This is a genomic window from Modestobacter lacusdianchii (genome assembly GCF_054177765.1).
In genome coordinates this window covers 57,488-115,158 of the sequence record NZ_JBJJTJ010000002.1, presented here as the reverse complement: position 1 = coordinate 115,158, position 57,671 = coordinate 57,488, and the positions used below count along the sequence as shown (strand labels likewise).

Annotated in this window: 43 protein-coding genes and 1 pseudogene (2 of these 44 running past the window's edge); 21 read left to right on the top strand and 23 right to left on the bottom strand. The window is 73.7% G+C overall.

Features of this window, described 5'->3' with window-relative positions:
- From ACJTNH_RS02020 to ACJTNH_RS02005, 4 genes are all read right to left on the bottom strand, one after another.
- Window positions 1–603: the 5' portion of a sugar phosphate nucleotidyltransferase gene (locus ACJTNH_RS02020; RefSeq protein ID WP_458172584.1), read on the bottom strand. It extends 240 nt beyond the left edge of the window; the window shows 603 of its 843 coding nt (coding positions 1–603); the start codon lies at window positions 601–603; its stop codon lies off the left edge, out of view.
- A gap of 72 nt (window positions 604–675) precedes the next feature.
- Entirely contained in the window at window positions 676–1,740 is a 1,065-nt protein-coding gene (locus ACJTNH_RS02015; RefSeq protein WP_458172583.1) for an acyltransferase family protein, read from the bottom strand.
- 221 nt (window positions 1,741–1,961) lie between these two features.
- On the bottom strand, window positions 1,962–2,855 hold the full coding sequence (locus tag ACJTNH_RS02010; RefSeq protein WP_458172708.1) for an ATP-grasp fold amidoligase family protein: 894 nt from the start codon (window positions 2,853–2,855) through the stop codon (window positions 1,962–1,964).
- A gap of 189 nt (window positions 2,856–3,044) precedes the next feature.
- Window positions 3,045–4,364, bottom strand: coding sequence for a UDP-glucose dehydrogenase family protein (locus ACJTNH_RS02005; RefSeq protein WP_458172582.1), 1,320 nt, complete (start codon window positions 4,362–4,364; stop codon window positions 3,045–3,047).
- 363 nt (window positions 4,365–4,727) lie between these two features.
- Here ACJTNH_RS02005 and ACJTNH_RS02000 point away from each other — a divergent pair, with 363 nt between their 5' ends.
- On the top strand, window positions 4,728–5,684 hold the full coding sequence (locus ACJTNH_RS02000) for a sugar-transfer associated ATP-grasp domain-containing protein (protein WP_458172707.1): 957 nt from the start codon (window positions 4,728–4,730) through the stop codon (window positions 5,682–5,684).
- A gap of 76 nt (window positions 5,685–5,760) precedes the next feature.
- On the opposite strand, the gene ACJTNH_RS01995 is transcribed toward ACJTNH_RS02000, so the two are convergent.
- The gene (locus ACJTNH_RS01995) at window positions 5,761–6,447 is read right to left on the bottom strand and encodes a hypothetical protein (protein ID WP_458172581.1); all 687 of its coding nucleotides are present in this window, start codon (window positions 6,445–6,447) and stop codon (window positions 5,761–5,763) included.
- Window positions 6,448–6,770: 323 nt separating this feature from the next.
- Here ACJTNH_RS01995 and ACJTNH_RS01990 point away from each other — a divergent pair, with 323 nt between their 5' ends.
- Window positions 6,771–8,264 carry a lipopolysaccharide biosynthesis protein gene (locus ACJTNH_RS01990; protein ID WP_458172580.1) on the top strand — a complete coding sequence of 498 codons (1,494 nt, stop codon included), beginning with the start codon at window positions 6,771–6,773 and terminating at the stop codon, window positions 8,262–8,264.
- A gap of 52 nt (window positions 8,265–8,316) precedes the next feature.
- Here ACJTNH_RS01990 and ACJTNH_RS01985 read toward each other — a convergent pair whose 3' ends face one another.
- The gene (locus ACJTNH_RS01985; RefSeq protein WP_458172578.1) at window positions 8,317–9,399 is read right to left on the bottom strand and encodes an alpha-hydroxy acid oxidase; all 1,083 of its coding nucleotides are present in this window, start codon (window positions 9,397–9,399) and stop codon (window positions 8,317–8,319) included.
- A gap of 281 nt (window positions 9,400–9,680) precedes the next feature.
- Between ACJTNH_RS01985 and ACJTNH_RS01980 the strand changes: the two genes are divergently transcribed.
- Together ACJTNH_RS01980 and ACJTNH_RS01975 are read left to right on the top strand one after the other, a co-directional pair.
- Complete coding sequence (locus ACJTNH_RS01980; RefSeq protein ID WP_458172577.1) at window positions 9,681–10,565, top strand: hypothetical protein; 885 nt, start codon at window positions 9,681–9,683, stop codon at window positions 10,563–10,565.
- Between the two features lie 105 nt (window positions 10,566–10,670).
- Window positions 10,671–11,183, top strand: coding sequence for a diguanylate cyclase domain-containing protein (locus ACJTNH_RS01975; protein WP_458172575.1), 513 nt, complete (start codon window positions 10,671–10,673; stop codon window positions 11,181–11,183).
- Between the two features lie 138 nt (window positions 11,184–11,321).
- Here ACJTNH_RS01975 and ACJTNH_RS01970 read toward each other — a convergent pair whose 3' ends face one another.
- Together ACJTNH_RS01970 and ACJTNH_RS01965 are read right to left on the bottom strand one after the other, a co-directional pair.
- On the bottom strand, window positions 11,322–14,405 hold the full coding sequence (locus ACJTNH_RS01970; protein ID WP_458172573.1) for a DUF7402 domain-containing protein: 3,084 nt from the start codon (window positions 14,403–14,405) through the stop codon (window positions 11,322–11,324).
- Between the two features lie 155 nt (window positions 14,406–14,560).
- Window positions 14,561–15,580: a beta-1,6-N-acetylglucosaminyltransferase gene (locus ACJTNH_RS01965; protein WP_458172572.1), complete on the bottom strand. Its 1,020-nt coding sequence runs from the start codon at window positions 15,578–15,580 to the stop codon at window positions 14,561–14,563.
- 553 nt (window positions 15,581–16,133) lie between these two features.
- Here ACJTNH_RS01965 and ACJTNH_RS01960 point away from each other — a divergent pair.
- The 3 genes from ACJTNH_RS01960 (at window position 16,134) to ACJTNH_RS01950 (ending at window position 18,838) form a co-directional block, all read left to right on the top strand.
- Complete coding sequence (locus ACJTNH_RS01960) at window positions 16,134–17,060, top strand: glycosyltransferase family 2 protein (protein ID WP_458172571.1); 927 nt, start codon at window positions 16,134–16,136, stop codon at window positions 17,058–17,060.
- Between the two features lie 91 nt (window positions 17,061–17,151).
- Complete coding sequence (locus ACJTNH_RS01955; RefSeq protein ID WP_458172570.1) at window positions 17,152–17,865, top strand: metal-dependent hydrolase; 714 nt, start codon at window positions 17,152–17,154, stop codon at window positions 17,863–17,865.
- Between the two features lie 262 nt (window positions 17,866–18,127).
- Window positions 18,128–18,838: a glycoside hydrolase family 16 protein gene (locus ACJTNH_RS01950; protein WP_458172568.1), complete on the top strand. Its 711-nt coding sequence runs from the start codon at window positions 18,128–18,130 to the stop codon at window positions 18,836–18,838.
- A 9-nt stretch (window positions 18,839–18,847) separates the two neighbouring features.
- Here ACJTNH_RS01950 and ACJTNH_RS01945 read toward each other — a convergent pair whose 3' ends face one another.
- Window positions 18,848–19,666 carry a hypothetical protein gene (locus tag ACJTNH_RS01945; RefSeq protein ID WP_458172567.1) on the bottom strand — a complete coding sequence of 273 codons (819 nt, stop codon included), beginning with the start codon at window positions 19,664–19,666 and terminating at the stop codon, window positions 18,848–18,850.
- 154 nt (window positions 19,667–19,820) lie between these two features.
- On the opposite strand from ACJTNH_RS01945, the gene ACJTNH_RS01940 reads away from it, so the two are divergent.
- A complete protein-coding gene (locus tag ACJTNH_RS01940; protein ID WP_458172565.1) occupies window positions 19,821–20,966 on the top strand; it encodes a glycosyltransferase family 4 protein in 1,146 nt (381 codons plus the stop codon).
- Here the strand turns inward: ACJTNH_RS01940 and ACJTNH_RS01935 are convergent.
- Window positions 20,963–22,498 carry a lipopolysaccharide biosynthesis protein gene (locus tag ACJTNH_RS01935; RefSeq protein WP_458172564.1) on the bottom strand — a complete coding sequence of 512 codons (1,536 nt, stop codon included), beginning with the start codon at window positions 22,496–22,498 and terminating at the stop codon, window positions 20,963–20,965. The genes ACJTNH_RS01940 and ACJTNH_RS01935 overlap by 4 nt on opposite strands.
- A gap of 511 nt (window positions 22,499–23,009) precedes the next feature.
- Between ACJTNH_RS01935 and ACJTNH_RS01930 the strand changes: the two genes are divergently transcribed.
- From ACJTNH_RS01930 to ACJTNH_RS01915, 4 genes are all read left to right on the top strand, one after another.
- Entirely contained in the window at window positions 23,010–23,843 is an 834-nt protein-coding gene (locus ACJTNH_RS01930; RefSeq protein WP_458172563.1) for a glycosyltransferase family 2 protein, read from the top strand.
- 122 nt (window positions 23,844–23,965) lie between these two features.
- Window positions 23,966–24,964: a glycosyltransferase family 2 protein gene (locus tag ACJTNH_RS01925; RefSeq protein WP_458172562.1), complete on the top strand. Its 999-nt coding sequence runs from the start codon at window positions 23,966–23,968 to the stop codon at window positions 24,962–24,964.
- The gene (locus tag ACJTNH_RS01920) at window positions 24,961–25,653 is read left to right on the top strand and encodes a 4'-phosphopantetheinyl transferase family protein (RefSeq protein WP_458172560.1); all 693 of its coding nucleotides are present in this window, start codon (window positions 24,961–24,963) and stop codon (window positions 25,651–25,653) included. The genes ACJTNH_RS01925 and ACJTNH_RS01920 overlap by 4 nt, the downstream gene beginning before the upstream one ends.
- Window positions 25,650–28,616, top strand: coding sequence for an acetoacetate--CoA ligase (locus ACJTNH_RS01915; RefSeq protein WP_458172559.1), 2,967 nt, complete (start codon window positions 25,650–25,652; stop codon window positions 28,614–28,616). Before ACJTNH_RS01920 ends, ACJTNH_RS01915 begins: the two co-directional genes overlap by 4 nt.
- A 44-nt stretch (window positions 28,617–28,660) precedes the next feature.
- Here ACJTNH_RS01915 and ACJTNH_RS01910 read toward each other — a convergent pair whose 3' ends face one another.
- The 7 genes and pseudogenes from ACJTNH_RS01910 to fdh all read right to left on the bottom strand — a co-directional run bounded on the left by ACJTNH_RS01910 (window position 28,661) and on the right by fdh (window position 39,953).
- Window positions 28,661–30,001 (bottom strand): glycosyltransferase family 2 protein, encoded by a 1,341-nt coding sequence (locus ACJTNH_RS01910; protein ID WP_458172558.1) that lies wholly within the window; start codon window positions 29,999–30,001, stop codon window positions 28,661–28,663.
- 41 nt (window positions 30,002–30,042) lie between these two features.
- A complete protein-coding gene (locus ACJTNH_RS01905) occupies window positions 30,043–30,264 on the bottom strand; it encodes a hypothetical protein (RefSeq protein WP_458172557.1) in 222 nt (73 codons plus the stop codon).
- Window positions 30,265–30,267: 3 nt separating this feature from the next.
- Window positions 30,268–32,403 carry a serine/threonine protein kinase gene (locus ACJTNH_RS01900; RefSeq protein ID WP_458172556.1) on the bottom strand — a complete coding sequence of 712 codons (2,136 nt, stop codon included), beginning with the start codon at window positions 32,401–32,403 and terminating at the stop codon, window positions 30,268–30,270.
- 113 nt (window positions 32,404–32,516) lie between these two features.
- Window positions 32,517–33,710, bottom strand: a complete 1,194-nt coding sequence (locus ACJTNH_RS01895) for a hypothetical protein (protein WP_458172555.1) — start codon at window positions 33,708–33,710, stop codon at window positions 32,517–32,519.
- 511 nt (window positions 33,711–34,221) lie between these two features.
- Window positions 34,222–35,406 carry an NrfD/PsrC family molybdoenzyme membrane anchor subunit gene (nrfD, locus tag ACJTNH_RS01890; protein ID WP_458172554.1) on the bottom strand — a complete coding sequence of 395 codons (1,185 nt, stop codon included), beginning with the start codon at window positions 35,404–35,406 and terminating at the stop codon, window positions 34,222–34,224.
- Window positions 35,407–35,488: 82 nt separating this feature from the next.
- A complete protein-coding gene (locus ACJTNH_RS01885; protein ID WP_458172553.1) occupies window positions 35,489–36,556 on the bottom strand; it encodes a 4Fe-4S dicluster domain-containing protein in 1,068 nt (355 codons plus the stop codon).
- Window positions 36,557–36,578: 22 nt separating this feature from the next.
- Window positions 36,579–39,953, bottom strand: a pseudogene (gene fdh, locus ACJTNH_RS01880) (formate dehydrogenase).
- 657 nt (window positions 39,954–40,610) lie between these two features.
- Here fdh and ACJTNH_RS01875 point away from each other — a divergent pair.
- The 6 genes from ACJTNH_RS01875 (at window position 40,611) to ACJTNH_RS01850 (ending at window position 50,942) form a co-directional block, all read left to right on the top strand.
- Window positions 40,611–43,289, top strand: coding sequence for a putative bifunctional diguanylate cyclase/phosphodiesterase (locus ACJTNH_RS01875; protein ID WP_458172552.1), 2,679 nt, complete (start codon window positions 40,611–40,613; stop codon window positions 43,287–43,289).
- On the top strand, window positions 43,286–45,919 hold the full coding sequence (locus tag ACJTNH_RS01870) for a diguanylate cyclase domain-containing protein (protein ID WP_458172551.1): 2,634 nt from the start codon (window positions 43,286–43,288) through the stop codon (window positions 45,917–45,919). Before ACJTNH_RS01875 ends, ACJTNH_RS01870 begins: the two co-directional genes overlap by 4 nt.
- 31 nt (window positions 45,920–45,950) lie before the next feature.
- Complete coding sequence (locus ACJTNH_RS01865) at window positions 45,951–46,784, top strand: MBL fold metallo-hydrolase (protein ID WP_458172550.1); 834 nt, start codon at window positions 45,951–45,953, stop codon at window positions 46,782–46,784.
- Complete coding sequence (locus ACJTNH_RS01860) at window positions 46,781–47,626, top strand: DedA family protein (protein WP_458172549.1); 846 nt, start codon at window positions 46,781–46,783, stop codon at window positions 47,624–47,626. The genes ACJTNH_RS01865 and ACJTNH_RS01860 overlap by 4 nt, the downstream gene beginning before the upstream one ends.
- Window positions 47,623–49,758: a phage holin family protein gene (locus ACJTNH_RS01855; protein WP_458172548.1), complete on the top strand. Its 2,136-nt coding sequence runs from the start codon at window positions 47,623–47,625 to the stop codon at window positions 49,756–49,758. The genes ACJTNH_RS01860 and ACJTNH_RS01855 overlap by 4 nt, the downstream gene beginning before the upstream one ends.
- Window positions 49,759–49,949: 191 nt before the next feature.
- The gene (locus tag ACJTNH_RS01850; protein WP_458172547.1) at window positions 49,950–50,942 is read left to right on the top strand and encodes a glucosyl-3-phosphoglycerate synthase; all 993 of its coding nucleotides are present in this window, start codon (window positions 49,950–49,952) and stop codon (window positions 50,940–50,942) included.
- A 162-nt stretch (window positions 50,943–51,104) separates the two neighbouring features.
- Here ACJTNH_RS01850 and ACJTNH_RS01845 read toward each other — a convergent pair whose 3' ends face one another.
- The gene (locus tag ACJTNH_RS01845) at window positions 51,105–51,770 is read right to left on the bottom strand and encodes an HAD family hydrolase (protein WP_458172546.1); all 666 of its coding nucleotides are present in this window, start codon (window positions 51,768–51,770) and stop codon (window positions 51,105–51,107) included.
- Between the two features lie 104 nt (window positions 51,771–51,874).
- A complete protein-coding gene (locus tag ACJTNH_RS01840) occupies window positions 51,875–52,981 on the bottom strand; it encodes an NDMA-dependent alcohol dehydrogenase (protein WP_458172545.1) in 1,107 nt (368 codons plus the stop codon).
- A 111-nt stretch (window positions 52,982–53,092) separates the two neighbouring features.
- Between ACJTNH_RS01840 and ACJTNH_RS01835 the strand changes: the two genes are divergently transcribed.
- Together ACJTNH_RS01835 and ACJTNH_RS01830 are read left to right on the top strand one after the other, a co-directional pair.
- A complete protein-coding gene (locus ACJTNH_RS01835; protein ID WP_458172544.1) occupies window positions 53,093–53,629 on the top strand; it encodes a DUF5946 family protein in 537 nt (178 codons plus the stop codon).
- A gap of 41 nt (window positions 53,630–53,670) precedes the next feature.
- Entirely contained in the window at window positions 53,671–54,336 is a 666-nt protein-coding gene (locus tag ACJTNH_RS01830; protein ID WP_458172543.1) for a TetR/AcrR family transcriptional regulator, read from the top strand.
- A gap of 37 nt (window positions 54,337–54,373) precedes the next feature.
- Here ACJTNH_RS01830 and ACJTNH_RS01825 read toward each other — a convergent pair whose 3' ends face one another.
- The 3 genes from ACJTNH_RS01825 to ACJTNH_RS01815 form a co-directional block, all read right to left on the bottom strand.
- Window positions 54,374–54,910, bottom strand: coding sequence for a TetR-like C-terminal domain-containing protein (locus tag ACJTNH_RS01825; protein WP_458172542.1), 537 nt, complete (start codon window positions 54,908–54,910; stop codon window positions 54,374–54,376).
- Between the two features lie 181 nt (window positions 54,911–55,091).
- Window positions 55,092–55,424, bottom strand: a complete 333-nt coding sequence (locus ACJTNH_RS01820) for a hypothetical protein (RefSeq protein WP_458172541.1) — start codon at window positions 55,422–55,424, stop codon at window positions 55,092–55,094.
- Window positions 55,425–55,439: 15 nt separating this feature from the next.
- Window positions 55,440–56,330: a 1,4-dihydroxy-2-naphthoyl-CoA synthase gene (locus ACJTNH_RS01815; protein WP_458172540.1), complete on the bottom strand. Its 891-nt coding sequence runs from the start codon at window positions 56,328–56,330 to the stop codon at window positions 55,440–55,442.
- A gap of 194 nt (window positions 56,331–56,524) precedes the next feature.
- On the opposite strand from ACJTNH_RS01815, the gene ACJTNH_RS01810 reads away from it, so the two are divergent.
- A complete protein-coding gene (locus tag ACJTNH_RS01810) occupies window positions 56,525–57,313 on the top strand; it encodes an endonuclease/exonuclease/phosphatase family protein (RefSeq protein ID WP_458172539.1) in 789 nt (262 codons plus the stop codon).
- On the opposite strand, the gene ACJTNH_RS01805 is transcribed toward ACJTNH_RS01810, so the two are convergent.
- Window positions 57,300–57,671: the 3' portion of a Pr6Pr family membrane protein gene (locus tag ACJTNH_RS01805; protein ID WP_458172538.1), read on the bottom strand. Its footprint extends 285 nt past the window's final position; the window shows 372 of its 657 coding nt (coding positions 286–657); its start codon lies beyond the right edge, outside the window; it ends in the stop codon at window positions 57,300–57,302. The genes ACJTNH_RS01810 and ACJTNH_RS01805 overlap by 14 nt on opposite strands.

Genomic DNA, 57,671 nt, shown 5'->3' with positions numbered 1-57,671 from the left:
CGTCTGGGACTGCTTCTCGTTGAACTGCACGACGTCGTCACCCTCGATCACCATCTCGCCGTAGCGGCCGCTGGGGTGGACGCCGGTCAGGGTGGCGAGCTTCCCTGAGGCGACGTGCGTCTTCAGCGCGCTGGGCAGGTCGATCGCCCCGATGCCGTCGCCGTAGGTGAGCGCGAAGACCGGGGCGTCCAGGTACTTCGCGACCCGCGCGACCCGGGCACCGGTGGCCGTGGTCAGACCGGTCTCCGCGAACGTGATCTCCCAGTCCTCGTCGGCGACATTGGTGTGGAAGTCCAGCTCGTGGTCCCCGCGCATGCGCAGCGTGAAGTCGTTCATCCGCACCCGATGGTCGACGAAGTAGTCCTTGATCATGTCGCCCTTGTAGCCGAGGCACAGCACGAACCGCCGGAAGCCGTGGTGGGCGTAGGTCTTCATGATGTGCCACAGCACCGGTCGACCACCGATGTCGACCAGGCCCTTGGGCAACTGCTCACTGGCCTCTCGCAGGCGGGTGCCCATTCCTCCGCAGAGGATGACGACCGGGATGTCCGCCGGTGCGACGTCGCGGGTGTCCATGAGGTCCTCCTGATCGACCGAGCGCATGTCGGTGGGGACCTTACGTCTCTTTCCCGGGCGATCAGTCGTGATGAAACCGGCAATCACCCGTTCGTGCACTCATCGGGTGGCGTCGGCTCGCGGTCCGCGCCGTAGTGGCTTCTCACCGAGCAGTACGACGCGGATCGGGTTGTACCGGCCGAACAACCGCTCGAAGAGGATCGGCAGCAGGATCCCCGCCGTCATCCCTGCGGAGAAGACGACGGCCCGGCTGTCGATGCCGACCCCATCCAACGCGACCCTCGTGCCGGCAGCTGCGATCGTGTGCAGGAGGTAGATGGTGAAGGCATAGGCGCCGATCCAGGCCATCGGCCGGTTCTGCAGCAGCTTCCGCGCCTGGAAGAGGGTGGCGGTGCCGGCCATGCCGACGACCACGGCCAACGCCCGTAGCGGGATCGTGAGCGGCGACGTCTCGACGCCGTGCGCCAGCATCACCTGTTGGACGGCGAGGCCCAGCACGAAGAGGGCCAGCAGGCCGATGGTGAGCGGTCGAGAGGAGAGCGCCTCCCGGTGCCGGGCCAGTCCGTACCCGAGGACGAAGAACGGGAAGAGCAGGAGTGCTCCGCTCAGCCTGAAGACGTCGAAGTCGGACGGCACCTCGATGACGACGTAGAGGCCGACGCCGGCAACGAGGGTGATGCCCCAGCTGCGCAGCGTGTCCAGCCGATGTGTCGCGTCGAGGACGGCGATGACGATCATGACGAGGAACAGCGCCTCGAGGAACCACAGGTGCGAGTACCCGTAGAGATAACCGCGGGCGATGTCGGTCAACGAGGGACTGGCGTTCGTCGACGCGCCGCCGGCTGCCTGGAGGAGACCGACGATCAGGACCAGGGGCAACAGCGGCAGCAGCAGCCGTCGGCTCTTGGCTCGTAGGAAGGAGGGCACAGCCGGCCAGCCGGGTACCGGCCGCATCGCGTAGACGTAACCGGAGATGACCGTGAACAGCGGCATCCGGATGTACTCCAGGGAGTCCGTCAGGTAGCGGCCGACGGTGTTGCCCGACACCGCCATCCCCGTGCCGGCGTCCAGCCCGTAGACATGGCTGCCCACCAACATCAGGACGGCCAGGCCGCGGAGCGTCTGGACGGACTGGTCACGCCCCCGACTGCGCTTCTCGGTCATCGGGTCGGCACCGACCGGACGATCTGCGCCCGGTCGGGCGTCGGGCCTGACGTCCCCGGCCATGAAACCCCCTTCCTCGGGCGCGACTCTTCGCCCACCGCTCCAGTGGTAGAGGTTCCCGCCGGATCAGCGCGCTCGCTGGGCGCGGCGGGACTCCGCGTTCCTCTGAGCACCTGGAGCGGCCTGCCGACTACGAAGCGCATCGGGTCTCACCGTGTGAGTCACCTGCGGGTTCGACGCGCCACCGCTCCGGCGAGTCCCGCGCGGGCTCGCTCGAACCGACTCGGCAGCTCAGGGAGCCGCCACCAACTGCCGAGGAGGCCGTCGTACTCCCCGATCCTCGACAGCAGGCCCGACCCGGCATAGGGGCTGAGCTCACCGAACCACAGCTCGCCGTCCACCTCGTAGAAGTCGACGCGCATCATGTCGAAGCCGGCGGACAGGGCCTCGGCACTCGCCAGCATGTCGGCCAGCCGCTCGGGACGCGGCACGGCGGTGTCCCCCGCGACCAGTGGCTCCCAGTCCGGGGTGTACGGGAAGGCCCGGTGAGCGCTGAACCTGCCGGTGTGCACCTCGACGAGGCGCGGTACGCCGTCGAAGACGAGCACCTTGTAGTCGTCGGGCACCTTCCCCGGCTCGCCGATGAACTCCTCGACCAGCAGGCACGGCCGTGCGCTGCGGTACGCCCATTCCCCCGTGACGCGCCAGTGCTGCTGCTCCGTCCAGCCCCGGGTGCGCTCGACCAGGTCGGCCAGGTCCGGCCTCCCGTGCCCCAGGTGGACCCGCGCGGTCGAGTGGTTCGGCTTCAGCACCCACCGATCCGGCAGCTCGACGTCCGCCAGTTCGGTCACATCGGTGCCGACCCAGTAGGTGCGTGGCACCCGCAACCCGAAGGACCCGGCCGCCTCGGCGCGCTCCTTCATCGTCAACTTGTCGCACGTACCCTCGAGCAGGGGGCGACGGTCCTTGATGATGCGCCAGTTGACCTTCTCGTTGAAGGTCTGCGGGTCGGACAGTCGCAGCGCGCGATGGAACCGCCGGCGGTACCAGACCCGTCGCCTGAGCGACACGGGGACGAGCCGGGTGATCTGGGGGCGTAGCTGGGGGAACATCATCGCCAATCGAGGAGTGTCAGTGGACCGCGTGGAACGTGGTCCACGCGGCGGTCGGACTGGTCATGTGCCGCGTCGCACCGCGTCCTCGGCTCGGGGCAGCGGGTGGCGGGGTCTCTCACGGCGCCCTGCGGACGCGTGCACGGCGGCATGGGACGGCGCCCGGCAGCCGGCGCCGGAGTCCCGTCGGTCTCAGCCGGCGCGTCGGCCCAGGGCCCGGTAGGACCAGCCCGCGGCGGTCCAGCTCTCCCGGTCCAGCGCGTTGCGCCCGTCCAGGATCCGCTTCCGCCTGACGACCGCGCCGAAGGCGACCGGGTCGAGGTCGCGGTACTGCTGCCACTCGGTGAGCAGCAGCACCGCGTCCGCACCTCGGGCGGCCTCCTCGGCGGTGTCCACCACGTCGAGCTGCGGCCAGCTGCGCTTGATGTTCTCCCCCGCGGCCGGATCGGTCACCTGGACGACGGCGCCCTGCAGCTGGAGCTGGGCGGCGACGTTGAGCGCGGGCGAGTCGCGTATGTCGTCGCTGTTGGGCTTGAAGGCGGCCCCGAGCACCGCCACCCGCTTGCCGAGCAGTGAGCCGTCGCAGACCTCGCGTGCCAGTTCGACCATCCGGATCCGGCGGCGCATGTTGATGTTGTCGACCTCGCGCAGGAAGGTGAGCGCCTGGTCGGCGCCCAGCTCCCCGGCCCGCGCCATGAAGGCACGGATGTCCTTGGGCAGGCAGCCACCGCCAAAGCCGAGTCCGGCGTTGAGGAACTTGCGGCCGATCCGGTCGTCGTGGCCGATGGCATCGGCGAGCAGCTTCACGTCGGCGCCGGTGGCCTCGCACAGCTCGGCCATCGCGTTGATGAAGGAGATCTTCGTGGCCAGGAAGGAGTTGGCCGCGGTCTTCACCATCTCGGCGGTCGCATAGTCGGTGACGACCTTGGGGGTGCCGGCCTCCACGATCGAGGCATAGACCTCGTCGAGCATCGCGCGAGCGGCCTCGCCCTCCGCACCGGCTGCCAGTCCGTAGACCAGACGGTCGGGGTGCAGGGTGTCCTGCACGGCGAACCCCTCGCGGAGGAACTCTGGGTTCCAGGCGAGCATCGCGCCCGGCACCTTGCCGGCGACCACGTCGGCCAGCCGGGCGGCGGTGCCCACCGGCACCGTCGACTTGCCGGCGACCAGGTCGCCGGGCTTGAGCGCCACGAGCAGCGACTCCACGGCCGCCTCGACGTAGCGGAGGTCGGCGGCGTACTCGCCGCGCTTCTGCGGCGTCCCCACGCAGAGGAAGTGCAGGACGGCATCCCCTGCGTCGGCCATGTCGGTGCTGAACCGCAGGCGACCGGAGGCGATGGAGCGGCCTAGCAGTTCCTCGAAACCGGGCTCGTAGAAGGGCGCTCTGCCATCCTGCAGCGCCTCGACCTTCGGCCGGTCGACGTCGATGCCCACGACGTCGTGGCCGAGCTCGGCCATCGATGCCGCATGCACGGCGCCCAGATAGCCACAGCCGACAACCGAGATCTTCATGCACTGCTCCGCGAGGTCGAGGGAACGAGGACGCGCTTGACCGTGACTGCGCGTCCCCGCGCCGACGAACGGTACGGCGCGTCGAGACGATGGACCAACGCCGGTTCACCCACCTGGGCGTCGCACCGCCTCGAACGGGAGGCCCCGGCACGGGCGTGCGACAGCCGGTCGGCAGCTGCCGGCCGGGTCACCGACGGCTCTGGGCCGGCTTCCTGCGACCGAACCGGGGCGCGCGATCGACGCCATCGACGTTAGCGTGGCGATGTGTCCAGCTCAGGGAGCCCGCTCCCACCGCAGTCCCTCGTCACCAGGCGGACTTCCGTTGCACGCATCAGGAGGCTCGCGCACTGGATCCGGTTGTTCGTGCGGCTGGAGCGGCGACAGTACGTCGGGGCGCTGCACCCCTCGATGTGGCGACGCGGCTTCCTCTCCAACCGCCGGTATGCCTACCCCGGGATCGAAGACCGCTCGCTGCCCTACATCAGCGACCTGATGGTCGAGCCCCGTCTCGCCTCCTTGAACGACGCCTCGGCCAGGAAGTCCCTCGACGACAAGGCGCTCTTCGCCGACGCGCTGATCGCGCGCGGTCTGGCCGACCAGGCACCGGAGACCTTCGGCGCCGTCATCGGTGGCACGTTCCGCCCGCGCTCGCCCCGTGCACTGGAGAGGCTGCGCGAGCAGCGGTCCGTGATCGTGAAGCCGGCGAACGGGGACGGCGGTCGAGGAGTCCGGGCGCTGCCCGGCTCGGAGGTAGCAGACCTCCATGAGGACGCCGCCCCCGAGCAGGTCGTGCAGGAGCGGCTCCAGCAGCATCCCGCGCTCGCTGCGGTGAACCCAGGATCTCTGAACACCATGCGGGTTCTGGCCATCCGCCTGCCCGCCGACGGCCCGGTGGTCGTCGCGGCCGTCCATCGCTGGGGCACCGCCGCCACGGGGGCCGTGGACAATGTCAGCTCAGGCGGGCTGTGCAGCCTGATCGACCTGGAGACCGGGCGGCTGGGCCCGGCGCTGGGTGCACCCCGGGACCGACGGCGCGTGCCGCTCGACCGGCACCCGGACACCGGCGCGCAGATCACCGGTCTCCCGGTGCCCTGCTGGCCAGAGGTACGTCAGCTCACGCTGTCGCTGATGGACGCCTTCCCCGACCTCGACCACGTGGGCTGGGACATCTGCGTCACAGCGGCTGGCCCAAGGGTGATCGAGGGGAATCCCGGCGTGCCCAATCCCAACGTGTTCCAGTTCCACGGGCCGTTTCTGCACGACTCACGAATCCGGCGGTACTACATCGACCACGGGATCCTGGCACCCAGATACGCGTGACCAGGAACAGCTCCAGACGTGAGACAGCCATCGTTCAGCTGACCTCAGCGTGTTATCAGCGTCGTCTCCGCCGTCCTCACCGCACGGGGGCGGGGGCTGCTGCGGGGTGCGACCTGTCCAGCACGCCGGCGGCGCGGAGCATGCCCCGCAGTTTGCGCCACCCTCGCCGACCCGTCACGGCAGCACTCGGGGCGAAGTCGACGCCGTCGCGGTTGGCGAGACTGCACGGCACGCATTGTCCGCATGCCCTTCCGTTCCACGGATCTTGGCAGAACCACCGTTGGACGAGCACGTCGTAGAACCCGTGCTCACGGGCGACCGCCCCCATCAGCTCCTTCGTCAGGTGCATCACGGGGAAGGACCACCGGCGCAGAGCCTCTGCTTCCGGGGACCCGTTCAGTTGCCGAGGTTCTGTGAACACGAGCCGCTCCCACGCCGGCATGCCTTGCGGATAGCCCGCGAGGCAGACCTCCACCTCGGTCCACCCCTTGGCTTCGGTGACAGCGGCGAGCCACGGGTACTGCTTACCAACGGGGGCTCGCTGACCGATGGCAGTCCACAGGGCTGCCATGTCCGGGCTGGGTGGGTACTGCTCGGCCATCACCAGGATGGTGGGAGCCAACTGGGCAGGATCGTCCAGCCGGGGCAACAGCGTCTGACGCATGCGCTCCATCGTCTGCATCTCGGACAAGGCCGTCCGCCGCGCGACGCTCACTGCGTAGATGGGTTGCACCGACCGTCGTTCGATGAGGAGCAGCTGCATCAGTCGGAACGATGAGTCCCATCCGCCCGTCCAGAACAACATCACTGGGTCACTGGCCGGTGAAGAAATCACGAGACGGGACGGTACGGAACCTACCGCCCATCCGCCGGGTGGAGGCAGGGTCAGCTACCGCCCCCGCCCATTGCTCAAGGGCTCACAACGGCAGCGATGATCGGACGCAGCCCCTCGACATGGCTCCGCTGCGTAGGGCGGACGGACGGAGATCATCTCCCGGCTACTCTTCTCAACGACCCGGGGCTGCTGCACGACCCCGTCAGCGCCGGTCCGGCACCGGCGAGCGCCTCGTGCGCGGGAGGAGTCACGTGTCGACCGACACCGAAAGCACCATCCCAGACTCTGAGGGAAGTCTGCGGCAGCGGGCTACTCAGGGGGTCCTCTGGACCGCTTTGGAGAAGTGGGCGGTGCGGCTCAGCACGCTCGTCGGCTTTATCCTCCTCGGCCGGCTCCTGGAACCCGAGGAGTTCGGGGTGGTCGCCCTCGCGATGACCTTCATCTCGATCCTCACCATCGTCAGTGACGCTGGGTTCACGACATACCTGGTGCAGCTTCGGCGTTTGACGACGACCATCACCAGCACCGCGTTCTACATCTCGCTCTGCCTCGGCGCTGCGCTCGCCCTAGCCCTGGGCGGACTGGCGGGCCCGATCAGCGCCATCCTGGACGCCGAGCAGATGCAGCCCATCCTCGCCGCCCTGGCCGTCTCGCTGTTCATCAGCGGCCTCAGCAGTGTGCCGGCCGCTCTGATGCAGAAGGACTTGCGCTTTCGCGAGTTGGCCGTGCGCCAGGTGCTCGCAACGGTGTTGTCCGTCGTGGTCGCCATCGTGCTCGCCTTCGCCGGGGCCGGAGCGTGGGCACTCGTCGCTCAGACCCTGGTACGGGTGACGATCTCGACCATCGTGCTGTGGGCCACCGCGGGCTTCCGTCCTCGGCGGACGTTCTCTGTTGCGGAGATGCGGGTGATGAGCGCCTTCGGCGCGAAGTCGCTCGGCGCCCATCTCGCCAACGCCTTGCGGCAGCAGGGCGAGGTCTTCCTCATTGGGGTCCTTGCGGGGACGGCAGCACTGGGCTTCTGGACCGTCGCACAACGACTTGTCCAGGTCATCGTGGACGTCTGCACTTCGGTGTTCAGCACGGTGGCCCACCCGGTGTTCGCCCGACTCCAGGCCGACCCGCCGCGCTTGTCGCGAGCGCTCGGTACCGCTCAGGCGACCGGCGCCCTCGTGCTGGTCCCCGTCCTCATGGGCCTGTCGCTGACCAGCGACCAGGTGGTGCCTGCGGTCTTCGGTCAACAGTGGGCGCCGGCTGCGGGTCTTGCGTCCCTGCTGGCCGTCCGATCACTGATCACCGCCATGTCGACCTTCAACCGCTCCGTGCTGATGGCCACCGGCAACCCCGGGGTCGAGTTGCTCGTGACTCTCGTGCTGCTCGCCGGTCAGCTGGGCCTGGTGTTCGTCTTCGCCGACGACAGCCTCCTCACCTTGGCGGCCGTGCTGACCGCCTGGACCGTCCTCGCCCTTCCCATGCGGGGCGTCCTCGTACACCGTCTGCTCCACGTCCCGGCACGGACCTATGCGCGCACGGTCCGTGTGGTCCTGGCCGGCGGGGTGGCGGCGGGCGTCGTGCTGGCCGCGCAGCAGCTCCTGCAACTGACTGACTGGGGCTATGTCGTCCTGGCGCTGGCCCTGGGCGGCGTCGTGTACCTGGGGGTCGTCCTGCTGATCGCCAGGTCGGTCGTGACGGAGGTCGTAGATGGCCTGCGCACGACGCTACGCCGCCGGAGCGGCGTTGCGACCTGATCGTTCTCCGCGGCGGCGCCCCGGGTGCCGGAAGGGAATCGGCGCCGCACGGCTACCCGAGGGCCGGCTCGCCGGCGGCTGCTGACCACGACGCGACACTCACCATGCTGCGGTCCAGATCGGCGACGCTGGCCGCGCCGGCAACGGCGAGGACATGCCTGAGGTCGACGGCGAGGGCGTCCAGCGCTGCGGTCACCCCGGCTGCGCCGTCGGCGGCGAGCGCCCACAGCATCGGGCGGCCCACCAGGACGGCGTCCGCGCCCAGGGCCAGGGCCACCAGCGCGTCCGTCCCGCTGCGGATGCCGCCGTCCACCAGCACCGGCGCCCGACCGGCCACGGCGGTCACCACGTCGGCCAGCGCGAAGGCGCTGGGCACGGCGCGGTCCAGTTGTCGCCCACCGTGATTCGAGACGATGACCCCGGCAGCCCCGGCGTCCAGGCACCGCTCCGCCTCGTCACCCCGGAGCACGCCCTTGACCAGCACCGGGAGTCCGCTGACCCGGGCCAGCTCGGCGATGACGGCCGGCGTCATGGCAGGGTCCTGCTCCGCCGCCTGACGCCCCACGGTCCCCGGCAGCAGGTGCTGCGCCAGGTTGACCAGGAACTCGTCGTCCGGGACGGAGATGCGGACACCGCCGACCTTGCTCTTGCGCCCGACGTAGGGGGTGTCCACCGTCAGCACCACGGCAGTCGCCCCTGCGTCCGCCGCACGACCCACCAGCGCATGCGTGAGCTGACGGTCGCGCATGCCGTAGGCCTGGAACCACCAGGGACCAGTCGCCGCTGCGGCGACGTCTTCGATCCGCCGCGACGAGCGCGTCGAGAGCACCCCCAGGGCACCTGCCGCGCCCGCACCGGCGAACGTCGCGCACTCCCCGTCCCGATGGGCCAGGCCGTGGAAGGCCATCGGCGCCACGATGAACGGCGAGGTCACCCTGGTGCCGAGGAGCTCGACGCCGATGTCCACGCTGGAGACGTCGTTCAGCACCCGGGGGCGCAACCGGAAGCCACCCCAAGCCGCCTCCGCCTCGCCCGCCGTCACCTCGTCGCCTGAGCCGGCGGCGTAGTAGTCGAACACGGCAGGCTCCAGCACCTCCCGCGCCGCGGCCAGTTGCTCCCCGAGCTTGGTGTGCACGTCGCGTCCTCCGTCTCATCCCGCGATTCGGCGGCACCTCGTGCCGCCAGCATCGGCACGTGTCCCGCAGTGCGTCGTCGGCCACGGCAACACGGGCCACCTCGATGGACCCGCACCGGACGGCCGGCGAGGCGGTCTACCCGCACAGTCTCAGGCCGACCGGTCTCTCCGAGGTCCAGCGGCGTGTCGATGGTGACACGCTGTCCTGCTGTAGGCGCGGAGTGCCATACGAATTACCTTGCTGTGAGTCGATCGAGCGGTCGGCGGCGCAAGGGGGAACAGTGCACGACGCAGGACCTGGTCCGGAGACCACGGGCCGTCACCGCCGGGGCGAGACGACTCCGCCGCTGACCGACACAGGTCGGCACCGCGCCGTCATCGCTGAGCTCGACCCCACACCCGAGCCGGCCCGTCGGCGACACGCAGCCGACGTCGCACCGAAGGCCCACCCCGACGCCGTCCGCCGCAGGCGGAGTCGCGCACCGCAGCGCATCCTGGCCGGCACCGCCCTGCTCGCCGTCGCCCTCGCCCCGGTGCTCGCCCGCTCGAACAGCGCCCTCGGCCTGCACGACGCCCTCGCGGCCGAGGTCGCCGCCCACCCCGACCGTGCCACCGACACTCTCGAGGCGATCAGCCGCGGCGGGCTGATCGGCACCGCGACCTCTGCGCCCGCCCGGGACCAGACGACGACCACCGACTCGCCGTCGGGCGGCGGGGCGTCCACAGCCGGCACGCCGTCCGGTCGCAGCAGCGCGGCGAGCAGTGCGGACCCGGCGCCGGCCGGCAGCGCCGGCGGGCCGGGGACCACCGCGGCGACTCCCGATGTCGCGGACGACGGGACCGCGCCCGCTCCCGGCGACACCGTCATCGAAACGGCGACGCCCCCCACGTCGCAGCGGACCGAGCAGGAGCAGACGACGTCGGTTCCATCACCTGACGGAACGCCTGACGCCACGGTCCTGTCCCAGGACGACGCGCCGCTGCCGCTTCCGGCGCCCACCAACCCGGCCCCGACGGCGACCAGCACGTCTCCCGCTCCCGAGCCGACGACGTCCGCGCCTCAGCCGACCGAGACGTCCACACCGATGCCCACCGAGTCACCTGCGGAGACGTCCGGTGCCATCGGGGAGATCATCGACCTGGTCGGCGACCTGATCGGCGGCTGAGCCGCCGGTGCGGCCAAACGCACTCACCCGCCGGCCTCCCTCGTCCGGGCGAGCAAAGGCGTTTCGGAACTCAACTGACTCCGCCGACGGGACGACAACCCGTTCATGCCGATCGCCGCCAACTCGGTCGCCTACGAGGTTCTGCCGCAGCTCGACCTCCAGGCCACCAGCGCCATCTCCCTGCTGCCCACCCGGGCGACCCTGATCGACCGCCTCGCTGAGCGGACGCCGACCTCCGACGTCGCCCCGGCCGCGCTCGTGCTCGTCGGGCTGCTGCGCCGCGACAACGGCTGGCCCACGCCCGGTGCCCACCTCGACCAGGTCGCGGCGGCGCTCTCGGCCAACGTGCGGGGCGATGACTGGCTGGCCCGGTCCGGCCCCAGCGAGTTCGCCGTGGTGCTCGACAGCCCGGCGCACCACGCCGAGACGGCGGCCAACCGCCTGCTGCAGGTCGTGGCCGACGTCGGCGTCCCCGGACTCACCGCCTGTGCGGGCATCGCCGGGCTCTCCCCCGACGCCGCACCCACCGAGGTGCACCGCCGGGCCACCCTCTGCCTCACCGCCGCCCGGAGCGTGGGCGGCGGCCGGGTCATCCGCTACGGCGGCGCCCGTCGCTGACCTGACCCCGCCGCAGCGGCGCGGCGAGCCCCCGGCCGATCGGCTGAGCCTCCCCCAAGTCCTGCCCCGTGCCACCGAGTCCCGGCGGCACGGGGCAGCTCCACTTGGGGAGAGCGCGCACACCGCCGGGATCGGCCGTCAGGCTGCGTAGACCAGCACCGCGGTCTGGAAGACGTCCCCATCGGTCGACGACGCCTCGTCCACCGTGATCCGCACGGATTCCGTCGTCCGGGCCAGGAAGGTCGCCGTGAGCTCCCCGGTGGGCATCGGGAACAGCGGGACGACGACCGCGGAGCCGTCCGAGAAGGTCAGCGTGACCTGAGTGGCTCCGCCGAAGGACCCGGTCGGGTCGCGGAAGACCAGCCGGCCGACCTGCACCGGGGCGGCCCAGGTGAACTCGGTCCAGGACCCGACGGCCTGGCCGGGCGTGCCGTCCGCGATCCAGGCACTCGAGACCAGGTCAGGCCCCGCCGGTGCCGTGGTGGGGTCCGCCGTCACCGTGGCCACCTCGGCCGGATCGGTCGGCTCGGCCGGATCGGTCGGCTCGGCCGGATCCGTCGGCTCGGTCGGCTCCACCGGGTCGACCGGCTCCGTCGGCTCGACCGGGTCCGTCGGGGTCGTCGGGTCTGTCGGCTCCACCGGCTCCGTCGGCTCCACCGGCTCCAGCGGCTCCGTCGGGGTGGTGGGATCGGTCGCTGCGCCGCCCGACCACACCTGGACCTCGGCGAGCCCCACGTTGCTGGTCTCCTCGCTGACCCCGGTGACGGTCAGCCGCAGACTCGTGGTCGTCCGGCTGGCGAAGGTCAACTGCGTCCCCGCACCGGCATCGTCCAACGCCGGCACCTGCACCGTCGAGCCATCCGAGAACGTCAACGTCCCCGCCGTCACCTGGTCACTGCCGTTGGGACGGTCGTTGAGCACCACCCGGTTCACCGTCACCGGCTCAGCCCAGGTCAGCTCCAACCAACTACCGGCGCCACCACCCTGCGTCGCCCACTCCGCCGTGTGGTCACCCGGGTAACCGTCCACCACACCGTCGACGGCCTTCACCGCGGTCTGCCCGTCACTCGGGTTCTCCGACGACGCGACCACCGACGCCGCACCCGCGACGTTCGCCACCGGCGTCACCGGCTCGACCGGCACAGTCGGCTCCGTCGGGTCCGTCGGATCGGTGGGCTCCGCCGGGTCAGTCGGCTCCGCCGGGTCGGTCGGCTCCGTCGGGTCGGTCGGCTCCGTCGGGTCGGTCGGCTCCGCCGGCTCGACCGGTTCCGTGGGATCGGTCTCCGCGCCAGTGGTCCACGCCTGGATCTCGGCGAGCCCCACGTTGCTGGTCTCCTCGCTGACCCCGGTGACGGTCAGCCGCAGACTCGTGGTCGTCCGGCTGGCGAAGGTCAACTGCGTCCCCGCACCGGCATCGTCCAACGCCGGCACCTGCACCGTCGAGCCATCCGAGAACGTCAACGTCCCCGCCGTCACCTGGTCACTGCCGTTGGGACGGTCGTTGAGCACCACCCGGTTCACCGTCACCGGCTCAGCCCAGGTCAGCTCCAACCAACTACCGGCGCCACCACCCTGCGTCGCCCACTCCGCCGTGTGGTCACCCGGGTAACCGTCCACCACACCGTCGACGGCCTTCACCGCGGTCTGCCCGTCACTCGGGTTCTCCGACGACGCGACCACCGACGCCGCACCCGCGACGTTCGCCACCGGCGTCACCGGCTCGACCGGCACAGTCGGCTCCGTCGGGTCCGTCGGATCGGTGGGCTCCGCCGGGTCAGTCGGCTCCGCCGGGTCGGTCGGCTCCGTCGGGTCGGTCGGCTCGACCGGTGTCGACCCCGGCGTCCAGGCCTCCAGCTCGGCGAGGCCGACGTTGTCCGTCGTCGCGCTGACGCTGGTCACGCTGAACCGCACGCTCGTCGTCGTGCGCGGGCTGAAGGCCACCGTCACGGCGCCACCGGCGTCGTCAAGTGCTGGCACGGCCACGGTCGACCCGTCGGAGAAGCTGAGAGTGCCCCCGGTGACCCGGTCACCGGCGTTGGGCCGGTCGTACAGGACGACGGTGTCGAGTTGCACCGCCTCCAGCCAGCTGAGCTGCAGCCAGCTGCCGGCGCCACCACCCTGCGTCGCCCACTCGGCCGTGTGGTCACCCGGGTAGCCGTCGACCACTCCGTCCACCACCTTCTTCGCGGTCTGCCCGTCCGCGGTGTTCTGCGAGGAGGCGGTCACCGTCGCGGCGGCCGCGAGGTTGCCGTCCGTGATCGGCGCCGGCGGGGTGTACATGTCGGTGGACAGGTGCTGACGAGGGAACCAGGTGCCCTCGGCGCGCACCGAGCAGTCACTGAGGGTCTGGCACATCTGCGAGTCGTACGGGGCGTAGGCGAGGAAGGCGTCCTGCTTGGCACTGAGCGCCGCCCCGGAGACGTTCTCCTCGAGCTGGGCGCTCGGGTAGCCCAGGTACCCCTGGATGGGCACGGCCGGCGCGTGGGTGTTGCGCGCCTGCACCGTCAGCCGGGCCACCGTGTAGTGGTCGCTGTGGTCGCCGTCGCCGTAGTCGCCGAGCTCGTCGAGGGTGCGGATCTCGGTGGCCCCGCTCGAGGTGATGAGCGCGCCGATGGTGTCGACGACCTCGGTGGTCGTGTAGGTCTGGATCGGCTCGTCGACCGTCGTCAGCGACGCGATCTCGCCCGCGTAGAGCTGCTGGAGGCTGGTGAACCCCGAGGTGGTGGTGCCGCTGCCGTCCATGTTGCCGTCGGGCAGGCGCAGGAACACCAGCGAGATCTGCGGTGCGGCGACCAGCGTCGACCGGGTGACGACCTTGCCCGCGACCGTGCCGGCCGTGGTGGTCCACTCGTTCGAGACGCCTGCCATCGTCGCGTAGGCGGCACGGACACCGGCTTCCCGGCTGCGCGAGTACGTGGTCCCCCGCCCGCCATCGCCGGAGGTGACGTACACGGTGCTGACGCACCCGCCGCCGGCGACGTCGGCCTGCACGGCGGGGTTCTGGAAGAAGAGGTCGTCGTCCGGGTGCGCGATGACGCTGATGCTGCATCCGGTGGCCGCCGATGCGGGTGGGGCCACCACCCCGCTCAGCCCCAGCACGGCCAGGACGCTGAACAGGCTCAGGGTGGTGACGCCTCGCAGCAGCCGCCCCCCACGGCCGGGGACCCGGGGCGAGATCGGTCCGGGAACGGACGTCGCCGTGCTCATCGGTGCTGTGGTCACAGTTCTTCCTCCGTCGACGGCCGCCAGCACGGCGACCGTGACGGACCGTAAGCACACCGGGGGGTCTGTCGACCCGGTCGGCATCCCATCGGGTGACCAGGCCGGGGCCACGATCCCTCGATCAGGTGCCGCGATGCGTCGCCCGGGTCCCGGTGTCACGAAGGGTGCGGTACCGGCACCCGGCCCAGGACGACGTCGTCGAGCCGGTCCAGCACCGGGGAATCCCGCTCGAACTTGCGGGCGAAGAACTTCCCGGACGCCAGGATCCCGGGCAGGTCCTCCTCGGCGAACACGTCCGGCCGGCCCGACCCGGCATCGCTCCACCGGATGTGGTGCAGCGACGCCCGCTCGACCCGGACGTCAGGCGCGTTGACCAGCAGCGTGTGGGTCAGCGACTCGCTCGGGATGACGGCGTGCTGGAAGTGGTCGACGACCTCCGCCGAGCTGTCCACCAGCTCGAGCAGTCGCCGCGTGCCGCGTCGGGACAGGGCGAACCAGGCAGAGCCCCACCAGATCGGGTACTCCACGGAGAAGGGGCCACGCCGTCCGACCCGCACGCCCACCTTGCTCGGGAGGGAGAGCTCGGGGGGCATCGGGTAGACGTGCAGCCAGGGCTGCACCCGGGCCAACGCCGAGCAGGCGAGCCCCCACAGCCGTGCCGCGGACCGGCGCACCGTCGGGGGCAACCGGGCACTGAGTCCCCACGTGGGCAGAGCCACCCGCCGGTAGTGGTAGCGCCAGTGGCAGTCACGCCGCTGCGCGGCCGACGCGATCTCGGTGATCGGCTCGGTGTCCAGGACAGCGTCGACGCCGCTGTTCGCCAGCCGGCGGCCGAGCTCGCCCAGCGGGGCTATCGGGTAGTCCTGCTCGGACAACAGCACCAGCCAGTCGAAGTCGACGTGTTCGACAGCCCAGCGCAGCACGTCCCACCGGGCGCGGTCGAGCGAGATGTCCCCCCAGACGATCGGGCTCTCGCTGGTGAACAGCCGTGCGCCGACGTCGGCCAGGAGTTCCGGGTCGATCGTGGAGGCGAAGACGTTGTGGAAGACCAGCAACGGCGCGTCGGGCTGCGCAGCCCGCAACGTACCCAGCAGTCGGCGCAGCTGGTCGGGTGAACGGTACGAGGAGACGAAGTACGCGACGCGGGGTTCTCGATCGGCGTCCGGTCGATGCATCGGCGGGATGCCCACGACGCCCCTCTCATCCGTGGCCCCGGAGACCACACCCGGCCGGCAGCCGGACCGGTGTGGTCCAGCGACGCGGCTACCCGTCCAGCGAGGACGGTCTCCAGCCGTGTCGCGCCCCGTCAATCCTCGGACACCTTCTGGGGAGTTCCCCTCACCCGATGGAGCGAGGGGCGTCCTGCTCCGTCCGGCAGCGGGCCGACGGGCCGGCGACCACTGTCGGGCACCAGCGGAGATGCGAGCCGAGGGCCTGTCCACCCAGAGTGACGAAAGCGCCACTCGCGTGGGTGAAACCGGGCCATCCAGGTACCGCCGATTGATCACTGTGGGTAGGAATGACCACAGAGCACGACGCAGAGTGATGAGCCACCGGGCTCGCCGCGACACGTGGGCGAGACCACCGGTGGACTCGCCCACCGCAGGACCAGCACGTTCCAGCAGCACGACACGGGTGAGCGTTGACCCGCCGGGCGCACATTGGTCGCCACAGCCCGGCGGAGAGCAGAGGCGAAACCGGACCCGTCCCCCTCGAGAGGACAGATCCATGCCCCGCCGCACCCCCACCGCGCTGTTCGCCAGCACCACCACCAACCCCCGGGTCAGCGTGGTCATCCCCACCTACAACGAGGCCAAGAACCTCCCCCACGTCTTCGCCCTGCTCCCCGCCGACGTCCACGAGGTCATCGTCGTCGACGGCTGCAGCATCGACGACACCATCGACGTCGCCCGCGCCCTCCGCCCCGACGTCAGGATCGTCCTGCAGAACCGGCGCGGCAAGGGCAACGCCATGGCCTGCGGCTTCGCCGCCGTCACCGGCGACATCATCGTCATGCTCGACGCCGACGGCTCCGCCGACCCCCGCGAGATCCCCGACTACGTCACCGCCCTCACCAACGGCGCCGACTTCGCCAAGGGCACCCGCTTCGCCAACGGCGGCGGCAGCTCCGACATCACCCGCATCCGCGCCTGGGGCAACCGCTGGCTCAACCGCGCCGCCAACCTCCTCTTCGGCACCCGCTACACCGACCTCTGCTACGGCTACAACGCCTTCTGGACCCGCTGCCTGGACGTCCTGGCCCTCGACGCCAGCGACCGCCCCGCCCAGCACAAGCTCTGGGGCGACGGCTTCGAGATCGAGACCATCATCAACACCCGCGTCGCCAAGGCCGGCCTCCACATCGTCGAGGTCCCCAGCTACGAGTACGACCGCCGCTTCGGCACCAGCAACCTCAACACCTGGCGCGACGGCCTCCGCGTCCTGCGCGCCCTGATCATCGAACGCCTCAACGGCACCGGCGCCACCCAGGCCGCCGCCATCCGCCGCATGCCCCCCGCCGCCCTCCCCACCCACGTGGCCGCGGCGTCCAACGACGTGGCACCGCTCCCCGCAGCGGCTCCCGCGCCGGCGTACCAGGTGGCGGGCAACCTCGTCCGCCCGGAGACCGTGCTCACCCAGAGCCACAGCGCCTGACCTGATGGGCGGCCGGCACCGGAGGGGCACCGCCGGCGACGATGCGGTGCCGCGCCGTCGCGGTACCCCGAGCAGCTGGGTCCCCTCCGCCGTGCTGGTGCTGACCGCCCTGCTGTTCGTGCCGGTCCTCGACCGGGTCCGCACCGAGCGGTCGTGGCCGACCGTGCTGGTCGGTGCCCTCGACGAGCCGGCCCACCTGCTGACCGCCGTGCTGCTCATCGGCGCAGTCAGCCGCTGGCCGAGCGGTCCCGTCGTCGGATGGGCGCTGGTCGGGTCGGTCGCCCTCGACCTGGACCACGTGCCGCTCTACCTGGGCTGGGAGGCGATCGGCTCACCCGGCGGCCGGCCGGTGACGCACTCGCTCGCCACCGTGCTGCTGCTGGTCGCCGCGGCGAGCCTCCCGGCGCTCCGGCCGGCCGGTCTCGGCCTGGCGCTCGGGGTGGGCGCCCACCTCGTCCGCGACCTGGCGACCGGTCCGGGCGTGCCCCTCGGCTGGCCGGTCTCCGCGGAGAGCGTGAGCCTGCCCTATCCGCTGTACCTGCTGGCCCTCGTGACCGCCGCGCTGGTCGCGCTGCACGCCGGCCAGCGGCGGGACCAGGTCAGCGGCCCAGCCCCCGCAGCCGGGCCAGCAGCGGACGGTGGAACTTCGCGCAGCCGCACAGGGCGCAGTCAGACCCGCGGCGGTAGTGCTGGTGCGCCTGGCGGGCATGGCCACACCCGCACGTCTTCCCCGCAGCAGCCAGCACGCGACCAGTCTCCCCGGCGCCCGACGGGCCCGGCAAGCGACGCTCCGGCCGGGGCGTGAGGTCGTGACGGCCCCCGACCAGCACGAGGTGACCGGCCGACCGGCCGATCCGCACGTCCGGGGGCAGTTCCACGGGCACGACCTCCGAGGTCACGGGCCAATGGCCGACGTCGGTCGACCGCCGGCAGAACCTACCCTCGGAGCTGCGCGCACACCTCCGGAGGCCCGGGCGCGCCGCAGGCCCCGGGTCCTGGCCACCGTCATCGCCTGCCTCACGCTGGTGGGAGGGGCCGTCGTCACCCGCCACTCCTCCGACGGACCGGTGCACGACCTCCCGGGCTGGGACCTGGTCCTGGTCCAGGACTTCGACACCGACGCCGAGCTGGGCGACTTCGCCACCAGGTACCCCGGCTGGGCCGGCTACGACGGGGCCACCGACACCTCGCGGGACTACGGACGACCCAGCGGCAGCCGCGGCCGCTACGACAGCCGCACCACCACCACCGTGGCCGACGGGGTGCTCGACGTCCACGTGCACACCCGCGACGGGACGCCGCAGGTGATGGCGCTGACCCCGACCACCGACGGCGAATGGTGGGACGGCCGGCTGCACGGCCGGTACTCGGTGCGGTTCCGCGCCGACCGCGTGCCCGGCTACAAGGTCGCCTGGCTGCTGTGGCCGACCAGCGACGACTGGACCGAGGGCGAGGTCGACTTCCCGGAGGGCGACCTCGGGGAGGACATCGACGGCAACGCCCACGACGTCACGGGCGATCCGGCGGAGAACGCCTGGTCCATCGAGACCGGCACGTCCATGCAGGAGTGGCACACGGCCACCATCGAGTGGGCGCCCGGCCGGCTCACGTTCCAGCTCGACGACCGCGAGTGGACGACCACCGACCCCCGCGCGGTGCCCGTGGACCCGATGCGGTGGGTGCTGCAGACCGAGACCCAGCTCAGCGACCTGCCGCCCGACCCCGGCGCCGCCGGCCACGTGCAGATCGACTGGGTCGCCGTCTGGGCGCCGGCCTGAGCCGACCAGTCAGCCCGCGAGGCCGCCGAACCAGTCGGCCAGGTCGTCGGGCTGGAAGCAGGACGGGTCGATGTGCCCGCCCTCGCAGGCCACGACGCTGACGTCGGCGACCCCCTGGAGCCGGGCGACCAGCGGGGCGGCGTTCTGCGCGGAGACGACGAGCTCGTCCTCGGCGGCGAGGTAGAAGCGCAGCGAGGTGCCGGCGAAGGCCTCCGCCGGCAGCTCGGCGGGGTTCTCGGTCCCGGTCGGCAGCCGACCGCCCCAGGCCTCGCGCACCGGCGTCTCGTAGTCGGTCCCGACGATGACGTCGAGGTCGACGAGCGGGGAGATGGCCGCCATGCCCAGCAGCCCGGGGATGCGGTCCCCGGCCAGCAGCTGGAGGCCGGCCACCCCGCCCATCGACTCGGCGAGCAGGAACGTCCGCGTCGTCCCGTACCGGTCGCTCAGCTCGGCCGCGAGGTCCACGTAGTCCTGCTGGGACGCCGTGTTGCCGAACGCGTCCAGGTGCGCGTCGCTGGCGGCCACGACATAGCCGTCGGACGCCAGGCGTGCGGTCACCCGGGCCTGGTCGTCTCCCCCCTGGAGCGAGTCGGCGTCCTCGCCCGCACCGTGGACGTAGAGCACCAGACCGCTGAGCTCCTCGACGTCCGGGACCACCGCGACCGCCGGCTGACCTCCCACGGTCAACTCCACCACCTCCGGCGCCGCCGGCTGGGCGGACGGGTCGGCCACCGGGTCACCGGCCCCGCACCCGGACGCGCCCAGGACCACGACCAGGAGACCGACCGCGGCCCGGCGGCGGGTCCGGCAGGGGGCACCACTCAGCATGGTCCTCACGTTAGGTCGCCCAGCGCCCTGGACCGGTGCATCCGGCGGCTGCTCCGGCGCCGCTCACCCGAAGAGGGGAGCCCGCCAGCTACCTTGACCCCATGTCTGGCCACCGGAGCAGGCGCGTGTCCGGGGCCGACCCGGGTCGCCGAGCATGAGGATCCTGACCAACGCCCTCAGCCTGGAGCGGCTCGGCGGGGTCGAGGTGAACGCCCTCGAGGTGACCCGCGCCCTGGTGAGCCGCGGCCACGAGGTGCACCTGGTGTTCGGGCCGCCGCTCAGCGACGGCGTGCTGCCGGACATGCGGCCGGAGTTCGAGGCGGCCGGCGTCACGCTGCACGGGCCCCAGCCCTTCCTCCCACCCACCCTCGGCACCGCCGTCCCGGCCGCCGTGCGGTCGCTGCCCACCGCGTCACTGGCCGCGCGGCTGCGCCCGGACGTGCTCTGGCTGCAGCGGTTCGAACACGCCATCTGGGGTCAGGTGGTGGCCCGACGATCCCGGACGCCGATCGTCTGCCACCTGCATCACGCGCTCAACGCCAGCCGGTTGATCCCCGTCGCGGCCACCGGGATCCGCAGGTTCATCGCCGTCTCGGCGTTCATGCGCGAGCACTGGGGCGTCGCCGGCCTGGACCCCGAGCGCATCGACGTCGTGCACAACGCCGTCCCCGAGGCGGGTTACCCGGTCGGCCGTGAGGCTGAGCGGAGCCGCGCGCGAGCCGGGCTCGGGCTGCCCGCCGACGTGCCGATCGCCCTGTTCTACGGCCGCCTGGACGAGTTCAAGGGCCTGCGGATGGCCCTGGACGCCTGGGACCGAGCCACCCCCCGGCTGGGCGACGCGCACCTGCTGCTGGCCGGGGACTTCACCCCGGACGGCGACCCGGCACTGCGCGGACGGGTGGCGGGGCTGGTGTCCCGCGGCGCAGCCACGCTGCTGCCGGCGCAACGGGACGTAGTGCCGCTGCTGCACGCCGCCGACCTCGTGCTCTTCCCCAGCCAGCTCCCCGAGTCGTTCGGGCGGGTCGCCTTGGAGGGCCTGATGACCGCCCGGCCGGTGCTCGCCACGTCGGTCGGCGGTGTGCCGGAGATCCTGTCCGGTGCGCTGTCCCGGCTGCTCGTGCCGCAGACCGACGTCGACGCCTTCGCCGCGGGCCTGGTCGACCTGCTCGACTGGCGACGGACCGAACCAGACCTCGGCACGCTCTACGCCTCCCAGGCGCGGGAGCACTTCTCCTTCACCGACCACGTCACCCGGGTGGAGGAGGTGCTCTCCCGGTACAGCCGGGGAGCCGCCCGCTAGACCGGCCGAGCGGACGGCGGGGCCACCGTCCCGCCGTCGCCTGCCCGGGCCAACCGCAGCTCGCGGAGGAACCACGGCAGGCAGGCCAGCGCGACCACGAACCGGCCGAGGTCCCACGCCGTGTCCTGCGGCAACGACAGCGAGACCGCGCTGACCGCGAGCGCGAGGCCACCGGCCCCCAGGAGCCGGCCGGGGACGCCGGGCCAGACCACGTGCCCCGGCAGCGAGAGCCGGTGCAGCAGGGTCTGGACGCAGAAGGCGACGATGGTCGCGGCAGCCGCTCCCGGCAGCCCCCACAAGGGCAGCAGGAGCACGTTGAGGCCCACGTTGACCACCGCGGCGACGATCGCCGCCACCGCGAGGGACCGGGTGCGCTCGCGGACGATGAGCTCGCGCGCCGAGGCGTTGCCGACGAGCACCGGGAACCCCGCGGCTGCCACCAGGAACGCCACCAGCACCAGCTCGTCGGGCCGGAAGCTCTCCGGCGCCGCAATCGTCAGCGCCAGTGGCGCGCCGAGGGTCATGCCCAGGACGACCGGGACCATCAACCGGAACAGCGCGTCTCTCGAACGGGCGATGAGCGCCCACCGCTGCGCCTCGTCGCGGACGGCGCTGATCTGCGGGGCCCACGCCGCGCTCGCCAGCCCGAGCAGCAGGATCGCGACGTTCCCGACGTTGTAGGCGATCTGGTAGCGCCCCACCTCGGTGGCGCCCAGCACGCTCTGGATCACCAGCCGGTCACCGGCGTTCAGCACGTAGACCGCGAGCGAGCTGACCATCAACGGCAGGCCCATCCGCAGCGCCCGGCCGGCCAGCGGCAGGTCCGCCGCCCCCCGCCAGGTCGGCCGCACCAGCACCAGGGCGAGCACCAGCGTGACCACCAGGGCACCGAGGTGACCCAGCGCGTAGGTGACCGCCGTCCGGGAGCCGGTGAGCACCAGCAGGGCCATGCCGGTCACCGGGCCGCCCACCCCGTATGCCACGTTCACCAGGGAGAATGCCTTGAGCCGGTCCTGGCTGAGCAGCTGCGCGGAGGACAGCAGGACACCGGCGGCCGGCAAGGTCCAGGCCAGCGTCACCAGCACGACGCCCTGCGCACCGGCGAAGCCCAGCAGCCCGCTCCACAGCCCCGAGGTGACGGCGGTGACCACCGAGACCAGGGCGGCCAGCCCGACGCCCAGGGCGACCAGGGAACGGGCCCCCCGGTCGTTGCCGCTCTGCGCCCGCAGCACCACCAGCGCCTGGTCCAGGCCCACCAACGACAAGACCACCAGGACCTGACTCAGTGCGATCGCCGAGCTCAGCCGGCCGAACTCCGCCGCGGGGACGAGGTGGGCCAGCACCGGGAAGACCACGACGGCGGCGGCCAGCTGCACCGCCCAGATCGCCACGTACAGCAGTCCCCGGCCGAACAGCGACGGCGCGGCCGCCTCGGTGGCGGGGACCTCCGCGGCAGCAACCGCCGGCTCGTCGTGGTCGGCGCGGGTGAGGATCTCCGGATCCGGAGCTGCGCCGTCCGCTCCCCCGTGCACCGGGGCCGCTCCACCGGACGACGACACTCGTGCCCCTTCCGCCGCGGCCGCCCATCGGCCCCGAGCACCGCCACGCTAGGCGGTCGCCGGCCCGGACGACCCGCTGTCGACCGGCCTCTCACCCACCCGGATGACGCCGCCGGTCCGCGGGACGGGCGGCCGGGCCGGGCCCCCGGGAGGGGCGCCACGGGGCCGGCCCCGGCCGCTCACCCGTCCGATCGAACCTGGCGTCGTCCGCTCACCCGAGCAGGGGAAGCCGAGTTCCCCTCGGCCCGAGCCGACCCGTACCAAGGTGACGCACAGTCACTGAGAAGCCGATCCACTTCACCTCGGCGTGGCGATCCCGGTCCGGCCTCACCCCATGCGGCGACCGTGAGTGACCGCGACGAGGAGGACCGGCCCCAGGCCACTTGTACGGGTGAGCGTTGACCCGCCGGGCGCACATTGGTCGCCACAGCCCGGCGGAGAGCAGAGGCGAAACCGGACCCGTCCCCCCCGAGAGGACAGATCCATGCCCCGCCGCACCCCCACCGCGCTGTTCGCCAGCACCACCACCAGCCCCCAGGTCAGCGTGGTCATCCCCACCTACAACGAGGCCAAGAACCTCCCCCACGTCTTCGCCCTGCTCCCCGCCGACGTCCACGAGGTCATCGTCGTCGACGGCTGCAGCATCGACGACACCATCGACGTCGCCCGCGCCCTGCGCCCCGACGTCAAGATCGTCCTGCAGAACCGGCGCGGCAAGGGCAACGCCATGGCCTGCGGCTTCGCCGCCGTCACCGGCGACATCATCGTCATGCTCGACGCCGACGGCTCCGCCGACCCCCGCGAGATCCCCGACTACGTCGCAGCCCTCACCAACGGCGCCGACTTCGCCAAGGGCACCCGCTTCGCCAACGGCGGCGGCAGCTCCGACATCACCCCCATCCGCGCCTGGGGCAACCGCTGGCTCAACCGCGCCGCCAACCTCCTCTTCGGCACCCGCTACACCGACCTCTGCTACGGCTACAACGCCTTCTGGACCCGCTGCCTGGACGTCCTGGCCCTCGACGCCAACGACCGCACCGCCCAGCACAAGCTCTGGGGCGACGGCTTCGAGATCGAGACCATCATCAACACCCGCGTCGCCAAGGCCGGCCTGCACATCGTCGAGGTCCCCAGCTACGAGTACGACCGCCGCTTCGGCACCAGCAACCTCAACACCTGGCGCGACGGCCTCCGCGTCCTGCGCGCCCTGCTCATCGAACGCCTCAACGGCACCGGCGCCACCCAGGCCGCCGCCATCCGCCGCATGCCCCCCGCCACCCTCCCCACGCCCCGCACCGAGCTGTCCCAGACCGCCTGAGCGGTCCGGCGACACCCGTCCGGGGCTGCCCCGGACGGGTGAGAGCGCAGGTCAGCGAGGTGCGTGCGCCGATACGCTGCGGCCTCCCGGATCACGTCCGGACACCACACGAGAGGACGTCGGTGACCACTGCACCGGGCACCCGGACCACACGGCCGGAGAGCGGCTCCCGACCCGACGAGCTGAGCATGAGCGTGGTCATCTGCGCGTACACGCTCGAGCGCTGGGACGACATCGTCGCCGCCGTCGAGAGCCTCCGCCGGCAGACCCGCCCGCCCGCACAGGTGCTGCTGGTCAGCGATCACAACCCGGAACTGCTCGAGCGGGCCCGGAGCGCCTTCCCCGACGTGACCTGCCTGGCCAACGGCGGAGCCCGTGGCCTGTCCGACGCCCGCAACACCGGGGTCGCCACCGCCACCGGCGACGTCGTGGCGTTCCTCGACGACGACGCGACCGCCGATCCCGATTGGGTGGAGCGGCTGCTGGAGGCCTTCACCGCGCCGGACGTGATCGGCGTCGGCGGCCACGTGACGCCGAACTGGCGGGCCCCGCGGCCGAGCTGGTTCCCCGAGGAGTTCCTCTGGGTCGTGGGCTGCAGCTACACCGGGCTGCCCGAGACCCAGTCCGAGATCCGCAACCCGATCGGGGCCAACATGGCCTTCCGCCGCTCGGTGTTCGACCGCAGTGGCGGGTTCGACCCGGACATGGGCCGGCTGGGCAAGGACGCGGCGGGCTGCGAGGAGACCGAGTTCTCCATCCGCGCCAGCCGTGAGCAGCAGGGCGCGCGCATCCTGCTGCAGCCCACCGCCGGGTGCCGGCACACCGTGACGCCCGACCGGGTGACCCGCGCCTACTTCCGTCGCCGATGCCGCGCCGAGGGACGGTCCAAGGCCCTGGTCAGCCAGCTCGCCGGCGCCGACTCCGCACTGTCCGCCGAGCGGAGCTACGTGAGCCGGACACTGCCGCGCGCGGTCATCACCGGGCTGCGTCAGGTGCTCGGCGGTGACCTGTCCGGCGCCGGCCGGGTGCTGGCGCTGGTCGAGGGCACCGCGCTGACCGGCACCGCCTACGTCGCCGCCCGGGTGCGGCTGGCCGCCCGCGGAGGCCGGCCGGCGGCATGAGCGGACGCTCGCCGGCCGGACCGGTCCGGGACTGGGAGGTGCAGGTGCGGCTGCTCACCGTCGACGCCCCGCCCACCGCCGTGGAGGCCGCACGCGCCTGCCTCACCCCCGCCGAACTGGCGCACGCCGACCGGGGGGTGCCCGCGGTGCGCACCCGGCGGGTGCTGCTCCGCGCCGCCCTCCGCCGGCTCGCCGGAGAGGTGCTGGGGGTGCCCGCCGCGGACGTCCCGCTCACCGAGCCGCCCGGTCGCCCCGGCCTCACCGGCGCACTCGCCGGTCAGGACGTCGACCTGGGCTGCTCCGCCAGCGGCGCCCTGGGCCTGGTCGCCGTGGCCCGGCACTGCCGGATGGGCGTCGACGTGGAACGCCTGACCACCCCGACCGCCGACGCCGAGGACTGGCTGACCGCAGCCGAGCAGGCCGCGCTCGCGCAGTTGCCCGCGGACCGTCGGGCGGCGGCGCTGAGCCGGGCGTGGACCGGCAAGGAAGCCGTGCTCAAGGGCGTCGGCACAGGCCTGCGGGTCGATCCGCGCACCGTGGACACCGCAGCCGCTCCGTCCGGTCACGGCCCCGTCGGCGACTGGCACCTCCACCCGCTCGACGTGCCCGCGGGGTGGGTGGCGACCCTCGCCGTCCGCCCATACGGCCCGCCCTCCCGTGCTGCCGAAGGAACGGTGACCCTCCGATGAGCCAGACGTCCCTGCGCCCGGCGTCCACCGACCCGCTCCCCGCGCGCCCACAGGTCGCCGAGTTCCGCGACGTGCTCGCCCGGGCCACCGGCCGGCCCCTGGCAGACGCGCCGGCCCTGCACGCCGACTCCGTGGCGCATCTCCGCGACTTCTGGGCGACCTTCCTGAGCTGGTCGCAGCTGGCCTGGGAGGGCAGCGCAGCCGAGGTGTGCACCAGCGACGACGTCGAGTCGGCCGTGTTCTTCCCCGGCGTCCGGCTCAACTACGCCGAGAACCTGCTGCGCCCCCTGGCCGACGTGGACGACGACCGGCCGGCGCTGACCGCGCTGCACGCTGACGGCGGCCGCGAGCAGTGGACGCGGCGTGAGCTCCGCGCCGCCGTCGCCGACACCGCAACCGCCCTGGCCGGGCTGGGGCTGGGTGCCGGCGGCCGTGCCGTGGTCGTCGGCACGAACAACGGCAGCACCGTGATCGCGGCGCTCGCCACCGCCGCGGTGGGCGCCAGCATCTCCTCGGGCATGCCGGACATGGGGCCCGCCGCGCTGCTGGGCCGCTTCACCCAGGTGGCGCCCACGGTGCTGCTGCTCGACCGCACGGCCGCGCCGGCCGGCTGGGACGGTGCCCCCGGGGACGTGCTGGACCAGCTGCTCACCGGGCTGCCCACGGCCGGCACGCTGCTCGTCCTGGACGACCTGCCGCTGCCCGAGGTCCCCGGCCGCCGCGTGCAGCGCCTGGAGGACGTCCTCGCCGACCTCGGGCCAGGAACGCCGCGGGCTCCGTGGCCGCGCCTGTCGTTCAACGACCCGTTGTTCGTGATGTTCTCCTCCGGCACCACCGGCCCGCCCAAGGCGATGGTGCACGGCATCGGCGGCACCCTGCTGGAGCACGTCAAGGAGCACCGGCTGCACGGTGACCTCGACGCCCGGGACACGCTCTACTTCCACACCACCACGGCCTGGATGATGTGGAACTGGCAGCTGTCCGCGCTCGCGGTCGGTGCCCGCGTGGTGCTCTACGACGGCCCGGTCACCGGCCCCGAGACGCTGTGGCAGCTCGTCGCCGACGAGGGCGTCACCGTGTTCGGCACCAGCCCGGCGCAGCTCCAGCTCTCTCAGGACCTCGGCCTGCGCCCGGGCGAGGAGTTCGCGCTGCACCGCCTGCGCGCGGTGCTGTCCACCGGGTCCGTGCTGCACGACTGGCAGTTCGACTGGTTCGCCGAGGCCGTCGGGCCGCTGCCGCTGCAGTCCATCAGCGGCGGCACCGACCTCATCGGCTGCTTCGTGCTCGGGCACCCGGAACTGCCCGTGGTGCGGGGCCGCAGCCAGTCGATCAGCCTCGGCATGGACGTCGCGGCCCTCGACCCGGCCGGCCGGCCGGTGCTCGGGCAACCCGGCGAGCTGGTGTGCCGCACCCCGTTCCCGTCCCGGCCGGTGCACTTCCTGGCCGACCCGGACGGCGCCCGGCTGCACACCGCCTACTACGCCGAGCACGCCGGTGTGTGGACCCACGGGGACGTCGTCGACCTCGCCGCGGACGGCACGGCCCGGGTGCACGGCCGCTCGGACGGCGTGCTGAACATCGACGGCATCCGGATCGGGCCCTCGGAGGTCTACCGGGTGCTCCGGACCGCCGTCCCCCAGGTCGCCCAGGCCGTCGCGGTGGAGCAGCGGCACCCCACCGTCCCCGGCGCCACCCGGCTGGTGCTGCTGGTCGAGCTCCGCGCGGGCGCCGTCCTGGACGGGGCCCTGGAGCGGACCATCCGCGACGAGCTGCGACGCCAGGCCTCCCCCGCCCACGTCCCGGCCGTGGTCCTGGCGGTACCGGCGGTGCCGATGACGCACAGCGGGAAGGTCTCGGAGAAGGCCGCGCGGGACACCGTGAACGGCGACCGGGTGGCCAACGTCGATGCGTTGCGCAACCCCGGCTCGCTGACCGGCATCACCGAGGCCATGGCCGCCGCCGAGGCCCACCAGGTGGCGCCCACCGAGCCCGACCCCGACCCCCACCAGCACACCGCAGCGGTCCGGCGGCTGTGGCGGGAGCTCGGTGTCGTGCCGCACCAGGGCATCGACAGCTTCTTCGACCTCGGCGGCACCTCGCGCCAGTCGATGACCCTGCTGCGCCGGCTCCGCCTGGAGCTGGGGGCCGCGGTGTCGATGGACCAGTTCCTGGCCGACCCGACGGTCGCCGGCCTGGCCGCCGCCGTCCGGCGCGCCGGCGCCGACCAGCCGCACGTCGTGCAGCTCGCCACAGGCGACCCCACGGCCCCGCCGCTGTTCCTGCTCCACGACGCGTGGGGGGACGTCGACGTGTACCGACCGCTGCTCCAGCACCTGACCGGGGTGGGGGCGGTGTACGGGGTGTGCGCCCGGCTCACCGACGCCGACGGGCGACGGCGGTCGATCGCCGAACTGGCCGCCGCGGCCGTCACCGAACTGTCGGCGGTCGCGCCGGCGGGGCCCCTGCACCTGGCCGGCTTCTCCTTCGGCGGCCTGGTCGCCTTCGAGACGGCTCGCGTGCTGGAGGACCAGGGCAGGCCGGTCGAGTTCCTCGGGCTGCTCGACGTCCTGCCCCCGCGGGCGAGCATGTCGCCCGGACGCCGGTGGGCGCACGACCTGGCGGGGCAGCTCGCCGCCGTGGCGCCGGGCCTGGCCGACCGCCCGCTCCGCGAGGTGCTCCGGCAGCGGTTCCGCCCGGCCACCCGGCCGGTGGACCGCCAGGCGCTCGACCACTCCGAGGCGGTGTTCGACCAGCACGCGCTGCAGCCGTACGGCGGCCCGGTCACCTACTTCCGGGCCCGCCGGCGGGTCCCGGTCGCCGGGAACCTGCTGTCGGTGTGGCGTGCGGCCGCTCCGCATCTCACCGTGGTCTCGGTGCCGGGCGCCCACTTCGACCTCCTGGCCGCCCGGTACGTCGAGGTGCTGGCCACCCGTTTCTCGGCGGCGGTCTCCGCCAGCCGGTAGCCGCCCGGTCCCGGCCGGGTGCGCGCCGCGCACCCGGCCGGAGGTCAGCCGGCGAGCACCACCGGGTCGGGCAGCACGCCCGGGGAACGCCGGGCCGCCCGCCGGGCACGCAGGTACAGGAACGAGCCGGCCACGAGCCCGGTCAGCTCCTGCCGAGCGGCGCCGCGCGGCGCGGCCGCTGTCGCGCCGAGGCGCTCGGTGGTGGACTCCGCGATCCCCCTGCCGCGGGCGAGACCTGCGGGGACGCGACGGAGCACCTCCCGGCGGGTGTCCCGCGCCAGCAGGCACTTGGCCAGGTAGGCCGCCAGCCCGGTGCCGTAGCCGAACAGCTGCCGCAGCAGGGCGGCGTCGTCGGCCCGGTGGTGGTGCCACACGACGGCCGCCGGCTCGTAGGCGATCGCGTGGCCGGCGCGCAGCACCCGGACGAAGGCGTCCAGGTCCTCACCGCCCCGGGTCAGCGTGCCCGCGCCCAGCGCCTCGTCGAAACCACCGAGCCCGAGCAGCACCTCGCGGTCGAACGCGAAGCTGGCCCCCGTGCCGAAGAGACCGGGCGCGTAGGGGAAGAGCGGGTCAGCCGGCCGGTTGCCGGCCAGGTCGAACAGCTGGGGTGCGCACCGGGTCGACCACAGGGACGTGCGGGCGTCGAAGTACTCCTCGGCCCGGCTGCTGATGCCGGCGGTGCAGACCAGCCCGGTCACGCAGCCGACGTCCGCCTGGCGCCGGAAGCCCCGGAGCAGGCCCTGCACCCAGCGCGGGTCCACGGCGACGTCGTCGTCGGTGTAGGCCACGACGGAACCACGAGCCTCAGCCAGGCCGCGGTTGCGGGCGCAGGACAGTCCGGGCCGGGGCTCCACGACATACCGGAACCGGGGGTCCTCGGCGGCGACGGCCTCGACGAGGCGGCGGGTGCGGTCGTCCGTCGGCGCGTTGTCGACGACGACGATCTCCAGGTGCGGGTGGGTCAGCGCGGCCAGCCGGTACAGGCAGCCGGTCAGGACGTTGCTGCGGTCCCGGGTGCAGACCACCACCGAGACGAGCTCGTCGTACTCGGCCAGCTCGGGGCAGTGCCCCCCGGCGGCCGGGAGCGGCAGGTCGAGCGGGGCGGTCAGCCCGTCCTCGGCCAGGTGGTCGGCGACGGCATCGGCGAACTGCCGGCGGGCCCCGCGGGCGACCGCACCGGCATCGGGCCCGGCGTCCCCGACCGGCACGGTCACGTAGCCCAGGGGTGCGCCGTGCAGCCGGACGAGGACCCGGGCGGCGCTCTCCTCGCGCAGTGGCAGGACCGCGCGCAGCGCCGGCTCTGCCGACAGCTCCAGCTCACAGCACCAGGTGCCGCCGCCGGCTGCGCCGTCGGTGGTCGCGCCCGGGGTGGACTCGTCGGACATGGGTGCCTCTCGATCGGTGTGCAGGGACGGGGAGCGGCCGGTCAGCCCAGGTAGACGGCGAACCGGACCGCCACCGCGGCCAGTGCGGCGCCGACCAGCAGCACGAGGAGCCAGCCCAGCACGGGCGACCGTCGCCGCTCCGGGACGACGTCGGGAGCAGGGCCGGCGCGCAGGACCTGGTCGCGGACCTCGAGGCCCAGGGCGAGCAGCCCGGCCAGCAGGAAGACCGTGACCCCCACCCAGCTCGCGAGCGCATCCAGCACCGGTCAGCCCTCCTGTTCCACGAGCTGCAGGGCCGTCGCGTCGGTGCCCTGGTAGACCACCTGGTAGAGACCACGATCGACCAACGCGTCCGCGACCTCCGTCGTCCACCCCGCCGGCCGGTCGGCGGTCAGCTGGCCGACCACGTCCTGGGTCCGGCTGACCACGATGAACTCCGGCTGCTCGGCCAGCGCGCAGGCGAGTGCCTCGAGTCCGCAGCCGGCCTCGGACATGTCCAGTGGCAGCCACTCGCCCACGTGCTCCCGGCCGAGCGCCCCGGTCGCGGCGAGGGTGCCGACGACGTCACCGAGCTGGACCCGGTCGTAGATCGCGGCGGCCGCGGCGAGGTCGTCGTCGGTGACCCGTTCGAAGGCCACGTTGACCCCCCGGGTGGTGGTGACGCCCAGCGCGAGGACGAGCAGCCCGGCCGCGACCGCGACCAGCCGTACCCGGCCGGGACGGCGGAGCACCGGGGCTGCCCCGCGCCGCACCGCCAGCACCGCGAGCGGGGCGAGCACCGGGGCGGCGAAGACGAAGACCCGCAGCACGACCTCCCCGCCGTAGCTGCCCAGCAGGACCAGGGCACCGGAGCCGAGGGCGAGACCCGCGACGGGCACCGCCTCCCGGCGGTGCCGGATGGTCCACCAGCCGGCCACGGCCGCCAGACCGTAGAGCAGCGACCAGCCCATCCGGAGGTTCTGCATCACCTGGTAGGTCGGGTCGCCGCTCACGCGGGACCCGACGGCGGTGTCGAGGTTGCCGCCCGGATTGCCGAGATCACCCAACACCGTGCCGAGGTGACCCACCCAGTAGTCCGTCGCGCCGTAGACGAACCAGGCGAGGAAGAAGAGCGAGACCACGAGCCACAGCCGGCGGTACTGCGTGTGCCCGGAGACCGTGAAGGTCAGCAGGGCGAAGACCAGGGTCACCGGGGTCAGCTGGTGGGAGACGACCACGGCCATGGCCAGGACCAGGAGCGCCAGCTCCCACACTGCGGACTGCTGCGGCGAGACACCCGGGGGGAGCGCCGGACGGCGCCGGGCCGCCTGCCAAGCCCGGGTCCACCAGGAACCCGTCGTCGGCGGCGTCCCCGCGCGGCTGAGCATCCACAGGAGGACGGCGATGACCACCAGGTAGAGGAGCAGCGCGGTGGCCTGCGGCGAGAAGTAGTCCTGCTGGAACCAGTTGCCGCCCAGGTAGACGAAGACCGACGCCCAGGCCAGCCGGCGCGAACGGGTGACGCACCGGGCGATGACGAGCAACGGGGCGATGGCGGCGAGGTTGTAGAAGACCGGCGCCAGGGAGAGGAAGGTGGCGGCGTCGTCCACCCCGGCGAGCCGCACGAGCGCGGCACCCGCGGCGAAGAAGCTCGGCCAGTAGGCCCGGGCGTCCAGCCCCACGAAGGACGCCTGGTTCTCCGTGATGAACCGGCTGAAGCCGACGTGCAGCCAGCCGACCGACACCCCCGCCTGGCCGTCGGCGACGTTGGAGAAGCCGAAGACGACCACGGTCAGGACGACGGCGGTGGCGGCCAGGACCGGCCCGTCCAGGGTGCGGCGGGTCAGCTGGACGGCCCCGACGACGGCCACCAGCACGAGGGCGGCGATGTAGAGCGGGCCCACGACCCCGATCACCCCGAGCGCCCCGGCCTCGTCCAGGTCCACCTGGCGGGTGGCGACCCACCACGACGCGGCGGCGACCAGCAGCAGCGCGACCGACGCCGGGCGGGTCCACGAGCTCCGGTCGGAGCGGTCCGTTCTGCCCGCGGCACCAGGACGTCCCGCGCCCTGGGTCCACCGCCGGACGGCGACGCCGCCGGCGGCGAGAGTGGCGGACACCCCAGGACCGCTGCCCGGGATCCGCTCGAGGGCGACCGCGGCCGTGACCACGGACAGCAGCCCGACCGACGCCGCGGTGGCGGTCGGGTGCCACCAGCCGAACAGCACCTGCGCAGCCGAGGTCAGCAGCAGCACCGAGATGCTCAGGCCCACCGCCAGCGAGGCGCTGAGCAGGGCGTTCGGCACGCGGAGCAGCGCGGCCAGCGGGACACCGGGCACCATCAGCACGAAAGCCAGCGCCAGCAGCGTGCGGCCGGGGACCGCGAGGTCGAGGGCAGCGACCAGGGGTGCCGTGATCGCCACGACCACGCTCGTCCACAGCGCGGCACGCGCGGCCGACCAGCCGGCTGCGGTGCCCGGGGCCTCGATGGGAGCCGGACGGTCCTCCGTGCGGTCCCGGTCCGTCGTCAGGCCGTTCACCGCGGCGCCCCCGTGGTGGCCAGCAGGTCCCAGGGCCGGTGGACGAGGTCGTCGGCAGCGGCGGCGACGGCGTCGCGCGACGCCACCGACCCGCCGAAGGAGATGGCCACCTGGAGGGTCCGGTCCCACTCGCTGGTCGTGGCGGTGACGCCGGCCAGCGCGGCGGGCGCAGCAGCAGTGATCACGCCGCGCTGCGCCGCCCGGGGGTCCCAGGGGAGCCTTCGGAGCGGGCTCGCCGAGCCCAGGTGCGTCAGCACGACCGGGCCGGCCGACGGGCGCTCCGGCCGGAACCGTCCGGCGAACCCGACCGCCGGCGCGAGGGTCTCCCCGGCCGTCGCCGCCAGCAGCGACACGAACGGCAGGCCAAGGGCCGCGTCTCCCCGGATCTGGTCACCCATCGCGCGGGGGTCCCGGCACGTCGGGTCCTCCAGCCGCAGCGCGCCGGCGAAGTTGCCCTCGACGTGCGACCGGCGGGGGAGGTAGCGGCGCAGGTCGTACATGACCACGCTGTCCGTCGTCGGGCTCACGACCCCGCGCTCCTCCAGCGCGATGCGCGCAGCGGCCATCATGAGCACGGCCACCGACACGCCGGGGTGGTGCACCTCGGCCCACTCCCGCAGCAGGGCCACCGAGTCCGGCGCACCATGGGCGACCACCAGCCCCAGCTCGGACGCCGGTCGACCAATGCCCTCGCGAGCAGCTCGGCCCCGGCGTCGGCTCACCCGGGACAGCGCGGTGCGCCAGGTCTGCCACTGCGGCTCCCGGACCAGGGTGTCCCAGCTCGCTCGGAGCAGCGGTCGCGCCAGGGCGGAGTCCACCTGCCCCAGCCCGGTCGGCACGCCGGCGTCGGCGGACGCACGCAGCAACCCAGGGATGAGATCCGCCACGGCGAAGGTGCCGTCACCGAGCACGTGGTGCACCTGCCAGGCCTGCCAGCCGTCACCCACCGTGACGACGAAGGGTCGCTCGTCGCACGGCTCGCGCAACAGCTGCTCCGCCACGTCCGCCGGTGCGCGAGGCTCGCGCCCGCGGGCATCGACGACCAGGCGACGCAGCCAGTCCGCCATCTCCTCCGCCGGAACCGGGGCCCACCGCCCGGAGTCCCCATCGAACCGGCACAGCGCCCGGGCCGACGGGGTGTCGGCGTGCAGGCGCAACAGCGCGGCACGCACCGACGCTGCGTCGATCACCGGATCGAGTCCGCTGAGCACGCAGACCGTCTGGATCCCCCGCCACAGGCGATCGCGGACATCGACACGACGAGATGCCACCGGTCGGGTGGTCGCGGAGGTCAAGCGATCTCTCCACAGTCGGCCAGCGGTCGCTGGACCCAGGTGCTCCCGGCGCAGCCGGTCGGGGTCGCCGTGACGTCCATGGTCCTCCGTTCGAGTGCCGCGGACGCTCACGCCGAACTCGTCGGCTCCCCGCGTGGGAGGGGTCGGTCCCCCACCCGATCGCAGGCAAGTATCCGGTCGATCCAGGTGCGCTGGGACCTCAGAGCACCCATCCCGGCTCAGGAATCGCCCAGAGGGGTGACGCTCCGGCGGGGCCGGCCGTTCCTGCGGGTACGCGCTCGGTCACCCACGTAGGAGAGGGACTGACCTGTCCCACGCCTTGCGGCGTGGGACAGCACCACCACACGACACCGCCCCGGTCATCCGAGTTCGGATGACCGGGGCGGTGTCGTGCCGCGTGCGGGGGTCAGCGGGTGATGGTGCTGGCCTCGCCCGCGTCGACGGCGTTGCCCTCGGTGCCGTCGGTCGTGGCGCCCCGGCCGGCCTCGCGGGCGGCGATCCGCTCGCGCTGCGGGACGACCGTGTACTTCGGGTCCTTGGCGCTGGCCATGCCCGCCTCGAACACGCCCATGCGGGTGAGGAGCGAGCCGGCGGCCAGCAGCACACCACCGGCCACCGCGCCGAACCGCTTGCGGCCCAGCAGTGCGGTGATCGCGGCGCCGCTGACCGTGGCCGCCTTCGCCGCCTTGAGCAGCGTGCCGGCCTTGCCCTCGTGGTAGGGCTCGCTGACGATGCCGTGGCCGTTCTCGACCTTGTGCATCGCGGCCAGCTCCAGGGCCACCCCGCCCAGGGCGACCTTGCGCGACGGGCCGGCCTCGTCGACCGGGGTCAGCGCCATGGTGATGCCGCCACCGGCGGCCATCGCCGAGCCGGCGAACACGAACGGCAGCTCGTCGTAGGGCGCGTGCCACGAGGGCACCGCGGTGTTGGCGATCAGCACCGCCGTGTAGGTCGCCATCGGCCCACCGAAGGCCGCGGCACCCACGGCGGAGGACTTCCGCAGCACCGGGATGGCCCCGGCGATCCTCGGCAGGAACGGCAGCACCTTGGTGCCCAGCCCCATGACCGGCTTGAGGTCGAGCAGCCGGAAGGCCGCGGCGGCCGAGGTGAGCGCGCTGAACGGCGACAGGATGTAGGAGCCGACCGACAGCGGCGAGGTCACCTTGAACACCCGCAGCATGTGCAGGAAGCGCTCGGGGCGGCCCAGGTCGTCGATCAGCAGCACCACCGAGGCCAGCGCACCGGCCCCGGCCACGTACTCGGCGTTGCGCGCCAGCTTCGGCCGGTCGGTGAACTCGGCCAGCGCCGCGATCACCGACGACGTGCCGGCGGCACCACCGAGGAAGAAGTAGATCGGGACCTCGGGGTTCTTCCAGGTCGGCGTCTTGATGATCTGGCGGCCGTAGTAGGAGCTGAACTCCGCCTCCGGCACCATCGCCGCCTCGCGGTTGCCACCGCCCCAGCCCCCGCCGCCCTTGCGGCGCTTGCGCCGCGGGCGGGTGAGGTCCTCACCACCGGCGCGGTGCCAGCCCGCGCCCGGCGTGACCGGCGCCCGGCCGGCCGGCTCGTTCCCGGTCGACTGCTCGCTCACGCCCACCCCTCCCCGGCCATGTCGGCCGACTGGGCGGCACGTGATGGTGCGTCGGGACCGGCCATGTTCGCCACGATGCCCGTCACGACCGCCGCCTCCCCAGGAACGCCGAGCCGATGATGCCGACGATCATCGCCGCACCGGTGGCCGCGGCCTTCCACATAGCGGGCAGGTCGCGGGTGGTGACGATCGGGTCCGGCGGCAGGCCGTAGACCTCGGGCTCGTCGAGCAGCAGGAAGAACGCCGAGTTGCCGCCGACACCGTCGTTCTCGTCGCGGCCGTACAGCCGGGCGCTCTCCACGCCCTGGCCCTTCAGCGTGGCCAGCCGCGCGTCGGCGCGGGCCTGCAGCTCGTCGAGGTCACCGAACTGGATCGACTGGGTCGGGCACGCGGTGGCGCACGCCGGCTGCAGCCCGTCGGTCAGCCGGTCGTAGCACATCGTGCACTTGAAGACCCGGCCGTCGTCCTCGCGCTTGTCGATGACGCCGTAGGGGCAGGCCGGCACGCAGTAGCCGCAGCCGTTGCAGATGTCGCCCTGCACCACGACGGTGCCGAACTCGGTGCGGAACAGCGCACCGGTCGGGCAGACGTCCAGGCAGCCGGCGTGCGTGCAGTGCTTGCAGACGTCGGAGGACATCAGCCAGCGGATCTGCTTGTCGCCGCCGCTCTGCCCGGTCTGCGGGTCGTACTCGCTCAGCGCCTCGGCGTTGAGCACGCTGGTCTGCGCGTTCAGCGGGCCGTCGGCCTGCGGGCTGATCGGGTTGACCGGCAGGCCGCTGTCCGTGCGGTCGTCACCGGGGCGCCCGAAGGTCGGCATCGGCAGGTCGACCGCGCGGCTCTGCTCGATGAAGGCCACGTGCCGCCAGGAGTTCGCGCCGAGCATGCCGGTGTTGTCGTAGGACATCCCGGACATGCCCATGGCGTCCTTGGTGCCGTGCGAGTCGTCCATCGGGAGCGTGTTCCACTCCTTGCAGGCCACCTCGCACGCCTTGCAGCCGATGCAGACCGAGGTGTCGGTGAAGAACCCGACCCGGGCCGGGTGGTCCTCGGCGTAGCCGGCCTCGCCCTGCACGTCGGGCAGCGGCCCGAACAGCCGGTTCTTGCTCTCCGGACCCTCCAGGCCCGGGCTCGCCGAGCTGACCGCGGTCATCGCGTTCCCTGCTTCCCGTGTGTCACGCGCCCGCTTCTTCCATCTTGCTCGGGTCCTCGTCGGGCTCGCGGCCGTTGATGCCGACCCGGCCCGACTCGACGCCGGCCCGCATCCGGTAGCCCTCGACGAACTCGAGCAGCTCCGGCCCGCGCGGCCGGCGCCCCGGGATGATGTCGGCGGTGCTGACCTTGTCCTCCTGGATGTGGGTGTTGGCGTCGAGCACGATGCCCAGCAGGTCGTTGGCGTTGTCGCCGGTCGACAGACCCGCGTACGACCAGTGGTACGGCATGCCGATCTGGTGCACGACCTGCCCCTTGCCCACCTTGATCGGCCGGATCCGCTCGGTGACCAGCACCTTCGCCTCGATCGCCGACCGGGCGCTGACCAGGGTGGCGAACTCGCCGTTGGTCAGCCCGCGCAGCTCCGCCAGCTCCGGGCTGACCTCCACGAAGAACTCCGGCTGGAGCTCCGACAGGTAGGGCAGCGTGCGGCTCATCCCGCCGGCGGTGTGGTGCTCGGTCAGCCGGTAGGTCGTCACCTGGAACGGGAAGACCTCGCTGAGCGAGGGGTTCTCCCGGTTCCACGGACCGGCGATCCGCTCGATCGTCGGGTTGGACTGCGTGCCGTAGAGGGCGTTCGACACCACCGACTCGGCCGGCTCGTAGTGCGTCGGCATCGGGCCGTCGGTCAGCCCGGCCGGCGCGTACAGCCAGGCCTTCCCGTCGCCCTGCATGATGAACGGGTCGACGCCGGAGATCGCGTCCTGCGCCTTGGCCCCCTCCGGCGGCTGGTAGTCCGGCCGCTTGGTCGCCTCGAAGTCGGGGACGTCGTCGCCGGTCCAGCGGCCGGACTCCTCGTCCCACCACACGTACTTCTTGCGCTCACTCCACGGCTTGCCCTCGGGGTCGGCCGAGGCGCGGTTGTAGAGCAGCCGCCGGTTGGCCGGCCACGCCCAGCCCCACTCGGAGGCGACCGCGCCCTGCTCCCGGTGCGACTTGCGCCGGGCGGCCTGGTTCACCTCGTCGGCGTAGACCCCGGTGTAGATCCAGCAGCCACCGCTGGTCGACCCGTCGGCCTTCATCTCGGTGTAGGAGCTCAGCGCCTTGCCGTCGGGGCCGACGCCGTTGATCTCGCGCAGCACCGCCTCGGCGTCCGGGTCCTGCGTCTCCCCGATCGTCGGGTAGTCCCAGGTCAGGGCCTGCAGCGCCTGGTCCTTCGGGTCGGTCGACCCGGCCAGCCGCTCGCGCAGGATGCGGCCCAGGTGGAAGAAGAACCACAGGTCGCTGCGGGCGTCCATCGGCGGCTCGACCGCCTTCTCCCGCCACTGCAGCAGCCGCTGCGTCTGGGTGAAGGTGCCCTCCTTCTCCACGTGCGTGGCCGCGGGCATGAAGAAGACCTCGGTGCCGATCGTCTCGGGGGCCATCTCCCCCGACTCGATCTCCGGGCCCTCCTTCCAGAAGGTCGCCGACTCGATCATCTGCAGGTCGCGCACCACCAACCAGTCCAGGTTGGCCAGCCCGAAGCGGTTCATCTTGCCGTTGGGGTGGCCGACCGACGGGTTCTCGCCGACCAGGAAGTAGCCGTGCACCTTGCCGGCGATCATGTCGGCGATCGTGCGGTAGGAGCTGTGGTCGCCGTTGATCTTCGGGAGCCAATCGAACCCGAAGTCGTTCTCCGGCTGGGCCGCGTCGCCGAACCAGGCCTTCAGCAGGCTGGTCATGTAGGCGTCCATGTTGCCCCAGAACCCGGCCTTGCCGGCGCTCGAGGCGACGTAGTCGGCCAGCGTGTGGTGCTGCATCGCGTGCGGCATCGGCAGGTAGCCGGGCAGCAGGTTGAACAGCGTCGGGACGTCGGTCGAGCCCTGGATCGAGGCGTGCCCGCGCAGCGCCATGATGCCGCCGCCGGGGCGGCCCATGTTGCCCAGCAAGGTCTGCAGGATCGACGCCGTCCGGATGTACTGCGCGCCGACGCTGTGCTGCGTCCAGCCCACCGAGTACACCCACGCGGTGGTGCGCTCCCGGTTGCTGTTCGAGGTCACCCACTTCGCGACCTGCTCGAACACCGCGGGCTCGATGCCGGTGACCTCGGCGACCATCTCCGGGGTGTACCGGGCGAAGTGCCGCTTGAGCACCTGGAAGACGGTGCGCGGGTGCTGCAGCGTCTCGTCGCGCTTCGGCTTGCCCGGGATCGTCGGGCCGCCGCTGCCGGCGGCCTGCCCCCGGTCGGAGGCCTTCACCGACGGGTCGTCGTCGCTGGCCTCCTGCTCCGCGGCCCGCTGCGGGTCGTCGGCCTCGCCGGTCTCCTCCTCGTCGCCCTCCGTGGTGCCCTCGTAGGTGCCCGAGTAGCCCGGCTGGCCCGGGGAGCGCTGCCCCGCGGCGGCGACCTGCTCGGCACCCTCGTACTGCCAGCTGGACTCGTCGTACTGGCCCGTCTCGGGGTCGAAGCCGGAGAACACGCCGTCGAGGTCCTCGGCGTCGACGAAGTCCTCACCGACCAGGGCGGCGGCGTTCGTGTAGGCGACCACGTACTCCTTGAAGTACAGGTCGTTGTCCAGCACGTACTTGATCAGCCCGCCCAGGAAGGCGATGTCGGTGCCCATCCGGATGGGGACGTGCAGGTCGGCGATCGCGCTGGTGCGGGTGAACCGCGGGTCGATGTGGATGATCTTGGCGCCCTTGGCCTTCGCCTCGGACACCCACTGGAACCCGACCGGATGGCACTCGGCCATGTTCGAACCCTCGATGACGATGCAGTCGGAGTTCGCCAGGTCTTCCAGGAAGTTGGTCGCGCCACCACGGCCGAACGAGGTCCCCAGACCGGGGACCGTCGACGAGTGCTATATGCGGGCCTGGTTCTCGATCTGCACCGCGCCCAGGGCGCTGTACAGCTTCTTCATCAGGTAGTTCTCTTCGTTGTCCAGCGTCGCCCCGCCGAGGCTGGCGACGCCCATGGTGCGGTTGACGCGCTTGCCGGCGTCCTCGGCCTGCCAGCCCTTCTCCCGGGCCGCGAGCACCCGGTCGGCGATCATCTCCATCGCCGTGTCCAGGTCGAGGTCCTCCCAGTCCGTGGCGTACGGACGGCGGTACTTGACCGTGGTGACCCGGGTCGGGCTGGTGACCAGCTGCTTGCTGGCGCTGCCCTTCGGGCACAGCCGGCCGCGGCTGATCGGCGAGTCGGGGTCGCCCTCGATCTGCACGACCTGCTCGTCCTTGACGAACACCCGCTGACCGCAGCCCACCGCGCAGTACGGGCAGACCGACTTCGCCACCCGGTCGGCCGTGGCCGTGCGGCTGACCACCTGCTCGGTGGCCTTGCTGCGGGCAGCATGGCCCCGGCCGAGCGGATCGGATCCAGTGAGCTGCCGGAACACCGGCCACGCGTCGAGCCACGTCTTCACGCCGACGAGCTTGCCACCCGACGGCCGACCACGCCCGTCCGGCTCCCCCAGCGAGTCGGGTCGACACGAGACCGTCATGACCGCCCACCCGACCGACCACCTCGCCGGCCGCCCGGCCCGGCGCGGAGGCGGGTCAACCCGCGCCAGCAGGGGCTGAGCCGCGTCAGCACACGGCTCAACCCCTGCTGGACCGGGTCAACCCGCGCCGCGGACGGCGGCGGACGGCGGCGGACGGCGGACGGCGGACAGCGGACAGCGGACGGCGGACGGTGCGCCGTCCGGCCCCGCGGGAGGCCGCCGGCCAGTAGCGTCGCCCGGGACACCCAGGAGGCGCATCATCTCGACCCGCCCTGCAAGCTGCCCGGACGCCCAGCACGCCTGCCCCTGCGCCGGCGACGAACAGCTGCACGCCCAGCGCGCGCAGCAGGTCCTCGAGGCCGGGGAGACCTCGCCGTCGACGGTCGACTGCCCCGAGTGCGGCGAGCCCAGCAGCCCGCAGCGGATCGTCACCTGGGGCCACTGCCGCGCCTGCCGGACGGCGGACTCCCGGCTGACCAACCCGCTGCGCTGGTAGCGGGGCGCGGCCACCCCTCTCCTTGGGGTGAGGGCCGCGCCACAGGAGTCCAGCCCGGACGGTGCCGTCCCGACAACTGACCGGTGACCTCTGGAGTCCTCGCCGCACCGGCGCGGGCCGGAGCCGCACCGGCGACGGGCGGCACGGCCCCCGTCGCCATCGGCCGTCAGCTGCTCCTCGTGCTGGCCCTCGCCGCTCTGACCACCGTCTCCGGGCTCGGCCCCTCGGGCGGCGAACTGCTGCCCGTCGCGCTGAACCTCCTGGTGATCGTCGGCGCGACCGTCGTCATCGCCCGCTCGGCCCGGCGCACGGCCCACCCGGCCGGCTGGCGCTGCTACGCGCTGGCGGTGGCCGTCGGTGGCGGGGGCGCCGCGGGCGCCGCCGTGCTCATGCCCTGGGGCCAGACCGCACTGGGCAGCATCCCCGGGCAGCTGCTCATCGTGCTGGCCATCTCGATGATGTTCGACCGCCGGGCGCTGCGGGCGGCCCGCAGCCAGCTGGCGACCTCGCTGGCCCTCTTCGTCGTCGCCGACCTGCTCGTGGTGCACACCGTCTACCACCTGACCATCGCCGACCGGGGCGTGTTCTCCCTGTCGCAGACGGTCGTCTTCTTCGCGCTCATGCTCAGCATCGGGCTGGCCACCGGCTGCTCGCTGCTGATGATGTCGGTGTCCCGGGCCGCCGGGCGGCGCGTCGCCGGCCTGGTCTTCGCCGCCCAGTGCGTCGCGTCCACCGCCGGTGCGCTCGCCGCCGCCACCTCCGGACCCCAGCCGGCCCAGTACCTGGCCTGCGGGGCCAGCGTGCTCGGGCTCGGCCTGGTCACCGTGGCCTGCCGCGTCGACCTGCCGGCCGGGGACGGTCAGCCCGAGCTGCAGCTGCCCACCGCGTCCACGTTCGGCGCGCTGCTCCCGCACGCCACCGCGATGGCCGGCGGCACCCTGCTGCTGATCAGCGTGCCGATCACCGGCGGGCTCACCGTCTTCGGCAGCGGCCTGGGCGTGGTCGGGCTGGGCCTGCTGGTCGCCCACCAGACGGTCAGCTGGCGCACCCAGCTGCGGCTGACCGCCGACCTGCAGCGCAGCGAGGCGTGGTTCCGCACGCTGGTGCGCAGCAACGCCGACACGGTGCTGATCCTCGACGACCGGCTCGACGTGCAGTGGGTCTCCCCCGCGATCACCGACCTGCTCGGGATGGACCCGCAGGACGTCGTGGGCGGGCCGCTCACCTCCGCCGTCCACCCGGACGACGTCCCCGGGCTGGTCGCCGCGCTGCGCACCCACGACACCGACCCCACCGCGACCAAGACCCGGACGGCCCGGGTGCAGCACGAGGACGGCCGCTGGCGGCTGATCCAGGCCCAGGTGCGCGACCTGCGCAGCGACCCCGACGTGGGCGCGCTGGTGCTCTACTGCCGCGACGTCAGCCGCGACGAACCCGGTCCGGCCGAGCCCGACCTGGCCGTCAGCACCACCGACCCGGCCACCGGCCTGCCCAACCGGTCCGCGCTCACCCAGCGGCTCGCGGCGACCCTGCGCGCACCCGGCGCCCGTCCCGCGTCACTGGTCGTGCTCGGCGTCGACGGGCTGCCCGGCGGTGCGGACGTCGCCGTGCTGCGCGAGCTGACCACCCGGTTCAGCCGGGCGCTGCGCGGCGACGACTGGCTGGCCCGCGCCGGGACCGGCGACTTCGCCGTCCTGGTCGACGGGACGATCGCCGACGCCGAGGTGGTCGCCGGCCGGCTGGTCGCCGCCGTCGAACCGGTCGCCACCCCCGGCGGGACGCTGCGGCTGACCGCTGCGGCCGGCGTCACCCCGCTGCCCGCGGACGTCGACCCGGGTGAGGCGCTGCGCTGGGGCGACCTGGCGCTGCGCAGTGCCCGCGCCGCCGGCCCCGGCCGGGTCCGCCGCCACTCCGACGCGCTGCGGATCACCCAGGACCGCGAGGAGCAGCTGCGCACCGACCTGGACCACGCCCTCGCCGAGGGCCAGCTCCGGCTGGCCTACCAACCCGTCGTCGACCTGGCCCTGCACCGCACCGTCTCGGTCGAGGCGCTGCTGCGCTGGCGGCACCCCACCTACGGGGAGGTCTCCCCGGCCGAGTTCGTGCCGCTGGCCGAGGAGTCGGCGCTGATCACCGAGCTGGGCCGCTGGGTGCTGGCCGAGGCCACCGCCACGGTCGCCGCGCTGCCGCACGCCGAGCTGGGCGTCGCCGTCAACGTCTCGGCCCGGCACGTGCGCAGCGGGGAGCTCGTCGCCGACGTGCTGGCCGCACTGGAGTCCAGCGGCCTGTGCGCCTCCCGGCTGGTCCTGGAGATCACCGAGTCGGTGCTGCTGGACGACGACCACGTGACCGACGACCTCGCGGCGCTGCGCCGGCTGGGCGTGCGGATCGCCGTCGACGACTTCGGCACCGGCTGGTCGTCGCTGGCCTACCTGGTCGGGCTGCCGATCGACGTGCTCAAGATGGACCGCCAGTTCCTGGCCGACGTGGAGACCGACCCGCAGCGCCGGGCGCTGTGCAGCTCGGTGCTGCACCTGGGCACCAGCCTCGGCCTGGCCGTGGTCGTCGAGGGTGTGGAGACCGAGGCCGAGCTGCAGCTGCTGCGCGACATGGGCCACCGGTTCATCCAGGGCTACCTGCTGGCGCGCCCGCTCGACGCCGCCGCGCTGCCCACCCGGCTGCCCGGCCTCCCAGACGTCACCACCGCCGTCGGCCTGCCCGCCCCCCGGCGCGGCGAGGACGGCGACGGGGTGCCCTCGTGAGCGACCCCGCGAGGTCCGCGCGCAGCCGCGCCGTCCGGTCGCCGCTGCTGCTGGCCCTGCTGCTCACCCTGGCCGGCATCGCGGTCACCGTGCCCCTCAGCCCGGCCGGCGCGCTCCCCCAGTGGGACGACCTGGTCCTCGCGGCCGCCGGCATGTGGGCCGCGGTGCACGGCAGGCGGCTGACCCGCCGGCTCCACGGCCGGGACCGGCTGCCGTGGCTGGTGCTCAGCGCGAGCGCGCTGCTCTTCGGCGTGGCCGGCCTGCTCAGCGGGTTCGGCGTCGGCGGCAGCATCGGCCAGGTCGGCACCGGCGAGTGCCTGGTCCTGGTCGCCGCGCTCGGCCCGACGGTGAGCGCCGCGCTGGTCGGCGGCCGGGTGCGTGGCACCCGCTGGCCGGTCCTGGTGGTCGACGGCGCGATGGTGACCGTCGCCCTGGTCATCGTCGCCGACGTGCTGGTGCTCTCCCCCGCGCTCGCCCCCGGCGCGATCAGCCCCGGACTGAAGCCGCTGGTGCTCGCCTACGGCATCTACCCGGCGGTCGCCGTAGGCCTGGTCGGCGCGTTGTGCACCGTCTCCACCGCCGCGGTCCGCCGTCCGGCCACCGCCATGATCGTGATGACCGGCCTGCTCGGCGTCGCCGCCAGCTGCCTCGCCCTCCAGGTGCTGCGGCCCGGCGGGCTGTGGAGCGCGACCGGTGACGTGGCGATCGCCGGCGCGCTCGTGGTCGGCGTCCGGGCCGTGCAGCTGGCCGGCGCCGCGGGCGCGGCCAACGCCGGCAGCGCCCCGGTGGTCAACACCGCCGGGGTGGCCGTCGACGTGCTGGCGCTGGGCGGCGTCCCGGTCACCCTGGTGCTCGCCCTGCTGCTGGACCTGCCCGTCGGCACCGGGGAGGTGGCCTGCACCGCCGCGCTCATCGGGCTGCTGCTGCTGCGGCTGGTGCTGCGCATCCGGGACAGCGGGCGCATCCAGGCCGACCTCGTGCGCAGCGAGGAGGACTTCCGCGAGCTGGTCGAGGCCAGCTCCGACGGCGTGGCGATCGTCGACACCGACCTGCGGCTGGAGTTCACCTCCCCCGCCGCCCGCACCCTGCTCGGGCTCGTCCGCGGCGGCGACCGGCACCCGGTGCTGCTGCACCTCCTGGTCGAGGAGGACCGCGAGCGGGTGCGGGCCGAGCTCAGCGGCCCCGCCGGCCCGGCCGCCCAGGCCGTGCACCTGCGCGTCCCCGTTCCCGGCGCCGAGCCCCGGGAACTGGAGGTCACCCACCACGAGCGGCCCGGCAGCGGCCGGCGGGTGCTGCACCTGCGCGACGCCACCACCCGCCGGCGACGCGAGCGCGAGCTGGAGCGGATGGCCTTCACCGACCACCTCACCCGGCTGCCCAACCGGGCGATGCTCTTCCGCGAGATGGCGGCGCCGGCCGCCGGTGACCGGTCCCTGCTGGTGCTCGACCTGGACGGCTTCAAGGCCGTCAACGACTCCGCCGGCCACGAGTCCGGTGACCTGCTGCTCGTCGAGGTGGCCCGGCGCCTGGGCGGCCTGGTGCGCGCCGACGACCTGGTCGCCCGGCTCGGCGGCGACGAGTTCGCCGTGCTGCTGTCCGGCGCGGAGGACGCCGCCACCGAGGCCGCCCAGCGGGTGGTGGACGTGCTCGCCCGCCCCTACCGGGTCGGCGACCGCACCTTCGGCGTCGGCGCCAGCGTGGGCCTGTGCCGGGTGCACCCCGGGGGCGGGCAGCTCGCCTTCCGCCAGGCCGACGCCGCCCTGCGGGCCGCGAAGGAGGCCGGCAAGGGGTGCTGGCGGATGCACACCGAGGACCGGGTCGCCCAGGCCGCGGCCAGCAGCTCCGTCGCGGCCGCCCTCGCCGACGGCGACGTCCAGCTCCGCTTCGACACCATCGCCAACGGCGACACCGGGATCTTGGCCGCGCTGCACGCCCAGCCCGTCTGGGTGCACCCCGAGCTCGGCGTGCTGCCCGCGGCCGAGCTGTGGGCCGCCGCCGAGCGCCAGGGGCAGACCGCGGCCCTGCAGCGGTGGCTGATCGCCCGGGCCTGCGCCGACGTGGCCGAGCTGGACGACCAGCTGCTGGTCGCCGTCGACCTGCCCGCCGGGCTGGTGCACGCCGACGAGCTGCCCGGCGAGGTGGCCGACGCGCTGGCCGCCGCCGCGCTGGCGCCGCACCGGCTCACCCTCTTCGTCACCGAGGAGGTGCTGCAGACCTCCTCCGCCGCCCTCATCCCGGCGTTGCACACCGTCCACCGCACCGGCGTCCGGATCGGGCTGGACGACTACGGCATGGGCTCCACCCTGTGGTCCCAGCTCGCCCGGCTGCCGCTGGAGGTGGTCATGGTCGACGTCCGCACCCTGTCCGCCGGCGGCGACCGCGACCGCACGCTGGAGCTGCTCGGCGCGATCGGCCGCAGCGCCCGCGGCTTCGAGGTCTCCACCGTGGCGAAGGAGATCGCCTCCTCGCAGCTGCTCCACGACCTGCGCGTGCAGGGCGAGGTCGCCGTCGCGGGCCCGATACTGCCGAGCGGGCTGACCGCCGCGCAGGCCGCCGCCCTGCTGCGGCACCCGTCCTCGGCGGTCGTGGCGCCGCTCCCGGCGGCGCGGCCGCACGCCGGGGTGTCGTGACCGGGCACCCGTGTCCGCCGATACTGGCGCGGTGAGCACACCGGGCCTGCAGTTCCTCGGCCACTCCACCGTCCGGGTGGAGCTGGCCGGGCGCACCGTGCTCACCGACCCGCTGCTCACCCCGCGACTGGGCCCGCTGCGCCGGGTGGTGGCACCGCTGCCCCCGTCGTCCTGGTCCGGGGTCGACCTGGTGGTGGTCTCGCACCTGCACAACGACCACCTGCACCTGCCGTCGCTGCGGCTGCTGGGCCGCGGCACGCCGATCGTCGTGCCCCGCGGTGCCGGGCGCTGGCTGACCCGGCACGGGTTCACCGACGTCACCGAGCTCGGCCCCGGCGAGAGCCTCCGCGACGGCGGGCTCACCGTCACCGCCACCTCCGCCGACCACGCCGCGCACCGCTGGGGCCCCCGGCTCACCCACGGGCCGCACGCCCCCGCGGTCGGCCACCTGCTCAGCGGCGACGGCGTCACCGTCTACGCCGCCGGCGACACCGACCTCTTCCCGGCGATGACCGATCTCGGGGACGACGGCATCGACGTCGCCCTGCTGCCGGTCTGGGGCTGGGGCCCCTCGCTCGGCCCCGGGCACCTCGACCCGGCCGGTGCCGCGGAGGCCGTGCAGCTGCTCCGCCCGCGTGCCGCCGTCCCGGTGCACTGGGGCACCTACGCCGTCACCGGCCTCAGCTCACTGCCCAGCCCGTACCGGGCCCGGATGCGGTCGCTGCTGGTCGAGCCGCCGCGCCGGTTCGCCGCCGCCGTGGCCGCGGCCGCGACCGTGGGAGGCCCGCGGACCCAGGTGCTGCTCACCGCACCGGGCTCACCGGTGGCCCTGCCACCGGTCCCGGCGCCGCCGGACCCGCGATGAGCGTGACCGCGCTGGCGGTGGACTGGACCGACGGCAGCTCGCTGGGCTACCCGGTCGTGTTCGGTGGGGTGCTGCTGGGCTCGATCGTGCCCGTCGTGCCCACCGGCGCGGTCGTCGGCGCCGCGGCCGCGGTCGCGGTCACCACCGACGCCATGTCGCTGCCCGTGGTGCTGCTGCTGGCCACCCTCGGCGCCTTTCTCGGCGACGTGGTCACCTTCGCCATCTGCCGCTCCGGTGGGCCGACCGCCGTCCGCTGGGTCGCCCGCGGCCAGCACGCCGACCGGATCGCGGAGGTGCGGGAGCAGTTCCGCCGGCACGGCTGGCAGATCGTCGTCGTCGGCCGGCTGCTGCCTGCCGGGCGCATCCCCGTGCTGCTCGCCGCCGGCGCCCTGGCCTACCCGTGGCGCCGGCTGCTGCCCGCCTCCCTCGCCGCCGGGGCCGTCTGGGCAGGCGCCTACGCGCTGCTCGGCGTGGTCAGCGGCGGCATCTTCGACTCCCCGCTCATCGCCACCCTGATCGCCACCCTCCTCGTGCTGTTCATCGGTCTGGTCCTGAACCTGGTCTCCGCCCACCGCCGGCGCCCCCCGTCCCCCGGCACCGCCCTCCCACCCGACGACGCGCTCCCGCGCGATAAAGCGCGGCACGACGACGCGCTTTCGCGCGATCAAGCGCGGCACGACGACGCGCTTTCGCGCGATCAAGCGCGGCACGACGACGCGCTTTCGCGCGATCAAGCGCGGCACGACGACGCGCTTTCGCGCGATGAAGCGCGGGAGGGCGGCGCGCTCTCGCGCGCGGAGGCGCCGGACGGCGACGCTGCTGGGCGGTGCGGGCGGCCGTGACCGGGACGACGTCCCCGGGCCGGGTGCTGCGCGGCGGCCGCACGCTCGCCCGGCTGCTGCTCATCTGGGCCGCCGTCACCGGCGCGCTGATCGCGCTGGACGGCTGGCTCACCGGCTTCGCGCTGCGTTCCTGGTGGCAGCCGCCGGTCGCCGCGCTGCTGCTCGGCGTGCTGGTCACGGTGGTGTGGCCGCTCGTGCTGCGGATCGCCCTGCCGGTCGCGCTGTTCACCTTCGGCCTGGGCAGCTTCCTGCTGCTGGGCGCCGGGGTGCTGGCGGTGTTCTACGCGATCCCCGGCGTCGAGGTGCACTCCTTCCGCACCAGCGTCGTCGTGGCCGTCGCGATGGCCGGCGTCGCCGGGGTGATCAGCAGCGTCCTGGCGGTCAACGAGGACGAGGTCTTCTTCCGCCGGGCCCGCCGCCGCGGCCGGCGCGCAACGGACACCGGGGAGTGCCCACCCGGGGTGCTGTTCCTGCAGATCGACGGGCTCGGCCACGACGTCGCCCGGCGGGCGGTGCGCGACGGGTCGATGCCGACCCTGGCCGGCTGGCTGCGGGCCGGCACCCACGAGCTGCGCTCCTGGCACACCGACTGGAGCTCGCAGACCGGCGCCAGCGTGTGCGGCATCCTGCACGGCTCCAACGACGACGTCCTGGGCTTCCGCTGGTACGAGAAGGACCGCGACCGGGTCGTCGCCGTCTCCCACCCGCAGGACGCCGCCGAGGTCGAGCGGCGGCACTCCGACGGCCGTGGCCTGCTCGCCGGGGACGGCGCCGGGCGCGGCAACCTGTTCACCGGCGACGCCCCGCACGTCTCGCTCACCATGAGCTCGCTGGCCGTCGTCGCCCGGGGCTCCCGCCGGGAACGCCGGCACCGCGACCGGATCGGCGCCGGCTACTACGCCTACTTCGCCAACCCGGTGAACGCGCTGCGCACCCTCGGCGTCTCCCTCGTCGACGTGCACCGGGAGCTGGTCGCCGCCGCCCGGCAGCGCCGGGCCGACGTGCGGCCCCGGGTCGCCCGCGGCGGCATCTACCCCCTCGCCCGGCCCGGGACGACGGTCATCGCCCGCGACGTCGTGGTCAACGCCCTGCTCGAGGACATGATGGCCGGCCGCCCGGTGGTCTACGCCGACTTCCTCGGCTACGACGAGGTGGCCCACCACTCCGGCATCGAGCGTTTCGACACCCTCGAGGTGCTGCGCAGCATCGACCAGCAGATCGGCCGGCTCTGGCGGGCCACCCAGCTCGCCCCCCGGCGCTACCACCTGGTGTGCCTGTCCGACCACGGCCAGACCCAGGGCCAGACGTTCGCCGACCGGTTCGGCGAGACCGTCGAGCAGCTGGTCGGCCGGCTCTGCGGCGGCCCCGTCACCCCCGCGCGCCGCCGGTGGCTGGGTCTGCGGGCGGCCGCGCCCGCCCGGGACAGCCGCCGTCCGGCCGAGGCCTGGCAGGTGACCTCCGCCCTCGCCGAGGGCGGCGGGGTGATCGCCCGGCGGCTGCGCGACCGGGTCGCCCGCGCCGAACCGCTCGAGCCGGCCACCCCGGCCGGCGAGCACGGCGCGGTCACCCGGGTGGCCCCCGGCGTGGTCGTCACCGTCTCCGGGCACATGGCGCACGTCTCCTTCACCGACCTCCCCGGCCGGGTGCCACTGGAGACCATCGAGCGCCGCTGGCCGCACCTGCTCCCCGCCCTCGTCGACCACGACGGCGTGGGCTTCCTGCTGGTGCACTCCACCGAGTTCGGCCCGGTGGTGCTCGGCCGCGACGGCCTGCACCGGCTGCGCACCGGCGTGGTCATCGGGAGCGACCCGCTGGCCGCCTACGGCGAGCACGCCGCCGCGCTGGTCACCCGGGCGTCGGGGTTCGCGCACTGCCCGGACGTGGTGATCAACAGCCGGTACGACCCGGAGACCGACGAGGCCTCCCCCTTCGAGCCGCACGTCGGTTCGCACGGCGGTCTGGGCGGGCCGCAGCAGCACGGCATGCTGGTGCACCCGCGTGCCTTCGCCGACCCGGGCGAGATCGTCGGCGCCGAGCACCTGCACCGGGTGCTGCGCGGCTGGCTCCGCGACCTCGGTCACCCCGACCCCGTTCCGGACCAGCCGGCCGCCGTCCTCACCGCCCCCGCCTGACCCGTCGGTCCTCCGCCGAGGCGGGCATCTCGGCGGAGGACCCACGGCCGCGGGGGCGGTCCGGCGGACGTCGTCCGGCGGCTTGCCCGGCCCCGGAGCTGGCCTCACCCTGAGTGGGAGGCAGGTGAAGTTCGTGTGAACGCCGACTCGTCGACGTGCCGGAGGTGGGCGGAGTGCTCGACAGTGGGCTGATGCGACCTGACGCCCGCGCCTGGTTCGAGCACCGCACCACGTCGGCCACCTCCCTGGCCGAGATCGACGTCGACGCCCTGCTCCAGGCCAAGCGCCGGGGCGGGCACCGGATCAGCGTCGTCCTGCCCGCCCGCAACGAGGAGACGACCGTCGGCGTCCTCGTCCGCGACCTGGTCGACCGCTGGGTCGACGGCGTCCCGCTGGTCGACGAGCTCGTCGTCATCGACTCGAACTCCACCGACGCCACCGCCGACGTCGCCCGGGCCGCCGGCGCCGACGTCGTCGCCGCCGGCGACGTGCTGCCCAGCCACGGCGACCGCCCCGGCAAGGGCGAGGCGCTGTGGAAGTCGCTGGCCGCCACCACCGGCGACCTCGTCGTGTTCATGGACTCCGACCTGCTCGGCGACGTCAGCCACTACGTGCCGGGGCTGCTCACCCCGCTGCTCACCGACCCGCGGGTCGACTACGTCAAGGGCTGCTACACCCGCCCGCTCACCGTCGACGGCGAGCACCGCCCGGCCGGCGGGGGCCGGGTCACCGAGCTCACCGCCCGCCCGCTGCTCAACGCGCTGTGGCCCGAGCTCGCCGGCTTCGTCCAGCCGCTCGGCGGGGAGTACGCCGGCCGCCGCTCCGCGCTGGAGCAGGTCCCGTTCGTCTCCGGGTACGGCGTCGAGGTCGGGCTGCTGGTCGACCTGCTGCAGGTGTGCGGGCTCAACGGCCTGGCCCAGGTCGACCTCGGCACCCGCCAGCACTCCCACCAGACCGACGAGGCGCTGGGCAAGATGGCCGGCCAGATCGTCTCCACCGTGCTGGCGCGGGCCGAGCGCGGCCGCCCCGGGCACCGCCGGCTCGAGCCCGGCGGGCTGCTCACCCAGTTCGCCCACGACGGCCGCGGGTTCGTGCCCACCAGCCACACCGTCGCCGTCGACGAGCGCCCGCCGATGGGCGCCGTCGACGAGTACGCCCTGCTGCGCGAGGGCGTCGTCGGCTGACACCGGCGGGAGCATCGCAGGGAGCGCCACCGACCGAGGAGCGGACCGCCGGGGTCAGCCGACCCCGGGTGGTCGTCGGCTGACACCGGCGGGAGCATCGCAGGGAGCGCCACCGACCGAGGAGCGGACCGCCGGGGTCGGCCGACCCCGCGGGCCCCGGCGTCAGGCCAGCGGGGTGTCGTCCAGCGCCGCGCCGAGGTCGCCCGGGGTGTCGTAGAGCGCCACCGCGCCGGCCTCCCGGAGTTCGTCGTCCCCGAACCCACCGGAGCGGACGACGATCGCCGGCATGCCCGCGTTCTTCGCGGCCTCGACGTCCCAGACCGAGTCACCGACGAGCACGCTCGCCGAGTCGGCCGGCATACCGAGCTTCTCCAGCGCGACGCCGAGCAGGTCCGGCGCCGGCTTGGACGCCTCGACGTCCTCGCTGGAGGTGACGGCGTCGGCGATGCCGCGGGCGTCGAGCAGGTCGATGAAGGCGTCGACGTGCTGCGGCTTGCCGGAGCTGGCCAGGACCAGCCGGTGGCCGCGCTCCTTGATCGCCAGCAGCAGGTCACGGGCACCGGGCAGCGGCGAGATCTCCGGCAGCAGCAGGTCGAACTCCTCGACCCAGCGGTCCCGCGCCGCGTCACCGATCCGCGCCTCGACGTCGTCGCCGCCGAGCGCCCCCACCAGCTGGTCGCCGCCCATGCCGATCAGCCGGTGGATGCGCCAGACGGGGAAGGTCTCCCCGCACGCGCGCAGCGCCCGGTACCAGGCCAGGGCGTGCTGGTAGTTGGTGTCGACCAGGGTGCCGTCGACGTCCAGGACGGCGATCGTGGGTTCAGCCATGCCCCCTGCCCTGCCCAGCCGGGCCGCCGGCCACCCCTGAGGGGCCGAAGTCGCGACTTAGACCCCTCAGGAACGGCCATGTCGACGACGTGGCCGCCCGGGGGTCAGCGCCGGTGCTCGAGGACGCCGCGGATGACGGTGCCGTCGCGCTGGTCCTGGTAGCCCTGGTTGACCTCGTCGAGGGCGTACCGCTTGGTGATCAGCTCGGCGACCTGCAGCTTGCCGTCCTCGTAGAGCCGCAGCAGCCGCGGGATGTCCCGGTAGGCGTTGCACATGCCGTACAGCGCGCCCTGCACCCGCTGCTCGTAGACGGTGGTGATGTTGCCCGGCAGCGCGACCGTGGTCTCCATCGTGTGGTCGGCCAGGCCGGTGAGCACCAGCGTGCCGCCCTTGCCCAGGCAGCGGTAGGCGCCGCCGGTGATCTCCGGGCTGGTGGTGCCGGTGGCCAGGACGACGACGTCGGCCCCGGTGCCGCGGGACAGCTCCCGGGCCAGCCCGGCCGCCTCGTCGGTGCTCGCCACGGCGTGCGTGGCCCCGAGCGTCCGGGCGAACTCGCGGCGGAACTCCACCGGGTCGACGGCGACGACGGACGCCGCCCCGGCCATCGCCGCGCCCTGGACGGCGTTGCAGCCGACGCCGCCGGTGCCGACCACGACCACGACGTCCCCCTGGCGCACCGGCCCGGCGTTCACCGCCGACCCCCAGCCGGTGGGCACGCTGCAGGCCATCAGCGCGGCGACGTCCAGCGGCAGGTGCGGCTCGATCCGCACGCAGGAGTGCTCGGAGAGCACCGTGTGCTGCGCGAAGGCGCCGACCATGCAGAAGCCGCCGGCCTCCGCGCCGTCCAGCCGGAACGGCCAGGTGCCGTCGGGCAGCTGGCCGGTGCCGATGGTGGCGCCCAGGTCGCAGAGGTTCGACCGGCCGGTGGCGCACCAGCGGCAGTGCCCGCACGCGGGCAGGAAGGAGGTGACGACGTGGTCGCCCGGCCGGACACCGGTGACGCCGGCCCCCACCGCCTGGACCACGCCGGCGCCCTCGTGACCCCCGACGATCGGGTAGCGCTGGCTCTCGAACCGCAGGTGCTCGTCGGAGTGGCACAGGCCCGCGTACGCCATCTCCACCAGCACCTGCCCCGGACCGGGGTCGACCAGCTCCAGCTCCGCGACCTCCCAGTCGCCGGGACCCCTCAGCACAGCACCGTGCGTCCTCATCCACCGTCTCCCTGTCTCGAGCGTGACGCAGCCCACGCTAGGGGGTGCCCGCACCGGGGTGGCACCCGGTGCCACGGCGGCGGGCGCCCGGGTGCGGCACGATCGTCGGTCGTGAGCCGTGCCGACGTCCCCGCCCCTGTCGACGGCGGGGCGACCACCGACCCGGAGACCTCGGCCTGCCCGGGCTGCGGCGCGGTGCTGGTCGTCGTCCCCGGCCTGGCGACCGACCACGCCGGCGCCTCGCCCAGCTGCGCCGGACTGTTCCGGGTGACCGTCCGCGGGCTCCGGGAGGAGGCGGCCCAGGACGTGCGTTCCGCGGCGCTGCTGCAGCTGGCCACCGACACCTACGACGCCCAGCACGTGCCCGCCGGCGCCCCGGCCACGGCGCCGGTGCGGCTGTGCCCGGAGCTGGAGGGGGCGCCGGACGCACGGCGGACCGGGGTGCCCGACGGCCGGGTGGACGGGGCCGCGCCGCGGTCGCTCACCCCGCCGGCGCGCTGGACGACGACCGTGGCCGACCTGGCCGCCGACCTCGACGTGGTCGACCTGCCGGCGCTGGTGCGCGCCTGGGCCGAGGCGGTCTGGCAGGACTGGGCGCCCGCCCACCAGGAGCTGCGCGCCGCCGCCGATGGCGCGCTGACCAGCTGACATGCACTGCGGCGAACCCCCGGGGTCCTAGGGTTGCCGGTGTGAGTGAGGCCACGGGGGGCCGACGGGAGCGCCGCAAGGCGCAGACCCGGGCCGAGGTACGAGAGACCGCACAGCGGCTGTTCGCCGAACGCGGGTTCGACGCGGTCACCATCGCCGACGTCGCCGCCGCCGCCGACGTCGCGGTGCAGACGGTGTTCAACCACTTCGAGACCAAGGAGGCGCTGTTCTTCGACGGCCGAACCCCCTGGGTCGAGGGGGTCGCCGCCGCCGTGGCCGCCCGGCCGGCGGGCACGGGCCCGCTCCGTGCGCTGTGCCACTACCTCGAGGCCGACCTGTCCGCCCTGCTGGAGCAGGAGGCCCGCCCGGAGAACCGCAGCTACCTGGAGGCGCTGGCCTCCTCGACCAGCCTGCAGGCCCGGGAGCGGACGCTGGTCGAGCAGGCCGGCGAGCTGGTCGCCGGCACGCTGGTCGCCGCCATCGCCCCCGGCGACCCGGCCCCCTCCCCCGCCGTCCAGGTGGTCAGCCGGCTGGCCGCCGACCTGTTCCTGATCACCGGTCGGGTGCTGGTGCTCGACCACCGCCGGCGGGTGCTGGACGGCGCCCCGGCGGAGCTGCGCCGTCCGGTGACCCCCGCCGACGCGCTCACCGCGCTGGAGGACGGCGTCCGGGAGCTGGCCCACCGGCTCGACGTGCCGGTCGACTGACCCGCCGTCAGCCCCCGGACGTGGCCGGGTGGGCCGGTCAGCGACCGGCGGCCGCGTCCGGCTCGGCCAGCGGCAGCAGGACGTCGGCGACCAGCTGCTCCACCTGCGGCGTGCTCATCGGGGCCGCGCCGAAGGCGGTGTACCGCTGCCACCACAGGGCCTGCAGCACCGACCCGAGCAGCGCGACCCGCTCGTGCGACAGCTCGTGGCCGCGGGCGGCCTCCCGGGCGGCGAGCTCGCGCACCGCAGCGGCCAGCGGGCGCACCAGGGCGTCCTCCAGCCCGGCCCGCAGCTCGTCGTCGTGCCGGGCCGCCCCGACCAGGCTGGCCGCGGCCCGCTCGGCGCGGTCCAGCGGGCGCGTCCAGCGGACCAGCAGGCCGCAGAGGTCAGCGCGCAGCGAGCCGCCGTCGGCCGGCACCTCGACCAGCGGCGCGGTGCTCAGCGCGTGCCGGGCGAGCGCGGCCATCGTGGGCCAGCGCCGGTAGATGCCGGCCTTGCCCGCCCGCGCCCGAGCGGCGACCCGGTCGCTGTTGAGCCGACCCCACCCCTCGTCGGCGAGGATGTCCACGGCCACGGACACCAGTTGCTCGGACAGTTCCGAGGACAGGGGGCGCCCCGGAGGGCGAGCGCCGGCGGGGCGCTGGGGGAGCTCGGTGGTCGTCACCGTGCAATCGTGCCCAAGAAAGTGGAGTGACCACAACAACCGCGCGCGTGCACATGCAAGTCACAGGCGCCGGGCAAGGCCCAGGCGCTGCTCAGGCGGAGGCGGCGGGCTCGACGTGCACCTGCAGGCTGGCGCCGTCGTCGCCGGTCCAGCCCTTCTCCCCGGCCCGGGCCACCATGCCGTCGAAGCGCTCGGCCCAGTCGGCGGCGGTCGCCTGTGGCTGCGCGGCGGCGCGCAGCGCGGCGACGTCCAGGAAGCCGGTGTCCGCGTCGCCGAGGCGTCCCATCCCCGCGGCACGCAGGGCACGGTCGACGTCCTCGTCGGTCATCGCCCCCACGGCCAGGTGCAGCCGGGTCAGGTCGTCCACGTCGGCCACCCGCACCTCCGGCGCCTCGTCGGCGCCACCGATCACCTCGACGATCATCCGTCTCCTCCTCCGTCAGACGTGCCAGGGGAAGCGGGAGAAGTCCGCGGGGCGCTTCTCCAGGAAGGAGTCGCGCCCCTCCACCGCCTCCTCGGCCATGTAGGCCAGCCGGGTCGTCTCCCCGGCGAACAGCTGCTGACCGACCAGGCCGTCGTCGATCAGGTTGAACGAGTACTTGAGCATCCGCTGGGCGGTGGGGCTCTTGGCCACGATCCGCCGCCCCCAGTCCAGGGCGGTGGCCTCCAGCTCGGCGTGCGGCACCACCCGGTTGACCATGCCCATGCGGTGCGCCTCCTCGGCGGAGTACTCCTCGCCGAGGAAGAAGACCTCGCGGGCGAACTTCTGCCCCACCTGGCGGGCGAGGTACGCCGAGCCGAAACCGCCGTCGAAGCTGCCCACGTCGGCGTCGGTCTGCTTGAAGCGGGCGTGCTCGGCGCTGGCGAGCGTGAGGTCGGCGACCACGTGCAGGCTGTGCCCACCACCGGCCGCCCAGCCCGGGACGACACAGACGACGACCTTGGGCATGAACCGGATCAGCCGCTGCACCTCCAGGATGTGCAGCCGCCCGTTCGCGCCGTCGCCGGCCTCGTAGCCGTACTTCCCGCGCACCCGCTGGTCGCCGCCGGAGCAGAACGCCCAGCCGCCGTCCTTCTCGCTGGGGCCGTTGCCGGTGAGCAGCACGCAGCCCACGTCGGTGGACAGCCGGGCGTGCTCGAACACGGCCAGCAGCTGGTCGACCGTCTCGGGTCGGAAGGCGTTGCGCACCTCGGGCCGGTCGAGGGCGATCCGGACGACGCCGGCGTCCACCGCCCGGTGGTAGGTGACGTCGGTGAGGCCCGCGAAGCCCTCGACCTCCTGCCAGGCGGTGGGGTCGAAGATCTCCGAGACGTCGGCGCGTGCACTCACGCAGCCGAACCTAGCCGCCGCCCGGGGGGCCCGCTCTCCCGGTGCGGGGCCCGGTCACCCCGCCGCCGACCAGGGGTGCGCGACGCTGGTGCTCTGCTGCCTGGTGGGCAGCAGAGCACCAGCGTCCGCCACCCCACCCTCCCGGCGGGCTGCCGGAGTGGCCGTCCCGGCGGCCGGCGGGCAGTGTCGACGCGGTGCGGGTCGGGACGTTCAACCTCGCCTCCGGCCGGGACGCCGGCGGCCGCTCCGTCGACGCCGCCACCCTGCGGGCCGCGCTGGGCGACGTGGACGTCGACGTGCTCGCCGTCCAGGAGGTGGACGCCGGTCAGCCCCGCTCGCACGGGGTCGACCAGGCCGCCGAGGTCGCCGCCGCGCTGGGCGCTCCCGACTGGCGGCACGCCGCCGCGGTCGCCGGCACCCCGTCCCCGTTCCGCAGCTGGACGCCGGTGGACCCGCCGGTGCTGCGCGGGCCGGGCGAGCCGGTCGACGGCCCGCACTACGGGATCGCGCTGGTCAGCCGGCTGCCGGTGCGCCGCTGGTCGGTGCTCTCCCTCGGTGCGGGGCGGGCCCGGCTGCCGCTGCAGGCCCCCGACCCGCGCACCGGCCGGGTCCGCTGGTGGTGGTTCCCCGACGAGCCGCGGCTGGCGGTCGCCGCCGAGCTCGACGGGTGCACCGTCGTGAGCACGCACCTGTCGTTCGCGCCGCACACCGCGCTCCGCCAGCTGGTGCGGCTGCGGCGGTGGTGCGCCACGCTCCCCGGCCCGGTGCTGCTCGCCGGTGACCTGAACCTGATCGGCCCGGTGCCCGCCGCGGTGTTCGGCGGCCGGCGGCTGGTCGCCGAGCACAGCTACCCGGCCGGCGCACCGCGGGTGCAGTTCGACCACCTGATCGGCCCGGCCGGGCTGGCAGCGAAACGGCCCCGGGTGCGCCCGCTGGCGATCGGCGACCACCGGCTGGCCACGGTCGAGGTCAGCCCGCGCTGAGCACCTCGGCGCGGCGGTCGGTGGCGGGCAGCGCGCGGTCCAGGGCCCGGAAGAGCACCAGGAACACCAGTGCCAGCAGGACGACGAACCCCAGGTTCCCCAGCGCGACGTCGAGCCCGAGGACGCCGACGTCCAGGAAGGGGTAGGGGTACCAGCCGGTGACCGCACCATGCGCCAGCGTGTAGCCGGCGTAGGCCAGCGGCCAGACCAGCGCGGCCAGCACGGTGGCCCCGGTGATCCGCGGCCGCGGGCCCAGCAGCAGCCAGCCGAGCAGGGTGGCCACGGGTGAGACGTAGTGCATCGCCACGTTGGTCCACCACGACAGCCCCTGCAGGTGGATGGTCGGCGCCAGCACCAC

What these genes read in the sequence shown, in the direction of transcription:
- ACJTNH_RS02015 (WP_458172583.1), bottom strand. Translation starts at nt 1,740, where the DNA reads ATGACCGAGAAGCGCAGTCGGGGGCGTGACCAGTCCGTCCAGACGCTC.
- ACJTNH_RS02010 (WP_458172708.1), bottom strand. Translation starts at nt 2,855, where the DNA reads ATGATGTTCCCCCAGCTACGCCCCCAGATCACCCGGCTCGTCCCCGTG.
- ACJTNH_RS02005 (WP_458172582.1), bottom strand. Translation starts at nt 4,364, where the DNA reads ATGAAGATCTCGGTTGTCGGCTGTGGCTATCTGGGCGCCGTGCATGCG.
- ACJTNH_RS01995 (WP_458172581.1), bottom strand. Translation starts at nt 6,447, where the DNA reads ATGCAGCTGCTCCTCATCGAACGACGGTCGGTGCAACCCATCTACGCA.
- ACJTNH_RS01975 (WP_458172575.1), top strand. Translation starts at nt 10,671, where the DNA reads ATGCCGATCGCCGCCAACTCGGTCGCCTACGAGGTTCTGCCGCAGCTC.
- ACJTNH_RS01965 (WP_458172572.1), bottom strand. Translation starts at nt 15,580, where the DNA reads ATGCATCGACCGGACGCCGATCGAGAACCCCGCGTCGCGTACTTCGTC.
- ACJTNH_RS01960 (WP_458172571.1), top strand. Translation starts at nt 16,134, where the DNA reads ATGCCCCGCCGCACCCCCACCGCGCTGTTCGCCAGCACCACCACCAAC.
- ACJTNH_RS01945 (WP_458172567.1), bottom strand. Translation starts at nt 19,666, where the DNA reads ATGCTGAGTGGTGCCCCCTGCCGGACCCGCCGCCGGGCCGCGGTCGGT.
- ACJTNH_RS01940 (WP_458172565.1), top strand. Translation starts at nt 19,821, where the DNA reads ATGAGGATCCTGACCAACGCCCTCAGCCTGGAGCGGCTCGGCGGGGTC.
- ACJTNH_RS01930 (WP_458172563.1), top strand. Translation starts at nt 23,010, where the DNA reads ATGCCCCGCCGCACCCCCACCGCGCTGTTCGCCAGCACCACCACCAGC.
- ACJTNH_RS01920 (WP_458172560.1), top strand. Translation starts at nt 24,961, where the DNA reads ATGAGCGGACGCTCGCCGGCCGGACCGGTCCGGGACTGGGAGGTGCAG.
- ACJTNH_RS01915 (WP_458172559.1), top strand. Translation starts at nt 25,650, where the DNA reads ATGAGCCAGACGTCCCTGCGCCCGGCGTCCACCGACCCGCTCCCCGCG.
- ACJTNH_RS01910 (WP_458172558.1), bottom strand. Translation starts at nt 30,001, where the DNA reads ATGTCCGACGAGTCCACCCCGGGCGCGACCACCGACGGCGCAGCCGGC.
- ACJTNH_RS01885 (WP_458172553.1), bottom strand. Translation starts at nt 36,556, where the DNA reads ATGACCGCGGTCAGCTCGGCGAGCCCGGGCCTGGAGGGTCCGGAGAGC.
- ACJTNH_RS01860 (WP_458172549.1), top strand. Translation starts at nt 46,781, where the DNA reads ATGAGCGTGACCGCGCTGGCGGTGGACTGGACCGACGGCAGCTCGCTG.
- ACJTNH_RS01850 (WP_458172547.1), top strand. Translation starts at nt 49,950, where the DNA reads ATGCGACCTGACGCCCGCGCCTGGTTCGAGCACCGCACCACGTCGGCC.
- ACJTNH_RS01845 (WP_458172546.1), bottom strand. Translation starts at nt 51,770, where the DNA reads ATGGCTGAACCCACGATCGCCGTCCTGGACGTCGACGGCACCCTGGTC.
- ACJTNH_RS01840 (WP_458172545.1), bottom strand. Translation starts at nt 52,981, where the DNA reads ATGAGGACGCACGGTGCTGTGCTGAGGGGTCCCGGCGACTGGGAGGTC.
- ACJTNH_RS01820 (WP_458172541.1), bottom strand. Translation starts at nt 55,424, where the DNA reads ATGATCGTCGAGGTGATCGGTGGCGCCGACGAGGCGCCGGAGGTGCGG.